This is a genomic window from Chelativorans composti, assembly GCF_039541695.1.
Lineage (GTDB): Bacteria > Pseudomonadota > Alphaproteobacteria > Rhizobiales > Rhizobiaceae > Chelativorans > Chelativorans composti.
Genome location: NZ_BAABGS010000019.1, coordinates 57,672 through 110,941, shown reverse-complemented (window position 1 = coordinate 110,941; position 53,270 = coordinate 57,672). Strand labels below are relative to the sequence as shown.

Annotated in this window: 48 protein-coding genes and 1 pseudogene (1 of these 49 only partly in view); 30 read left to right on the top strand and 19 right to left on the bottom strand. The window is 63.0% G+C overall.

Annotated elements, in window-relative coordinates:
• Nucleotides 1–97 precede the first annotated feature (97 nt).
• The 10 genes and pseudogenes from ABD906_RS16100 to ABD906_RS07360 all read left to right on the top strand — a co-directional run bounded on the left by ABD906_RS16100 (nt 98) and on the right by ABD906_RS07360 (nt 7,167).
• A complete protein-coding gene (locus ABD906_RS16100; protein ID WP_425549982.1) occupies nt 98–220 on the top strand; it encodes a hypothetical protein in 123 nt (40 codons plus the stop codon).
• Nucleotides 217–702 carry a type III secretion system stalk subunit SctO gene (gene sctO / locus ABD906_RS07400; RefSeq protein ID WP_345098859.1) on the top strand — a complete coding sequence of 162 codons (486 nt, stop codon included), beginning with the start codon at nt 217–219 and terminating at the stop codon, nt 700–702. The genes ABD906_RS16100 and sctO overlap by 4 nt, the downstream gene beginning before the upstream one ends.
• A gap of 101 nt (nt 703–803) precedes the next feature.
• A complete protein-coding gene (locus ABD906_RS07395) occupies nt 804–1,430 on the top strand; it encodes a hypothetical protein (protein WP_345098858.1) in 627 nt (208 codons plus the stop codon).
• Nucleotides 1,427–2,491 (top strand): FliM/FliN family flagellar motor switch protein, encoded by a 1,065-nt coding sequence (locus tag ABD906_RS07390; RefSeq protein ID WP_345098857.1) that lies wholly within the window; start codon nt 1,427–1,429, stop codon nt 2,489–2,491. The genes ABD906_RS07395 and ABD906_RS07390 overlap by 4 nt, the downstream gene beginning before the upstream one ends.
• A 26-nt stretch (nt 2,492–2,517) precedes the next feature.
• Nucleotides 2,518–3,158 (top strand): annotated as a pseudogene (sctR, locus tag ABD906_RS07385) (type III secretion system export apparatus subunit SctR).
• Nucleotides 3,155–3,436, top strand: a complete 282-nt coding sequence (sctS, locus tag ABD906_RS07380) for a type III secretion system export apparatus subunit SctS (RefSeq protein WP_345098856.1) — start codon at nt 3,155–3,157, stop codon at nt 3,434–3,436. The pseudogene sctR and the gene sctS overlap by 4 nt, the downstream one beginning before the upstream one ends.
• Nucleotides 3,433–4,281: a type III secretion system export apparatus subunit SctT gene (sctT, locus tag ABD906_RS07375; RefSeq protein ID WP_345098855.1), complete on the top strand. Its 849-nt coding sequence runs from the start codon at nt 3,433–3,435 to the stop codon at nt 4,279–4,281. Before sctS ends, sctT begins: the two co-directional genes overlap by 4 nt.
• Nucleotides 4,278–5,396 (top strand): type III secretion system export apparatus subunit SctU, encoded by a 1,119-nt coding sequence (gene sctU / locus ABD906_RS07370; protein WP_345098854.1) that lies wholly within the window; start codon nt 4,278–4,280, stop codon nt 5,394–5,396. Before sctT ends, sctU begins: the two co-directional genes overlap by 4 nt.
• Nucleotides 5,397–5,582: 186 nt before the next feature.
• Nucleotides 5,583–6,224, top strand: a complete 642-nt coding sequence (locus ABD906_RS07365) for a LysE family translocator (protein ID WP_345098853.1) — start codon at nt 5,583–5,585, stop codon at nt 6,222–6,224.
• 7 nt (nt 6,225–6,231) lie between these two features.
• Complete coding sequence (locus ABD906_RS07360; RefSeq protein WP_345098852.1) at nt 6,232–7,167, top strand: alpha/beta fold hydrolase; 936 nt, start codon at nt 6,232–6,234, stop codon at nt 7,165–7,167.
• 23 nt (nt 7,168–7,190) lie between these two features.
• Here ABD906_RS07360 and rlmN read toward each other — a convergent pair whose 3' ends face one another.
• Nucleotides 7,191–8,414 carry a dual-specificity RNA methyltransferase RlmN gene (rlmN, locus tag ABD906_RS07355; protein ID WP_345098851.1) on the bottom strand — a complete coding sequence of 408 codons (1,224 nt, stop codon included), beginning with the start codon at nt 8,412–8,414 and terminating at the stop codon, nt 7,191–7,193.
• A gap of 521 nt (nt 8,415–8,935) precedes the next feature.
• Here rlmN and ABD906_RS07350 point away from each other — a divergent pair.
• From ABD906_RS07350 to ABD906_RS07325, 6 genes are all read left to right on the top strand, one after another.
• Nucleotides 8,936–9,343: a hypothetical protein gene (locus ABD906_RS07350; RefSeq protein WP_345098850.1), complete on the top strand. Its 408-nt coding sequence runs from the start codon at nt 8,936–8,938 to the stop codon at nt 9,341–9,343.
• Nucleotides 9,344–9,837: 494 nt separating this feature from the next.
• The gene (locus ABD906_RS07345; RefSeq protein ID WP_345098849.1) at nt 9,838–10,806 is read left to right on the top strand and encodes a metal ABC transporter solute-binding protein, Zn/Mn family; all 969 of its coding nucleotides are present in this window, start codon (nt 9,838–9,840) and stop codon (nt 10,804–10,806) included.
• A gap of 177 nt (nt 10,807–10,983) precedes the next feature.
• The gene (locus ABD906_RS07340; RefSeq protein WP_345098848.1) at nt 10,984–11,679 is read left to right on the top strand and encodes a metal ABC transporter ATP-binding protein; all 696 of its coding nucleotides are present in this window, start codon (nt 10,984–10,986) and stop codon (nt 11,677–11,679) included.
• Between the two features lie 2 nt (nt 11,680–11,681).
• On the top strand, nt 11,682–12,680 hold the full coding sequence (locus ABD906_RS07335; protein ID WP_345098847.1) for a metal ABC transporter permease: 999 nt from the start codon (nt 11,682–11,684) through the stop codon (nt 12,678–12,680).
• A 10-nt stretch (nt 12,681–12,690) separates the two neighbouring features.
• Entirely contained in the window at nt 12,691–13,617 is a 927-nt protein-coding gene (locus ABD906_RS07330) for a metal ABC transporter permease (protein ID WP_345098846.1), read from the top strand.
• A gap of 471 nt (nt 13,618–14,088) precedes the next feature.
• Entirely contained in the window at nt 14,089–14,994 is a 906-nt protein-coding gene (locus ABD906_RS07325) for a LysR family transcriptional regulator (RefSeq protein ID WP_345098845.1), read from the top strand.
• Nucleotides 14,995–15,116: 122 nt separating this feature from the next.
• On the opposite strand, the gene ABD906_RS07320 is transcribed toward ABD906_RS07325, so the two are convergent.
• The gene (locus ABD906_RS07320; protein WP_345098868.1) at nt 15,117–16,136 is read right to left on the bottom strand and encodes a LacI family DNA-binding transcriptional regulator; all 1,020 of its coding nucleotides are present in this window, start codon (nt 16,134–16,136) and stop codon (nt 15,117–15,119) included.
• Nucleotides 16,137–16,272: 136 nt separating this feature from the next.
• The gene (locus ABD906_RS07315) at nt 16,273–16,770 is read right to left on the bottom strand and encodes a MarR family winged helix-turn-helix transcriptional regulator (protein WP_345098844.1); all 498 of its coding nucleotides are present in this window, start codon (nt 16,768–16,770) and stop codon (nt 16,273–16,275) included.
• Nucleotides 16,771–16,914: 144 nt separating this feature from the next.
• Between ABD906_RS07315 and ABD906_RS07310 the strand changes: the two genes are divergently transcribed.
• The 3 genes from ABD906_RS07310 to ABD906_RS07300 all read left to right on the top strand — a co-directional run bounded on the left by ABD906_RS07310 (nt 16,915) and on the right by ABD906_RS07300 (nt 19,922).
• Nucleotides 16,915–17,682: a creatininase family protein gene (locus ABD906_RS07310; RefSeq protein WP_345098843.1), complete on the top strand. Its 768-nt coding sequence runs from the start codon at nt 16,915–16,917 to the stop codon at nt 17,680–17,682.
• Nucleotides 17,683–17,857: 175 nt separating this feature from the next.
• Nucleotides 17,858–18,952 carry a CobW family GTP-binding protein gene (locus tag ABD906_RS07305; protein WP_378187974.1) on the top strand — a complete coding sequence of 365 codons (1,095 nt, stop codon included), beginning with the start codon at nt 17,858–17,860 and terminating at the stop codon, nt 18,950–18,952.
• A gap of 1 nt (nt 18,953) precedes the next feature.
• The gene (locus tag ABD906_RS07300; RefSeq protein WP_345098842.1) at nt 18,954–19,922 is read left to right on the top strand and encodes a WD40 repeat domain-containing protein; all 969 of its coding nucleotides are present in this window, start codon (nt 18,954–18,956) and stop codon (nt 19,920–19,922) included.
• Between the two features lie 218 nt (nt 19,923–20,140).
• Here ABD906_RS07300 and ABD906_RS07295 read toward each other — a convergent pair whose 3' ends face one another.
• The 3 genes from ABD906_RS07295 to ABD906_RS07285 all read right to left on the bottom strand — a co-directional run bounded on the left by ABD906_RS07295 (nt 20,141) and on the right by ABD906_RS07285 (nt 24,119).
• Nucleotides 20,141–21,409, bottom strand: coding sequence for a glycerate kinase type-2 family protein (locus ABD906_RS07295; RefSeq protein WP_345098841.1), 1,269 nt, complete (start codon nt 21,407–21,409; stop codon nt 20,141–20,143).
• Nucleotides 21,402–22,715 (bottom strand): guanine deaminase, encoded by a 1,314-nt coding sequence (gene guaD / locus ABD906_RS07290; RefSeq protein WP_345098840.1) that lies wholly within the window; start codon nt 22,713–22,715, stop codon nt 21,402–21,404. Before guaD ends, ABD906_RS07295 begins: the two co-directional genes overlap by 8 nt.
• A 189-nt stretch (nt 22,716–22,904) precedes the next feature.
• A complete protein-coding gene (locus ABD906_RS07285) occupies nt 22,905–24,119 on the bottom strand; it encodes a urate hydroxylase PuuD (RefSeq protein WP_345098839.1) in 1,215 nt (404 codons plus the stop codon).
• Nucleotides 24,120–24,251: 132 nt separating this feature from the next.
• On the opposite strand from ABD906_RS07285, the gene ABD906_RS07280 reads away from it, so the two are divergent.
• On the top strand, nt 24,252–25,175 hold the full coding sequence (locus ABD906_RS07280) for a LysR family transcriptional regulator (RefSeq protein ID WP_345098838.1): 924 nt from the start codon (nt 24,252–24,254) through the stop codon (nt 25,173–25,175).
• Nucleotides 25,176–25,237: 62 nt separating this feature from the next.
• On the opposite strand, the gene xdhC is transcribed toward ABD906_RS07280, so the two are convergent.
• From xdhC to uraH, 4 genes are read right to left on the bottom strand one after another with little or no spacing between them, the layout of a single operon-like run.
• On the bottom strand, nt 25,238–26,050 hold the full coding sequence (xdhC, locus tag ABD906_RS07275) for a xanthine dehydrogenase accessory protein XdhC (protein ID WP_345098837.1): 813 nt from the start codon (nt 26,048–26,050) through the stop codon (nt 25,238–25,240).
• Nucleotides 26,051–26,075: 25 nt separating this feature from the next.
• A complete protein-coding gene (gene xdhB, locus ABD906_RS07270; RefSeq protein WP_345098836.1) occupies nt 26,076–28,418 on the bottom strand; it encodes a xanthine dehydrogenase molybdopterin binding subunit in 2,343 nt (780 codons plus the stop codon).
• Nucleotides 28,419–28,452: 34 nt separating this feature from the next.
• Nucleotides 28,453–29,949: a xanthine dehydrogenase small subunit gene (xdhA, locus tag ABD906_RS07265; RefSeq protein ID WP_345098835.1), complete on the bottom strand. Its 1,497-nt coding sequence runs from the start codon at nt 29,947–29,949 to the stop codon at nt 28,453–28,455.
• Nucleotides 29,950–29,951: 2 nt separating this feature from the next.
• Nucleotides 29,952–30,317 carry a hydroxyisourate hydrolase gene (gene uraH / locus ABD906_RS07260; protein WP_345098834.1) on the bottom strand — a complete coding sequence of 122 codons (366 nt, stop codon included), beginning with the start codon at nt 30,315–30,317 and terminating at the stop codon, nt 29,952–29,954.
• Nucleotides 30,318–30,480: 163 nt separating this feature from the next.
• Between uraH and puuE the strand changes: the two genes are divergently transcribed.
• The 3 genes from puuE to ABD906_RS07245 are packed head-to-tail and all read left to right on the top strand — an operon-like array spanning nt 30,481 to nt 33,256.
• Complete coding sequence (puuE, locus tag ABD906_RS07255; protein WP_378187980.1) at nt 30,481–31,926, top strand: allantoinase PuuE; 1,446 nt, start codon at nt 30,481–30,483, stop codon at nt 31,924–31,926.
• Nucleotides 31,923–32,762, top strand: coding sequence for a bifunctional allantoicase/(S)-ureidoglycine aminohydrolase (locus ABD906_RS07250; RefSeq protein WP_345098833.1), 840 nt, complete (start codon nt 31,923–31,925; stop codon nt 32,760–32,762). Before puuE ends, ABD906_RS07250 begins: the two co-directional genes overlap by 4 nt.
• Nucleotides 32,759–33,256, top strand: coding sequence for an ureidoglycolate lyase (locus tag ABD906_RS07245; RefSeq protein ID WP_345098832.1), 498 nt, complete (start codon nt 32,759–32,761; stop codon nt 33,254–33,256). Before ABD906_RS07250 ends, ABD906_RS07245 begins: the two co-directional genes overlap by 4 nt.
• Before the next feature lie 213 nt (nt 33,257–33,469).
• Here ABD906_RS07245 and pcaF read toward each other — a convergent pair whose 3' ends face one another.
• Entirely contained in the window at nt 33,470–34,675 is a 1,206-nt protein-coding gene (pcaF, locus tag ABD906_RS07240) for a 3-oxoadipyl-CoA thiolase (protein WP_345098831.1), read from the bottom strand.
• A gap of 195 nt (nt 34,676–34,870) precedes the next feature.
• Here pcaF and ABD906_RS07235 point away from each other — a divergent pair, with 195 nt between their 5' ends.
• On the top strand, nt 34,871–35,650 hold the full coding sequence (locus ABD906_RS07235) for an IclR family transcriptional regulator domain-containing protein (RefSeq protein ID WP_345098830.1): 780 nt from the start codon (nt 34,871–34,873) through the stop codon (nt 35,648–35,650).
• Nucleotides 35,651–35,736: 86 nt separating this feature from the next.
• Here ABD906_RS07235 and ABD906_RS07230 read toward each other — a convergent pair whose 3' ends face one another.
• The 3 genes from ABD906_RS07230 to xylB form a co-directional block, all read right to left on the bottom strand.
• Entirely contained in the window at nt 35,737–35,958 is a 222-nt protein-coding gene (locus ABD906_RS07230; protein ID WP_345098829.1) for a hypothetical protein, read from the bottom strand.
• Nucleotides 35,959–36,122: 164 nt separating this feature from the next.
• Entirely contained in the window at nt 36,123–37,433 is a 1,311-nt protein-coding gene (gene xylA / locus ABD906_RS07225; RefSeq protein ID WP_345098828.1) for a xylose isomerase, read from the bottom strand.
• Nucleotides 37,430–38,884, bottom strand: a complete 1,455-nt coding sequence (gene xylB / locus ABD906_RS07220; RefSeq protein ID WP_345098827.1) for a xylulokinase — start codon at nt 38,882–38,884, stop codon at nt 37,430–37,432. The genes xylA and xylB overlap by 4 nt, the downstream gene beginning before the upstream one ends.
• 236 nt (nt 38,885–39,120) lie before the next feature.
• Between xylB and ABD906_RS07215 the strand changes: the two genes are divergently transcribed.
• Nucleotides 39,121–39,537 carry a hypothetical protein gene (locus tag ABD906_RS07215; RefSeq protein WP_345098826.1) on the top strand — a complete coding sequence of 139 codons (417 nt, stop codon included), beginning with the start codon at nt 39,121–39,123 and terminating at the stop codon, nt 39,535–39,537.
• 55 nt (nt 39,538–39,592) lie between these two features.
• On the opposite strand, the gene ABD906_RS07210 is transcribed toward ABD906_RS07215, so the two are convergent.
• Complete coding sequence (locus ABD906_RS07210) at nt 39,593–40,339, bottom strand: gamma-glutamyl-gamma-aminobutyrate hydrolase family protein (protein ID WP_345098825.1); 747 nt, start codon at nt 40,337–40,339, stop codon at nt 39,593–39,595.
• Nucleotides 40,340–40,565: 226 nt separating this feature from the next.
• On the opposite strand from ABD906_RS07210, the gene ABD906_RS07205 reads away from it, so the two are divergent.
• On the top strand, nt 40,566–41,660 hold the full coding sequence (locus ABD906_RS07205; protein WP_345098824.1) for a TRAP transporter substrate-binding protein: 1,095 nt from the start codon (nt 40,566–40,568) through the stop codon (nt 41,658–41,660).
• A gap of 188 nt (nt 41,661–41,848) precedes the next feature.
• Here the strand turns inward: ABD906_RS07205 and ABD906_RS07200 are convergent, their stop codons facing one another.
• Both ABD906_RS07200 and ABD906_RS07195 read right to left on the bottom strand, forming a co-directional pair.
• Nucleotides 41,849–43,237: a TRAP transporter large permease gene (locus ABD906_RS07200; RefSeq protein ID WP_345098823.1), complete on the bottom strand. Its 1,389-nt coding sequence runs from the start codon at nt 43,235–43,237 to the stop codon at nt 41,849–41,851.
• Nucleotides 43,237–43,809, bottom strand: a complete 573-nt coding sequence (locus ABD906_RS07195) for a TRAP transporter small permease subunit (protein WP_345098822.1) — start codon at nt 43,807–43,809, stop codon at nt 43,237–43,239. The genes ABD906_RS07200 and ABD906_RS07195 overlap by 1 nt, the downstream gene beginning before the upstream one ends.
• Nucleotides 43,810–44,228: 419 nt before the next feature.
• Between ABD906_RS07195 and ABD906_RS07190 the strand changes: the two genes are divergently transcribed.
• The 4 genes from ABD906_RS07190 (at nt 44,229) to ABD906_RS07175 (ending at nt 51,764) form a co-directional block, all read left to right on the top strand.
• Complete coding sequence (locus ABD906_RS07190) at nt 44,229–47,708, top strand: indolepyruvate ferredoxin oxidoreductase family protein (RefSeq protein WP_345098821.1); 3,480 nt, start codon at nt 44,229–44,231, stop codon at nt 47,706–47,708.
• 161 nt (nt 47,709–47,869) lie between these two features.
• Nucleotides 47,870–50,200, top strand: coding sequence for a putative bifunctional diguanylate cyclase/phosphodiesterase (locus ABD906_RS07185; RefSeq protein ID WP_345098820.1), 2,331 nt, complete (start codon nt 47,870–47,872; stop codon nt 50,198–50,200).
• Nucleotides 50,201–50,426: 226 nt separating this feature from the next.
• Nucleotides 50,427–51,182 carry an N-acyl amino acid synthase FeeM domain-containing protein gene (locus ABD906_RS07180; protein ID WP_345098819.1) on the top strand — a complete coding sequence of 252 codons (756 nt, stop codon included), beginning with the start codon at nt 50,427–50,429 and terminating at the stop codon, nt 51,180–51,182.
• Between the two features lie 354 nt (nt 51,183–51,536).
• Nucleotides 51,537–51,764, top strand: coding sequence for an aa3-type cytochrome c oxidase subunit IV (locus ABD906_RS07175; protein ID WP_345098818.1), 228 nt, complete (start codon nt 51,537–51,539; stop codon nt 51,762–51,764).
• A gap of 317 nt (nt 51,765–52,081) precedes the next feature.
• On the opposite strand, the gene ABD906_RS07170 is transcribed toward ABD906_RS07175, so the two are convergent.
• Both ABD906_RS07170 and rpsU read right to left on the bottom strand, forming a co-directional pair.
• Nucleotides 52,082–52,936, bottom strand: a complete 855-nt coding sequence (locus ABD906_RS07170) for a tetratricopeptide repeat protein (protein ID WP_425549981.1) — start codon at nt 52,934–52,936, stop codon at nt 52,082–52,084.
• A gap of 112 nt (nt 52,937–53,048) precedes the next feature.
• Nucleotides 53,049–53,270: the 3' portion of a 30S ribosomal protein S21 gene (gene rpsU / locus ABD906_RS07165; RefSeq protein ID WP_345098817.1), read on the bottom strand. 6 nt of this gene lie beyond the right edge of the window; only the last 222 of its 228 coding nucleotides appear in the window; the start codon falls outside the window, past its right edge — the gene reads right to left on this strand; it ends in the stop codon at nt 53,049–53,051.

Sequence of the window (53,270 nt, the reverse complement as noted above, 5' to 3'; positions counted from 1 at the left end):
GCGGGCGGCCCTGCAACCCCAACCAGCGATGCCGCCCGCGCTGGCGCCACGACCATCATTGCACTAACAATCAAATTGGACCCGTCCGTGGGGGCCGATCACGGACCTGGACCTGGCGCTTGAGAAGCGGCCGGAGATCAACCGCTTCCTGCAGCAGGACATGGACGAGAACGAAACCTTCGAGTCGACGCTCGAAAAGCTGAGGAGGCTGGCCGGATGAGTTCGGTTCTCCGCTCCCTTCTTTTCCTCAGGGAAGTGAAGCGGCAGGCCGCCTGGCTTGTCTTGCAGCGCAAGCGCCAGGAGCTTGAGCGCGCGGGACAGCGTCACCGTCAGGCGGAAGAAGCGTTGCTGCTTCTCCGGTCCCGCTACGGCGAGGAGGTCGACGCCTGCTACGCGCCTGTGATGGGGAAGATCACCGACCTCAATCGGCTGCAGGACATTGCGGCGATGGTTGCGGATCTCGATGGCCGCATCGAGCGACAGGTCGAAGACCTCCATGACGCCGCCGACCACCTGGCGGACCTGACGGAAGAGCATCGAGAGATGCTTCAATCCTTTATGGAACGTTCGAGGAAGGATGAGCAGTTCGCCGATGTTGTTCTGGAAATCGAGCGAGCGGCTCGCGCGAAGGCCGAGCGTCAGGCGGAGGCGTCCGTCGAGGAAATTGTTACTGGCATCAGGGAGCGGGAGCGAGTCGCATGATGCGCATAACGGGTATCGGGGGGAAACCGCCGGCAGAGGTTCGAAGGCCGGACGCATCCGCGCCGGCGACAGGACAGAAGATCCGCAAGAAGGCCGGGGGAATGCAGGAACGTGTTCCGGACAAGCCCGTTGCCGGACCGCCGCAGTCGGAGGGCGCAGCCAGCCTGTTTACGCTCAGGTTGCACCAGGCGCAGCACGGTAGGAAGCATGGGCCTGACCCGGCTGTCAAGCAACATGGGCGCGGGCAGGAACTGGCCGCTGGAGAAAGCCAGCCGGCTCTTCTCGTCTCCATCCACCCCTGGGGAGTGCAGGTTGCGCCTGCCGCGCACGCGGCGCATGCCCCGGTCGATGCGGGGCTTTCCGGAGCCCAAAGGGTGGAATGGGTGGATGGTCTTGTAACCCGGATCGACCAGGCGCTGATGGCCGCGCCGAGGACCGCGGATGGCTTCACCACCGTTGCAATTCAGCTTGCCTCGGATGGGGTGGAAGGACTTCGCGGCGTGGAATTGTTCATGTCGCCGATGGCGCTCGACATCGTTCTGTCCCGTTCCGAGGGGCAGGCGACGGCGGAATATCTTGCCGCGACGCAGGTTCTCGCGCAGCGCCTCCATGAGCGCTTTCCCACCCGGATCGTCCGCATCCATGAGGTGCTGGGTGAGAGGCCGAGATCGTCCGCCCCCATGGACGGAGTACGGAGTGAGCGGAGTAAGCGGGAAGGGGAGGCATGACGACCCTCTGGACACCGCCGCTGCTGTCCCTCGAACCCGATACTGCTTCCGGCTGGAACAGTGTCATCTCCTTCACCGGTGAGCCCATTCCTCTTGGCCCGGCTGGCGAGGAACTGACTTTCCGGCCCACCTCTGCCCCCGCGGCGGATGCGTTGGTCGCTCCCGTCAGGGCATCGGGTTTGGCGCGGCCGGTCCTTGTGCATTTCCGCGCCTTCCCGTTCGCGGACCTGTGCAGCGCTGATCTCACGCCGTCGGACCTGGAGCTGCTCCCGTCTGGCCTGCGCGATGCCCTTTACGAGGGCATGGTTGCCCATGTTTGGAGCCTGCTCGCACCGGATGCCGTCTGGAGTCCTTCGGTCGGCGATACTGCACCGCTTGAGGCATGCGCGGGCCGACCGGCGCCCGACGACCAGTGGCTCGAGCTCGCCGTTGGCCGGGAGGGCAACCGGCCATTCCGGCTTGTCGTCGGGATCTCCATGGGAGACCTGCTTCGTGTCTTGAAGCTGAAGCCATTTACTGGGCCGGGGGCTGCCGGCGTTCCGTTCTCGGCAGCCATTTCTGCCGCCGCTGATTTCACTATTGGCACGCTCATCGTCACCTATGGGCAGTTGGCGTCCGTTGGTCCCGGCAGCATCGTCGTCATGGCGCGCCAGGATGCTGGGACATGTCTCGTGCGCGTCGGCGAAACGCTCTGCACCCTTGTCGCCACCGACGAAGGATGGTGCTGCGCGAGTCTCGAGCCGCTGCCGCAAGTCACCTCGGGGGGCGGCAGGTTCTGGAGCCACCACGGTCAAACCATGCCCGACGACAGGGACAAGACAGGACGGCGCGCATCGCTGCAGGAGCTGCGATGCACGCTCACCTTCGAGATCGGCCGCAGAAGCATCACGCTCGCTGAACTGGCGCACTGGCGGGAGGGCGCGCTGGTCGAGCTTGACCCGCCGGAACTGGCGGACGGCATGGAAGTCACCATCCGGGCGAACGGTGACGTCATCGGCTCAGGCGACCTCGTTCGCAACGATGACCGCATCGCCGTCCGGGTGACCTGGCTGGCACTGTGATGATTCCGGGCGTTTGAGGCCAGTCCATGATTGATCCGCTTGATCTCATCGTCATCATGTCGGCGGCGGCGCTGTTCCCCTTCCTTGCGGTGGTGGCCACCAGCTTCGTCAAGCTGTCGGTGGTCTTCTTCCTTGTCCGTCACGCCATCGGTGTCCAGAACATTCCGCCCAACATGGCGCTGAACGCCCTGGCCATCATCCTGTCGGCTACATCATGGCTCCGGTGGTGGCGCAGACCTATGACATCCTCGCGGCCGGCCATTATCAGTTGGACACGGTCGAGGGGCTGCGCGCTGCCTACGAGGCTGCCCGCAAGCCCATGGTCGACTTCCTGACCCGACACGCGGCGGAACGCGAGAAGCACTTCTTCCTTGAGGCCGCGCGGGAGCTGTGGCCGAAGGACATGTCGGCATCGCTCGACACGGAAAGCCTTGCCGTGGTGCTTCCGTCCTTCACGGTGACACAGCTGAGGGAAGCGTTCGAGATAGGCTTCCTTCTCTACCTGCCGTTCATCGTCATTGATCTCGTGGTCTCCAACATTCTGCTGGCCATGGGCATGATGATGGTAAGCCCCCTGACCATCTCGCTGCCGTTCAAGCTGTTTCTCTTCGTCATGGTCGATGGCTGGTCGCGTCTCATCCTGGGCCTGGTGAAGAGTTATGCGTGAGGCCAGTTCCCGTGTCGCCTGACATCGCCCTCCAGCAGCTCACCGAAGCCATGCTTCTGGTCATGGTCCTGTCGTTGCCGCCGATAATTGCCGCCTCGGTGGTCGGCATCCTGGTGAGCCTGCTTCAGGCGCTCACCCAGTTGCAGGAACAGACGGTGGCCTTCGCGGTGAAGCTCATTGCCGTCGGCCTGACGCTCGCTCTGATGGCGGGCATGCTGGGCACCGAGATCGTCAACTTCGCCCTGAAGCTCTTCAACGATTTCCCGGCGATGATATGAAGGAACTCCTCGCCATCGCCCGTGTCTATCTCGACCTTTTCGAGCGCGAATTCACGGCGCTGATACTCACGCTGCCGCGCATCTACATCTTCTTCGTCGTGTCGCAGGTAATGGGCATGCAGGCGGTTTCCCGTCTGGTTCGCAATACGGTGGTGATTGTGCTGGCGGCCTTCGCGGCGCCTATAAACCTGGGGGCGCTCGGGAGTTTCGACGGCACCGTCGTCTCCTATGCGTTCCACTTTCTCAAGGAAGCGCTGATCGGCATCCTGCTCGGATATCTGGTGGGCTGGATCTACTGGGCCGTGCAGTCCGCCGGCACCTTCATAGACAACCAGCGAGGTTCGGCCCTTGCCGGTTCGGTCGACCCGCTGCACGGCCACGAGACGACGCCCTTCGGCATACTCTTCTCCCAGGCGTTCCTGACCTACACGTTCATCACCGGGGCGGTGCTCCACATCGTCATGCTGTTGTTCCTGTCCTTCGTGCTTTGGCCGGCCGGCAGCCCGATCCCCGAACCCGCGGCGGCCTTTGCCCCGCTGATGCTGGCTATCGCCGACAATGGCATGCGCCTCATCGTGATCATCGGCATGCCTGTCGTGGCTCCGATGTTTCTGGCTGAGTTTGCAATCGCCCTGGTAAGCCGCTTCGCGCCTCAGGTGCAGGTGTTCATCCTCGCCATGCCGATCAAGAGCGCGCTGGCCGTCCTGGTTCTGCTGTTCTACTTCTCCCGGCTGCTGCCCTATGCCACCGGCGCGCTGATGGAGATGGATGGCACCTTCGCCGGACTTTTTGAGCTCCTGGGCATCAGCGGTTCCGCAGGCGTCCCGGGGGGTGTGCCGCGATGAGCCGCCAGTCGGAGAAGACCGAACAGCCGACACCGAAACGCCTGCGTGACGCGCGCCAGAAGGGGCAGGTTGCGCGCAGCCAGGAGCTGGTAACGTCCATTTCGCTGTTCGCCATCATAGGCACGCTGTGGTTCGGGTGGTCCGCCTTCTACTCCCGCCTTGTACTTCTGTTCGACGGGGTGGCTGCCCACGCGGCGGATTTTTCCGACCACCGTCTGATGGCGGCGCTGTACGAGGTGGCCTGGCTGGCGATCGTCATGGTGTTTCCTGTTCTGGCGGCAACCGTCCTTGCCGGGCTGCTCGCGAACTTCCTGCAGGTGGGGGCTCTGTTCACCGCCGAAGCCGTCAAGCCCAAGGGGGAGCGCATCAACCCGGCCACCGGCCTCCGCCGCATCTTCTCGCGCCGTCAGCTCACGGAACTGTTGAAGTCCGTGCTCAAGATCTGCTTCTTGTCGCTGCTGCTGTTCCTGGTCATCCGCGAGGCGATCAACCCGTTCATGAGCTCGCTTTTCTGCGGCCTGCTCTGCCAGACGGGCATAGCCCTTTCGGCCCTCGCGCATGTTCTCGTCTGGTCCGCCCTGGCATTTGGAGCGGTTGCCGTCGCCGATCTCGTCTACCAGAGACGGGCCCATATCCGCAGCTTGATGATGACGCGCGAGGAGGTGAAGCGCGAGTTCAAGGAGATGGAGGGTGATCCCCATATCAAGAGCAAGCGCCGGCAACTTGCGCAGGAGCTGGCGATGGAGGACCGCGGGCAGGCGGCGCGCAAGGCCACCGCCATCGTCATCAACCCGACCCATCTCGCCGTAGCCATCTACTATTCGCCGGAAAAGGTGCCCGTCCCGGTGGTCACCGCAAAGGGGCGCAACAAGGAGGCCTATCACATGATCGGCCAGGCGGAGGAAACCGGCGTCCCCATCTTCCGCAGTGTGGAGCTTGCCCGATCCCTCTATGCCGACGTGGATCTCTATCAGCCCGTTCCGGAGGAACTGTTCGACGCGGTGGCCGAAATCCTGGCCTGGGTGGCCGATCACCGAGATGCGCTTTATGCAGGCCGGCTCGAACACGGCGTCATCGACGTGGAGGATCTGCGCTCCCGGCGCCAGGCTGGATGAGCGACTGGGGTGGCTCGAGCCCGGCCCGCCGCCCGCACCCGGTGAAGGTTTCCGCGCGCGGCATGGAAACGCGTGGGAAGCCAGTGCAGGCAGGAAAACGGGTGGCGCGAATTTCGCATTCCGCGCAAACCGGAAATGATCTAAAGACAGACCGCTGCGCCTGAGCCGCATGTTCCGGGGGATTTGATGTCTTTCGTTCCTGACTTCAGCACGATTGTCCAGTTTGCCATCGCGACCTTCATCATCACGATCACGCCCGGACCCGACATGACCCTGTTCCTCGGGCGCGCCCTGTCGCAGGGCAAATGGGCAGGAATTGCCTGCATGAGCGGCGCCATGACCGGCATCGTGATCCACACGACGCTGGTCGCGGTGGGCCTGTCGGCTCTGCTCGTCGCATCTCCCACGGCCTTCTGGACTCTGAAGATCGGCGGCGCCGGCTACCTCGTGTGGCTTGCCATACAGGCCGTCCGCCACGGCTCGGCTTTCAACCCCGATTCCAGCCAGACAGCGCCCGCATCCTTTGCGAAGAACTGGGCCACGGGCCTTGGCATCAACCTGCTGAACCCGAAGATCATCCTCTTCTTCATGACCTTCCTGCCGCAGTTCGTGACCCCCGGCGATCCGAATGCCCCGGGGCAGCTCTTCTTTCTCGGCATGATGTTCATCGTGGAGGCGTTGCCGTTCACCGTCGCCATGATCCTTGTGGCTGACAGTCTGGCGAGCCTCCTGCGTCGCAGCCAGGTGGTGACGAGGGTTGTGGACTATCTCTTCGCGGGCGTATTCTCTGCATTTGCGGTCAAGATCCTGACGACGCAGGCAAGATGAGGCACGCATGACGGAGTCGCCGAGGAAGAGCCACCTGGTTCTGCCGGACGGCCGGCAGCTGGCGCGGTCCGAATGGGGCCCTGAGCATGGCGCGCCCGTCCTCTTCTGTACCGGCGCCGGAATGAGCGGCTCCCTGGGCTTCGGCGTGGAGCACCTCGATAGTCTCGGCGTCCGGCTGATTGCCATCGACCGCCCCGGGCTCGGCCGTTCTTCACATGATCCGGAAAAGTCTCTCTCTAGCTGGGCTTCGGATGTCGAAACCCTGATCGCCAAACTTGGGCTTGCCGATCCTGGCGCGGTAGGCTTTTCGCAGGGAGGACCCTTCGCCCTTGCGCTTGCCGCAAGGGGCCTTGTGAAAGCCGTCGCGCTTGTCTCAGCCCAGAACGACCTGGGCCATCCGGCTATCAGATCCCTCTTGCCTGAACAGGTCGCCGGAATGGTGGACGCTGCCCGCACTGATCCGGGCGGGTTCGAGGCACAGATGGCGCGCATGGCCACGGACGAGTTTCTCTGGACCCTGATCCGCGACATGAGCGCGCCGTGCGACAGGGAGATCTATGAATCTCCGGATTTTGCCCCGCAGTATCGGACCTCGCTCCAGGAAGGCTTCGCGCAGGGAGCCGCCGGCTACGCGCGCGACCTCGTCATTGCGCTCAACGAATGGCCGTTCGCACTGGAGGAAATCGCCACGCCCGTGGACCTCTGGTACGGAGCGCTGGATACGAGCCCTGTCCATTCGCCCGATTTTGGCCGGACGCTCGCGTCCCGCCTGCCGGCCGCGTCCCTGACCGTAGACCCGGATCGTGGCAGCTCCCTGCTCTGGACCCGGTCGCGGAAATCCTGGAGAAACTCCTGGCGCACAGATAGGGGCCTGAAAAGGGGTAAGCTCTCCGTCCTGAACCCCGATAGCAATAAGGCCGGGTGTTCCTGCCCGGCCCTATAGGTTGTTGCGGCTCTTGCCCGTCCTTACTCGCCGTGTCCCGCGATCATCATCGCTTCGAGCTGCAGGCGGTCGGACTTGCGCATGCGCTCCGACTGCGACTTTAGCTGGCCGCAGGCGGCGAGAATGTCGCGTCCGCGCGGCGTGCGGATCGGCGAGGCATAGCCCGCGCGGTTAATGAAGTCCGCGAACTTCTCGATCTGCTCCCAGTCCGAACACTCATACTTGCTGCCCGGCCACGGGTTGAACGGAATGAGGTTGATCTTGGCCGGAATGCCCTTGAGCAGCCGTACCAGCTCGCGCGCATCATCCAGCGAGTCGTTCACGCCCTTGAGCATCACGTACTCGAAGGTGATGCGCTTGGCGTTGGAAAGCCCCGGGTAGTTGCGGCAAGCCTCCATCAGCTCGGCCAGCGGATACTTCTTGTTGATGGGCACCAGTTCGTTGCGCAGCTCGTCGCGCACCGCGTGCAGCGAGATCGCGAGCATTACGCCGATCTCTTTGCCGGTCCGGTAGATTTCGGGGACCACGCCGGAGGTGGACAGGGTGATGCGCCGCTTGGACAGCGACAGGCCGTCGCCGTCGGAGGCGATGAGCAGGGCCTTCTTCACGTTCTCGAAATTGTAGAGTGGCTCGCCCATGCCCATCATCACGATGTTCGTGACCTTGCGGCCCTCGGCCGGGACGATCGCGCCGTCGGGTGTGTCCGCATCGGGGAAATCGCCCAGCCGGTCGCGCGCCATGAGCAGCTGTTCGAGGATTTCGCCCGCCGTCAGGTTGCGCACCATGCGCTGCGTGCCGGTATGGCAGAACGAGCAGGTGAGCGTGCAGCCGACCTGGCTCGAAATGCAAAGCGTGCCGCGTCCTTCCTCGGGAATGTAGACCGTCTCCACCTCGACCGGCCGGCCGGCGCCGCGCGCCGGAAAGCGCAGCAGCCACTTGCGGGTGCCGTCCGTGGAAATCAGCTCCTCGACGATCTCCGGCCGCGTGATCGAGTAATGTTCCTCTAGCTTGGCCCGCAGGTCCTTGGAGACATTCGACATCTGGGCGAAACTCGAGATGCCGCGCACATAAAGCCAGTGCCACAGCTGGCGCACGCGCATGCCGATCTGCCGTTCGGGCACGCCGATGGCGGCCAGCTCCGCGGCTAGCTCTTCACGGGTGAGGCCGATCAGCGACTTCTTCTCGACGGCGGTCTGGCTCGGCCGCGGACGGCTTTCTGGGTTCAGCGTATCAATCGTCAGGGTCATCTGATGCACAAACAGCGTTTGGGGCGTCTCTCACGCCCACATAGTACATTCTGCAGACAAGTGCTAATCCACTCGGTCTCGCACAATGCGGCCAAACACGAACTCGAACGCGCGCCATTCTGGCTCTGAGGGCGCACAAAGAGTTTCTTCGTGGCGCGCTCATAACACAGAACCTTTCTGCCGTCACCTCCCGCCCTCAGCCAAAATGGTTGGGCCGGCTACGCCCTATGGACGATCCGTTCGGGCCGTTGTCTCCGTGCGGGAACATTGTCATGTTCATGGAACGGGCGTATCTTCCGCCGCGATCAGAAGGACGGAGACTGCGGCGTAGGAGGTGACGCCGCCCGTATCGCCGGGAATTCCGGCTTTCCCCGACGAAAACCATGGTTGGCAAAGGCTTGTTCCGGACGGTGCGCGTCCGGCCTGAGCCTGTTGGCGCATGGACGGATCTGCGGCAGGCCGGGCGCTTTCCGGCGCTCCTCTTTCTGGGCAAGTCACCGGTGCAACACGAGGAGGACCCGATGCCGAATATCGCGCACCTGTATTTCCGGACTGCAATCGTATTTCTGCTGCTCGGCGTGGCGATGGGACTGCACATGGCCATGTCCGGCCAGCACAATGTCATTGGCCCGCACGCGCACACCAACCTTCTCGGCTGGGTCACGATGGCGCTGTTCGGCGGATATTACGCGCTGAACCCCGCCAAGGCCGAAAGCCGCTTCGCCGGCATTCAGTACATGACCTATGCAACCGGCGTGGCGCTCATGACCGTGTCCCTTTACCTGCTCTATCGTGGCTACGCGTCGCTGGAGCCTGTGGTCGCGGTGAGTTCCCTGATCGTCTTGGCGGGCATCGTGATGTTTGCGGTGATCGTGTTCGGCCGCGAGCCGGTTGCGAATCCTGTTCGTGGCGAGGCTCTCCGGCACTGACCTGCCCGGTTCCGTTGAAAAAGAGGGTGGAGCCGGAAACCGGTTCCACCCGCTCAAGTGACAGGTGCTGAAAATCGAGGTCAAGAATGCAACTGGCGAGGGAGTTGCCAGTGATTGAAAAATCTTGGCTTGTGACAAGAAGCTTCACGCGCCAAGGAATAAATTGCTTGGTGATGTAAATCAAAGCAACTATGGGTTTACATTATTCGTTAGTTATTGGTGATTTTGTGACAAAAGGCGATGAAATTTATTTGATTTAACGTTACAATACATCTCTGTTGCGGTTTTGTTTACTGTTATCTTTATAATGAATTATAATTAATTTTGTGATTCAACTGATCGTGGCGCTTCTCTGGCTGAGGTGGCCGGGCTGCTCGGCACATCGCACAGGAGCAGCTGAAGCGCAGCTAGTTGCAAATGAGTTGCAATTGCATTATAGGAATGAAAGGTTTGTCATTGTGGGGAATTGTGTGAACACCTTTGGAAGGGAACGCATGAAGGATTGGACCAGGCGGTCTGTTCTCCTGGGCCTCGGTGGCTCGGTGATCGCGGCCGCGGTGCCTGCGCGGGCTTCGGATGGACCTCTCAAGGTTGTTGCGACAACGGGAATGATTGCGGACGCCGCCCGAACAGTGGGCGGGGAGTTCGTGAACGTGACGGCCCTGATGGGCCCCGGTGTGGATCCTCACAGTTACCGGCAGACGCGGTCCGACATTCTGGCCATGACACGGGCGGACCTGACGCTTTACCACGGCCTCTATCTTGAAGCGCAGATGGAGGAGTTTCTGGATACCCTGGCGGAAGAGCGCCGCGTCGTTGCCGTCGCAGAGTCCATCCCGTCCGACCGGCTGATCGCCCATGACGAGTACAAGAATCAGTTTGATCCGCATGTCTGGATGGACCCCGAGCTCTGGATCATTGTGGTGGAAGCGGTGCGCGATGCCTTGATCAGCATCGTGCCGCAACTCGAGATCGACTTCAGGGCAAACGCCAGTGCCCACATCGCAGAGATCCGCGAGCTCCACGATTACTCGAAGGCGGTGCTGTCGTCGGTTCCCGAGTCCTCCAGGACCCTGGTCACGTCCCACGATGCCTTCAGCTATTTCGGCCGCGCCTACGGTTACGAAGTTATGGGTGTGCAGGGCATATCGACCCAGAGCGAGGCCGGCCTCACGCGCGTTGCGGATCTTGTTTCGCTCCTGGTCGAGCGGGATATTTCCGCTATCTTCGTGGAATCCTCGGTGTCGGATCGCAACATCAAGGCCCTGATCGAGGGAGCTGCGGCCCGAAACCACAAGGTTCACATTGGCGGGCATCTGTTCTCCGATGCGATGGGGCCCGAGGGAACCTACGAAGGCACCTATATCGGCATGATTGACCACAACGTGACGACCATCGCGAATGCTCTCGGCGGCGAGGCGCCGGAGCGGGGCATGCGAGGGCTCTTGTCACTGAACTTGTAACGGTTCCGACCCCGGCCGCAGTGGTTGCCGTTCTTCTGCTGGCGGGCCGCAACAGAATGAGACACGTGAATGGATCAGCTTGCTTTTGGACAAAATTATTGCGTCGACCAGAATCTGCGATCCAGTGACTGTGCGCTCGAAATTTCCGGTCTGTCGGTAACCTATGGGGAGAGGCCGGTGCTGATTGATATCGGTGCCCAGGTGCCCGTCGGCTCGATGACGGCAATCATCGGGCCGAACGGTGCCGGCAAGTCGACGCTGATGAAGTCGAGCCTGGGAATCGTTCCCCGCAGCGCAGGCGAGGTGAGGGCCTTCGGTGAGCCGCTTTCCCGGCAGATGCACAGGCTTGCCTACGTTCCCCAGCGCGCGTCCGTGGACTGGGATTTCCCGACCCGCGTGATCGATGTCGTCCTGATGGGCATGTACCGGGAGCTTGGCATGTTCGGGCGCGTCCGCCCGCAGCACCGGGAAAAGGCGATGGCCTGTCTCGACCGTGTCGGAATGGCTGATTACGCCGCCCGGCAGATCGGCCAGCTATCTGGCGGCCAGCAGCAGCGCGTGTTTCTGGCCCGCGCGCTGGCGCAATCGGCTGACCTCTATCTCCTCGATGAGCCGCTCGCCGGTGTGGATGCGGCGACGGAAAAGGCCATCATCGGCGTGCTGAAGTCGCTTCAGGCGGAGGGTCGCACGGTCATCTGCGTGCACCACGATCTGTCCACCGTACCGGACTATTTCGACCGCGTCCTTTTCATCAATGTCCGCAAGATTGCCGAAGGCCCACTGGAGACCGCGTTCACGCCGGAAAATCTCCAGCTCACCTATGGCGGACGCCTGGCGACGGCACACATCAACCGGCTGCGGACGGCGGTGTGACCATGTGGGACGCGTTTCTGAAGGCTTTGCTGTTTCAGTCCGGGTATAACGCCTCGCTGGTTGCGATCGGCGCGGCGCTGCTGGGGGCTGCGGCCGGCAGTTGCGGCACGTTCCTCTTTCTGCGCAAGCGGGCGCTGGTGAGCGATGCTTTGGCGCATTCGACCCTGCCCGGTATCTGCGTTGCCTTCATTGTCATGGTGCTGCTGGGCGGCACCGGCCGTAATCTGGCGGGCCTGCTGCTCGGCTCTGCTGCGTCGGCAGGGCTGGGGGTCTTCGTCGTCCACTGGCTTTCCACCCGCACTCGGCTTCCCGAGGACGCCGCCATAGGCGCAATCCTCTCGACCTTCTTCGGGTTTGGTGTCGTGCTGCTCACGGTCATCCAGTCCATGCGCAGCGGATATCAGGCCGGACTTGAGAGCTTCCTGCTCGGCTCCACGGCCGGCATGTTGTTCGAGGACGCGTTGCTGATCGCCGTTGGCGGTGCGCTCGCGGTTCTGTTTGTCCTGCTGTTCCGGCGTCCTCTCGCCCTGACCTCCTTCGATCCCGAATTCGCGTCAACGGTCGGCGTGAGGGTAGGGGCAATGGATCTTGCCATGATGCTTCTGGCCATGGGGGTGGTGGTCATTGGCCTCAAGATCGTGGGTCTCGTGCTGATCGTGGCGCTGCTGGTCATTCCGCCGGTCGCCGCGCGCTTCTGGACGGACCGTGTAGAGTTCGTGATGCTGCTGGCGGGAATCTTCGGCGGCCTCTCCGGATATCTTGGCGCCGCCATCTCCGCCTCTGCTCCGCGCATGCCCACGGGCCCGATCATCATCCTGGTTGGGGCTGCAATTTTTGTGCTGTCCCTGGTTCTGTCGCCCCGCCGTGGACTGGTGGTGGAGCTGCGACGCCGCCGGCGGGCCCAGGCGCGGTTGCTTGCCGGATGGCCGGTTGATCCGCAGCCGGATGCGGCTTCTGCGCCCCAGGCTTGTGTGCGCGGTCATCTGGACCCGTCGCGATAGGAGGAGTGGAATGGGAGCCGAATTCGTCCAGCTCAGCCTTACACCGCTTCTCATTGCCGTTCTTGCTGCTGTGGCATGCGCCCTGCCGGGCAATTTCCTCTTGCTGCGCCGGCAGGCGCTGGTCGGCGATGCGATCAGCCATGTGGTTCTTCCCGGCATCGTGCTCGCCTTCTTGATATCGGGCACGCTGGCGACCGGGCCCGTCCTGCTTGGAGCGATGGCCGCGGCCGTTTTCGCCGCTGTCCTCATTGAGCTGGTCAAGCGGGTTGGCAAGGTGGAGCCTGGCGCTGCCATGGGAGTGGTGTTCTCGAGCCTCTTCGCGGCCGGTGTCCTGCTTCTCGAGCAAACCGACACCAGCGGCGTTCATCTGGATGTCGAGCATGCCCTTTACGGCAATCTCGAAAGCCTGATCTGGCTGGCGGCGGATGGATGGCATTCGCTGCTCGATCCCGCCGCCCTGAAGCGCATGCCGACCGAGCTTTTCCGTATGGGAGCCGTTGCGATCCTGATTGCCGTGCTGACGGTTCTCTTCTGGCGTCCGCTCAAGCTCTCGACCTTTGACGAGGGTTTCGCCCGCACCGTCGGCGTGCCAACGCTGCTTGTGAGTTTCGCGCTGGTCGTCGTCACGGCAATCGCCGTGGTCGCGGCATTCGATGCCGTCGGCTCGATCATCGTGATTGCGATGCTGATTTGTCCGCCCGCCGCCGCGCGCCTCATGACCAACCGTCTCGAGGTTCAGGTGGTGTGGAGCGTCGTGTTTGCGATCTTGTCAGCCGTGGGCGGCTATGTCCTTGGCGGCTACGGCCCGCTCTGGCTGGGCTCCGAATATGCGGTAAGTGCCGCCGGGATGATCGCTACCGTTTCCGGCGTCATTCTCCTGTGCGCCGCTCTGTGGGGACCGTGCCGGAAGCGCATCGGCGAACCGGTCGCCTCCTGATAATTTTCCACCTCTGATTGTACACACTTGTCAGTTCGCCTGCCCGTTTAGCGTGTATATGCTGGATATCCACAGGCATTATGCGTAATGATTTCATGCGGTTAGCCTGTTCTCTATCCCTCATGATGAAAATTTTCGATAAACGGTAACTCGTTTAAGTTGTAATCGTACAACTTTGGCATTAAACCTAATGTTGTCCTGATGGACGGGTGGGGGAGTTACTCAGCGTTATTTGTCCAGTTAGTTGCTGTAGCTCGTAACCGGTGTTCGGTTGGGATTTCGGGCGCTTGGCCTTTTTCCAAGTCGTGCCGGGACGGTTTCCCACATTGGCGTAAGGCATTTGGCGGTCAGGTCCGGGGAAGGTGCTTCTCCGGCGACGGAAATCCTATGCCTGAAGAGATGCGGGTCAGTTCATAGCAGGGGGCGTATCCAAAGGCGATGCCATAAACGGTAAACAGAAGGTGCAGGACGATGAGCTCACAGAAGCAGGAAGGTCTTTCATTTGCCACTTTGCGCGCTGCCGAGGCGGTCATCGAGACGAAGAGTCTGACCGGAGCGGCGTTGAAGCTTGGTATCAGCCAGCCGGCGATCAGTATGCATCTTGGCAGGCTCGAGCGTACGATTGGCACGTCGCTGATCAAGAAGGTTGGCAACAAGATCATCATCAAGGAGGAGATCTCCCGGCTGATCCGGCAGATGCTTGACCTCGAGCGCCGCCTGAAAACCGTTGGTTACGAGAAGAACATCTCCAAGCTGAAGGTTGGAATTTGCACCTATTGCGCTCCGCTTCTGCTGGAAAGGGTAGGCGCCCTGGGCAAGCTGAAGGAGACGCTGGCCTGGCGGATCGCCGATTCCCGCCGCCTTGAGGAAATGTATGAGCAGGGGGAGCTGGATGCCGTTTTCCGCGCCCTGTATCCCTCGGAGATCGCGCCCGACCTTTCGACGGAGTTTCCCCTTCGCTGGATCGGCGAGAAGCAGCTTCTGGATTTCACGAAGCATGATGGCCACGGGATCGAGGTTGTTCTGCCATCCTCCCATACGCCGCTTGGCGCCGTGGCGAGGGATTGGCTGCGCCGGCACGAGATTGCTTACGATGTGGTGGGCGAGGTGGACGACATCATGACCGCCATACGGTTGGTCACCAGCGGCATAGCTCTCTCACCGTTGCCGGCCTATGTACACGACAATTCGGTCACCGAATTGAACGGTTGCACGCAGGTGATGCCGGGCCAGATCGAGGCGCGTTACGGGATGTTCTTCGATGAGCGCCGCTTCAACCTGCGCGCAGCGCTCGACATTTTCGAGCTGCTCCAGGGAGAGATGCGGCGGCTTCCCGCCCCCATAGAAGTGGGGGCACGGGCAAGCCTGGCCCAATAGGCGCACCGAGCGGACGAGCGGCGACGGACGCGAGCTCATAGCCGCTCCTCATCCGGCGCTGTCGGTTGGGTGGTTGAGGAGTTCGGATGAACCGTTTCCGGCCCGAGAACGTCCAGCCGTGATCACCGCTCAACCGGCCGTCCGGTCGACTGTCGCACGTGCAGTTCCGGTTTGATCAGCTCCTGCGTCGGCGCCACCTCGGCGCCGTTCAGGCGGTCGAGAAGCACCCGGGCGGCGCGACGTCCCACCTCTCGCTGCCCGTTCCAGACGGTCGTGAGCGCCGGTGTGGCGATCGCCGCTTCCTCGAGGTCGTCGTAGCCTGTGACCGAGATGTCGCGCCCGGGGACGAGTCCCGCGCGGGCGATGCCGTTCATGAGCCCGATGGCCACCAGATCGCTCCAGCACACGGCCGCTGTCGGCTTGTCCTTCAGGGCCAGGAAGGCGCCGGCGATCTCGAAACCGGCTTGCTTGGTGCGCGGTCCCGGAAAGCGCCATTCAGGCTTGACCTCGAGGCCGGCGGCCTGCATGGCGGCGACGTAGCCGCGGTAGCGTTCGCGGCCGGTGGATGTGTGATCGGTACCACCGATCATGGCGATGCGGGTGTGGCCGAGCGAGATGAGGTGATTGGTCGCCAGGCTGATGCCGTAGGCGTCATCGCCGCGGAAGACGGGCACGTTCGCACCTTCCACGGAACGGGCGATGAGAACGGTCGGCAAGCCGTTCTCCTCTGCCATGCGGATGTCTTCCGCCGGCGTGCCGATCGCCGGGCTCATGATCACGCCATCGGCGCCGAGCTGCAGCAGCGTGTCGATGAAGGTGCGCTGCTTTTCCAGCTGGTCGTAGTGGTTGGAGAGCAGGAAAGTCTGCCGCGAGCGGTCGAGTTCGCTTTCGATGGACCGGAGGATTTCGGCATAGAACGGGTTCATGATGTCGTGAACCACGACACCGATGATTCCGGACCGGGAGGTCCTCAGGCTCGCCGCCCGCCGGTTATAGATGTATCCGATCGTGCGTGCGTATTCCTTGATGCGCTGCCTGGTGGTGTCGGCGACAAGAGGACTGTCGCGCAAAGCCAGGGAAACCGTTGCGGTCGAAACTCCCAGCGCATCAGCAATGGTCGAAAGCTTGATCTTCTGCGCCAGAACGCCCCTCCTGCCGGTAGCCGGTCACGTTTAAAGAGTTTAAGAGGCGAATTACCGCAGGGAGGCGTTTGAGGTCAAAACCTTTTTTGTATAGGTGGCTCGCGGCTGCGTCGCTAGCGGTCGCGGGCGGCGGCGGTCAGGCCGAACTCGATCGTGCGAGGCTGGAGCCGGGCTCCGGTGCGTTCGTCTGCTTCTTCTTTGGCGTCCTGCCAGGCGTCAGGTTCTGGGAAATCTGCTCGAGCAGCCGGCGCAGGGTCTTCAGATCTTCCTTGTCGATGCCGTCCAGCGCCTGCGCTTCGACTTTTCGCAGGGAGTTCTCGATCTCGTGGATGGTCTGCTCGCCGAGCGGCGTGAGAAAAATGTGGGTACGCCGCGCGTCCTCTTCCGAGGAGCGCTTTTCCAGGAAGCCCTGCGCCATGAGCCGGTTGATCGTCTTGGTCACCGTCGGCGGTTTGACACGCAGCTTCTGGGCCAGCGCTCCGGGCGTCTGTCCGTCTTCCTGTGCGAGCGCCAGGATGATCTTGTCCTGGCCGGCGTAAAGGCCAACCTCAAGCAGGCGCTTGGCCGATACCGTCCGGACCAGTCGAGCCACCGATTGCAGCATCGTCAGGACGACGCTTCTGTTGCTGGTCATCAATTATCCTTTTGCGATCCGATGAAGTTCGCTGTTAAAGGGAAACTATGGCAGCAAGGCGTCTAGGCAACCAGTCTGCACAATCATAATGCTGGCGGCGTGGTGAACGTGCCGCCTCCCGGACATTGATGACTGTGCGCCTTGATGATGGAGCGGAAACTGGACACGCGCGCAACGATTGCAATACTTCCGCTCGGAGCGACCGAGCAGCACGGGCCGCATCTGCCTCTCGAGACGGATTGGCTGATCGCGGAGGACGTTGCGCACCGCGCGCGCGAACAGGCGCGGGACTTGTCCCTTCTGGTCCTTCCGGTGGAAAAGGTGGGCTATTCCATCGAGCACTCGGATCATCCGGGCACACGGACGCTTTCCTACGGCGAGGCGATAGAACGCTGGATCGGAATCGGCGAGCGCCTTGCCGCCGAGGGCATCCGCAAGCTGGTGCTGCTCAATGCGCATGGTGGAAATTCGCCGCTGATGACCATCGTTGCGACGGAGCTGCGTGTCCGCGCCCGCATGCTGGCGGTTGCGACCAGCTGGACCCGTTTCGGCTACCCGGCCGACCTCGTTTCCGACGAGGAGCGCGCCATCGGCATCCATGGCGGTTTCATCGAGACCTCCGTGATGCTCGCGATCCGTCCCGATCTGGTGGACATGGCGAAGGCCCGTGACTTCGCGTCCGAGCAGTCGCGGTTCCAGCGTGAGTTCCGCCACCTCCGCGCCTATGGGCCGCATGCCTTCGGCTGGATGATGCGCGATCTGTCCCCCGCGGGCGTCACCGGCAATGCCGCCGCTGCCACGCCCGCGGCCGGCGAGCGCATTCTCCAGCATGCGGTGAATGGTCTTGTCGAGCTGCTTAGGGACGTCGACCGCTTCGACCTGGCGGCCTTGCGTCATGGTCATGATGGTTAGCGGGTTTGCTTTTCCGGTGAAACTCACCGATTGAGGTGGTGCATCGGTCTCCTTAAGTTCCTATATGGAAGGCTGAGGGCAGTTCCACTGCATTCCTGCGGACGCCATCCGGAACTGCCGCAGAAACAACAGTCTCGCCTCCTTGCAAGGCGACGAAGTCAAGGGATTGGAATACATGTCCGATCAGATGCAGCCAGCCAGGGTTCAGATCCCGGTAACCGTGCTTACCGGTTTTCTCGGCGCCGGAAAGACCACGCTTTTGAACCGCATCCTCTCCGAAGATCACGGCAAGCGCTATGCGGTGATCGTCAATGAGTTCGGCGAGATCGGCATCGACAACGACCTGATCGTCGAGTCGGACGAAGAAATCTACGAGATGAACAACGGCTGCGTCTGCTGCACGGTGCGCGGCGACCTGATCCGCACGCTCGAAGGTCTCATGCGCCGCCCTGGCCGCTTTGACGCGATCATTGTGGAGACCACCGGCCTCGCCGATCCCGCGCCCGTGGCGCAAACCTTCTTCATGGACGATGATGTGCGCAACAAGACTGCGCTCGATGCCGTTGTGGCGCTGGTGGATGCCAAGCACCTGCCCCTCCGCCTGAAGGATTCGCCGGAGGCCCAGAACCAGATCGCCTTTGCCGACGTGATCGTTCTGAACAAGATCGACCTGGTGACACCGGAAGACATCGCCCAGATCGAGCGCACGGTACGCTCCATCAATCCTGTGGCCACCATTATCCGCGCCGAGCGCGCGAACGTTCCGCTCGACCAGATCCTGGATCGCGGCGCCTTTGACTTGAACCGGGTTCTCGCCAACGATCCGCACTTTCTGGATGGCGACGATCACGACCATCACCATCATGATCACGATCACGATCACGATCACGACCACGACCACGATCATGATCATCACCATTGCGACGACCCGAACTGCACCCACGAGCACCATCACCACCACTCGCATATCGACGAGCTGGGCGTGAAGGCGATATCGCTGCGTGGGGGCGAGATGGATCCGGCCCGCTTCCTGCAATGGATCCAGCGTGTGGCCCAGACCGATGGCCCAAATATCCTGCGGATGAAGGGTATCATCGCCTTCAAGGATGACCCGCAGCGCTATGTGGTGCAGGGCGTTCACATGATCCTTGAGGGCAACCATCAGCGCGACTGGCGTGAGGGCGAAAAGCGCGAGAGCCGTCTGGTCTTCATCGGCCGCGAGCTGAACGAAGACCTTCTGCGCAAAGAGTTTGAAGTCTGCCAGGCCTGACATGCCGACGGTTGCACCTCTCGATTTGCCGGCGCACTGCATCGGCACCTTCTGGCTGCGGAACATTCCCCATTTCGCCCTGGCCGATGGCACCGTCCATCGGCTGGACGATGGCCACAAGTCGGTCGAACTGCATGACGGCCTCTTGTCTGCCGCTCAGGCGGGCGACCGCCTGCTGACCGGCGGAGAGGACGGCAAGGTCCGCGCGCTGAACGCCGACGGTTCGTTCGAGACGATGGCCGACATCGGACACAAGTGGGTGACCAGTGTCGCTGCCGGGCCGCAGAACATTGTCGGCTTCGCCAGCGGCCGGACGGCCTATGTCCGGTTCGCGGACGGCCGCATCAAGGAACTCCAGCATCCCCGCACGGTCGAGGCGATTGCTTTCGCGCCGAAGGGTGTGCGCCTCGGCGTCGCCCGCTACAATGGCGTGACGCTGCATTTCCCTGGAACCGAAGGCCAACCCACCGAGCTGGAATGGGCCGGCCCTCACATCAACATCACCTTCTCGCCCGACGGCAAGTACGTGGTCACCAGCATGCAGGAAAACGCGCTGCACGGCTGGCGGCTCACCGACGGCAAGCACATGCGCATGGCGGGTTATCCCGCCAAGGTGAAGAGCTGGTCGTGGAGCGCGAAGGGCCGGTGGCTTGCCACCTCCGGCGCGCCGGCGGCCATCGTCTGGCCGTTCCACTACAAGGACGGGCCGATGGGCAAGGCGCCGCTGGAACTCGGCACCCGCGGTACTACGCTGGTCACCAGCGTCTGCTGCCATCCGGCCGAGGAGGTCGTGGCCATCGGCTTCATCGACGGCATGATCCTGGCCGCCCGCTTCGAGGACGGCAAGGAGGCGGTTCTCCGCCGCGGCGGCACCTCGGCCATCACCGCAATGGCCTGGGACAATGAGGGACGCAGGCTCGCCTTCGGTAGCGAGGACGGCTCCTGCGGCATCGTCGATATTGCCGGATAGAGCGGTTCGGGACGTCCCGGCGGGCTGATGCTCTTCGCCTTCATCCCGCTGGGAGCAGGTCCAGGAAAAGTGGAAACCGGTTTTCCGTCCGGAACCGCGACAAGACCATTATTGGGAGCAATTCAGAGTTTCCGAGAAAATCTGAATTGCTCTGGTCGAGAGATGAAGGCGAAGGGCAACCGGTGCCTTTTTTGAACCTTCGCCCTTCGTTTCGGCTCTTACTTCACGAGGATGGCGCGGAAGTCGTTCACGTTGGTGCCGGTTGGCCCCGGCGTGAACAGGTCGCCAAGGGCATTGAACGCCGTCCAGCTGTCATGACTCGCGAGCAGCGCCTTCGCATCGAGGCCGTGTTCCGCGAGCCGCCGGACGGTTGTGAAGTCGGCGAAAGCTCCTGCATTCGTTTCGGAACCGTCGATCCCGTCTGTATCCGCCGCGAAACCCTCGATGCCTTTCATCTCTGCCACGGCAATCGCGAAGGAGAGCAGGAATTCGCCGTTGCGGCCACCCTTGCCGGTCTCGCCGTGACCAAGGGTGACGGTCGTCTCTCCGCCCGAAAGCAGCAGCACCGGTCTTGCGAACGGCTGGTCTCGGAGCGCGATCTCGCGCGCGATCGCCCCGTGGACCAGTCCCACGTCCCGCGCCTCGCCCTCGATCGCGTCGGAGAGGATCGCGGTCCGGATACCTTGCGCTTCCGCCCATCCTGCGGCGGCCTCGAGCGACAGCCGTGCTGAGGCGATGACCTTCACCTCGTTGCCTGCAAGCCGCGGATCGTCTGGCCGGGGGGCATCCGCTGCCGGCGAATGCAGATGATCGAGGGCCGCCTGCGGCAGCTTGAGGCGATAGCGATCGATGATGGCGAGCGCATCCTGCCGCGTGGACGCGGTCGGTACCGTCGGTCCCGACGAGACAAGCCCCGGATCGTCTCCCGGAATGTCCGACACCACCAGCGTGACGACGCGGGCAGGATGAGCCGCCAGTGCAAGCCGTCCGCCCTTGATCGCGGAGACATGCTTACGCACCGTGTTCATCGCGGATATGGGCGCGCCGGAGGTGAGCAGGACCTCGTTGATCCGAATCTCATCTTCGAGCGTGAGCCCGCCGGCTGGCGCCGGCAGCAGGGCGGAGCCGCCGCCGGTGATCAGCGCAATGACGAGGTCGTCCCTGGTGAGCCCCTGTACGAGTTCGAGCAGGCGCCTGGCGCCGCGGTTGCCCGCTTCGTCCGGTACGGGATGGGATGCCTCGATGACCTCGATCCGTTTCGTAGCCGCGCCGAAGCCCCGTCGGGTTACGATCGCGCCTTCCAGCGGACCGTCCCAGACGTTTTCAAGGACCTGCGCGAGCTGCGCCGCCCCCTTGCCGGCGCCGACGACGACCGTGCGTCCCTTCGGCCTTGGGGGAAGATGCGGCGGCAGGCAGACCGCCGGATCCGCGGCGCGGATCGCCACGTGGAACAGGCGCTGGAAAAAAGCCTTGGGATTGTCAGCCATGCCCCAGAGAGGATTTCACGGGCTTTCCCGCCACATAAGTTTCGACAACGCTGCGATCATCGCCCATGGTTTGCAGGATGAAAAGCTCCTCCGCGAGGGTTTCGGCCTTCTCCATGCGCAGCCGCATTGCCGGCGTGGCGTGCGCATCTAGCACCACAAGGTCGGCGTCCGTGCCCGGCTCGAGCGTTCCGATGCGCGTTTCGAGCCCCAGCGCCTGCGCGTTGCCGCGCGTGATCTGCCAGAAGGAGAGAAGCGGCGGGATCTTCTCGCCCTGCAGCGCGATCATCTTGTAGCCCTCGTCCATGGTGCGCAGCATGGAATAATTGGTGCCGGCGCCTACGTCCGTGGCAGAGGCAATGCGAAGGCTCTTCGGCCGCCGCTTGTAGCGGAAATAGTTGAACAGGCCGGAGCCCAGGAAGAAGTTCGATGTCGGGCAGAACACCGCCACCGCCCCGGCGTCCGAGAGCGCGTCGGCTTCGCGGTCGGTCAGGTGGATGCAGTGGCCGAACAGGCTCTTGGGCCCCACGAGGCCGTAGCGCTCGTAGATGTCGGTGTAGTCCTTCGCCTCGGGGAACAGCGAGCAGGCGAATTCGATCTCCGCCCTGTTCTCCGAAAGATGCGTCTGGATGTGCAGGTCCGGACATTCGCCCGCGAGCGCCTTGGAGGCCTCCATCTGCTCGTATGTGGAGGTGATGGCGAAGCGCGGCGTGATGGCGTAATGCAGGCGCCCCTTGCCGTGCCAGCGGGCGATCAGCGCCTTGGTCTCGTCATAGCCCTGCTGGGCCGTGTCGCGCAGCCCGTCGGGGGCGTTGCGGTCCATCATCACCTTGCCGGCGATGACGCACATGTTCCGGCGCTCCGCTTCTGAGAACAGTGCTTCCGCCGATTGGGGGTGAACGCTGCAGTAGAGCGCGGCGGTCGTGGTTCCGTGCCGGAACAGCTCGTCAAGGAAGAGCTTCGCGACCCGCCGGGCATGGGCCTCGTCTGAAAACTCCAGCTCGGCCGGGAACGTGTAGGTGTTCAGCCAGTCCAGCAGTTCCTCTCCGAAACTGCCGATGATCTGCGCCTGCGGGAAATGGGCGTGCGAATCGATGAACCCCGGCAGGACGAGGTGGGGCCGGTGGTCGACGACTGCCACGCCGTCTTCCGCCTGCCGCTGGACATCCGCGAACGCGCCAAACGCCTTGATGGCGCCGTCTTCGATCAGCAGGCCGCCGTCTTCCTCGTAACGGTAGGAGTCATGATCGTCGGCCGCTTGCGGCTCGGAGACAAACGAAAGAAGTCGCGCGCGGATAAGTGTCGGCATGTCTAGCCACCTCCCATTCCTTGAACCGGGCTCCGAGTTGCGCGAAAAGTTCCATCAACGCCCGTCGCAGCCGGATGATGCCGGCCCGCCTCGAGCAGCTCCAGGAGGAGTGAAACCAGTGTCCTGTCCGGAACCCAGATAAATCAAAATCTTAAAACAACTCAGGCTCTTGAGAAAATCCGTACCTCGCTAGCGCGCCTCCTCGAACCAGGTGACGATGAGGCGCCGTTCCTCGTCAGTGATGCCGGACACGTTGCCCGGGGGCATCGCGTGGCTGCGTCCGGCCTGAAGATAGATTTCGCGGGCGTGGGCCGCGATTTCGTTGTCGTTGTCGAGAAGCACGTTCTTCGGGGCGTGATGGACGCCCTCGTAGAATGGCTCCTGCGTGTGACACATGCTGCAGCGGCCGAGTATCGTATCACGCACCGCGGGGAAATGCGCCGAGGCCAGGAAGCGTTCCTCCGCGCTGGAAAGCTTGCGTTCGCCGGTCAGCACCTGCGGCACGGTGGACAGCCACATGATGATGATGAACAGGATCGCCGTGAGCAGCCACGTCCAGTGCGGATTACCCTTCCGCGCGTGCCGCGTGTTGAAATAGTGCCGGATGAGCACGCCCATCAGGAACACGAGTGAGGCGATCACCCAGTTGAATTCCGTGGCGAAGGCCAGCGGATAGTGGTTCGACAGCATCAGGAAGATGACCGGCAGCGTCAGGTAGTTGTTGTGCGTCGAACGCTGCTTGGCCTGGGCGCCGAGGTAAGCCGGCGGTGTCTTTCCCGCCTTGAGGTCGGCGACGACCTTCTTCTGGTTCGGGATGATGATGAAGAACACGTTGGCCGTCATGATGGTGGCCGTGAAGGCGCCCAGGTGGATGAAGGCCGCGCGGCCGGTGAAGAGCTGCGTGTAGCCCCAGGCCATCGCCACCAGGATCACGTAGAGGACCAGCATGAGCGCCGTCGCGTTCTTGCCGAGCGGCGACTTGCAGAGCTGGTCATACAGGATCCAGCCAAGGCCGAGCGAGGCCAGCGAGATCAGGATCGCGACGTAGCTGGGGACGTCTAGCACGTTGCGGTCGACCAGATAGAGGTCTGCGCCAGCGTAGTACAGCACCGCCAGCATGGCGAAGCCTGACATCCAGGTCGTGTAGGATTCCCACTTGAACCAGGTCAGGTGTTCGGGAAGGTGCTCGGGCGCAACGAGATATTTCTGGATGTGGTAGAACCCGCCTCCGTGGACCTGCCATTCCTCACCGTAAACCCCCTTGGGCAGACCGGGCCGCTGCACCAGTCCGAGGTCGAGCGCAATGAAATAGAAGGAGGAGCCGATCCAGGCGATGGCGGTCACGACATGCAGCCATCGAATCGCAAAGGAGGCCCACTCCCAGAATATGGCGAAATCGTCCATGCGCGTCCCCTTATCGTTTTTTAGGAAAGATTACTGTGTTCTTTCCCGAGGAAAAGCCGTTCGGATAACCATGTCTTTCAAAAAAATATGTAAAATCGCGCTCACATGTTGTTTGAGTGGAGGGACAGCGGATTGGCGTACCTCGACAATGTCCTCGTTTTCGTCCGCGTCGTGGAACTGGGAAACCTCTCTTCCGCTGGGCGGGCGTTGCGCATATCCCCGGCGGTTGCGTCCAACCGGGTGAAGGAACTGGAGAAGCATCTTGGCGCTCGCCTCCTGAACAGGACGACGCGGCACCTGACGCCCACCGAGCAGGGGCGTGTCTTCTATGAGGGCGCCAAGAAGATCCTGGAGGCGGTGCGCGATGCCGAGGCGGCCGTTGCCGCCGTGTCCGGCAAGCCGCGCGGCACCATCCACGTTACGGCCCCGCTTGGCCTCGGCCGGCGCATCATCGCCAGCGGCATTCCGGAGTTCCGCGAGCGTTATCCCGAAATCGAGGTGCGCCTGCGCCTCTCCGACCGCGAGGTCGACATCATGCGGGAGGGCATCGACGTCGCCTTCAAGCTGGGCGTTCTGGAGGATTCCAGCCTGCGCCTGCGCGGCATCATGGACTGTGAGCGCGTGCTGGCGGCGTCGCCCGCCTATCTCTCCCGTCGCGGCGAGCCGCAACGCCCGGAAGATCTGATCACGCAGGGTCACGACTGCCTGCTGCTGCGATTCCCGGGTGCGCGTGAGTATTTCTGGACGCTGCAGACGGAGGAGGGACCAAGGAAGTTCGAGGTCCGCGGCCCCTTCGATACGGACGACGGCGACGTGCTGACGGGCTGGGCGCTGGCCGGTCACGGCATTATCAACAAGCCGCGTTTTGAGATCGAGCCCTATTTGCGCGATGGCAGCCTGAAGGTCATCCTGCCGGATTATCCGCCTACGCCGGTGAAGCTTGCGGCGGTCTACCCGCACCGCAACCTCCAGGATCCGAAGTTGAAGCTGCTGGTTGATTTCATGGCGGAGCGCTGCCAGCGCATGATCGGCGATATTCTGAACACCCGGCGCTGATCCTCGCGCCGCGCCTGTGAAGCCCATGCTTCGACAGGCTGGGCATGAGGTGCGGGGAGACATCACTCCCGCCCCGACAGCAGCGCGCGGGTGATCTCGGCGGCAGTGAGCGCGGCGATCACCTCCGGCCGCTTGTCGCGGATATCCTCCCCGCCGATGGGTGAGACGAGCTGAGCGAATTCGGCTTCGCTTCCGCCCTGCCTGGTAAACCAGCCGCGGAAGGTCGCCTTCTTTGTCTCCGACCCGATCATCCCGACATAGGCCGCATCCTTCCGCCTCAGCGCCTCCGCGGCGATGAGGAAATCGAGCGCATGGTCATGCGTGAGGATCGCGAAGGCGGAAGCCGGTGGCGCGTCGCGCACGATGGCCTCCGGCATGGCCGTGAGGATGGTTTCCACGCCCGGCGCGATGCCGGCGAGCATGTCCTCCCGGGTGTCGACCAGAATGACGCGAAAGGGCAGGGCGGAGAGTGCTGCGGCCAGCGCCTTGCCCACGTGACCGGCCCCGAAAAGGTAGACGCGCGGCCGCTTCTCCACCTCCGTCTTGATCCTGTCCGCAAGGGCCTCCCGTTCCCGATCTCCCACGATGCGGATGTCGAGCGCCACGCGCCCGCCGCAGCATTGGCCAATCTCGGGCCCGAGCGGGATCGTCATGGTCCCGTGGGCGACATTGCGGGCGATCAGCTCGCGCGCCTTGTCGATGGCAAGGAATTCGAGCTGTCCGCCCCCGATGGTGCCGAGCGTCGCTACGGGCGAAACAAGCATCCACGCGCCGCTCTCGCGGGGCGTGGAGCCCTTCACCTCGGTGATTTCCACGAGGGCTGCGCGCGGGAAACGCTCGAAGAACTCGGCCAGCCTGCGCGTCATGGCGTCCATCGGTCGTCTCCCGCCGATTTCCCGGTCAGCGTGCTGCCACCCTGAGCCGCTCCACCGCCATCAGCACGCGTTCCGGTGTGGCCGGCGCATCGAGGCGCGGGCAGATCCTGTGTCCCGCCACGCTTGCCACCGCGTCCGAGATGGCATGCAGCACCGAAATGCCGAGCACAAACGGCGGTTCGCCCACGGCCTTGGAGCGGTAGACCGTCGGTTCCGCGTTTTGCGACCACTCCGCGAGCTTCACGTTGAAGACCTTCGGCCGGTCGGACGCGAGCGGTATCTTGTAGGTGGAAGGAGCGTGGGTCATGAGCCGGCCCTTCTCGTCCCAGACCAGCTCCTCGGTGGTGAGCCATCCCATGCCCTGCACGAACCCGCCTTCCACCTGGCCCTTGTCGAGCGCCGGATTGAGCGAGCGGCCCACGTCGTGGAGGATGTCCACACGTTCGACCAGATATTCGCCGGTCAGCGTGTCGACGGACACCTCGCTGCACGCAGCGCCATAAGCGAAATAGTAGAACGGGTGGCCTTCGCCCTTCTCGCGGTCCCAGTGGATCTTCGGCGTTTTGTAGAACCCGGCAGCCGACAGCTGTACGCGTGCCATGTAGGCCTCGCGGATGAGGTCGTTGAAGCCGACCTCCTGGTTGCCGATCCTCACTCGGTTGGGCAGGAACACGATCTGATCCTTCGGCACGCCGTGCTTTTCGGAGGCGAAGTCGATGAGCCTGTTCTTGATCTGCCGCGCGGCGTTGAGCGCCGCCATGCCGTTGAGGTCCGAGCCGGACGAGGCGGCGGTGGCCGACGTGTTGGGCACCTTGCCGGTGGTGGTGGCGGTGATCTTCACCCGGTCGATGTCGATCTGGAACTCCTCCGCCACGACCTGCGCTACCTTCTGGTTCAGACCCTGACCCATCTCCGTGCCGCCGTGGTTGAGGTGGACGGATCCGTCCGTGTAGACATGCACCAGCGCGCCGGCCTGGTTGTACTGTGTGGCCGTGAAGGAAATGCCGAACTTCACCGGTGTCAGCGCAATGCCGCGCTTGACGATCGGGCTTTTCGCGTTGAAGGCCGCAATCTCTTCGCGCCGCTCGCGGTACCTGCAGTCCGCCTCCAGCTCCTCGACGATCCGGTGAATGATGTTGTCCTCCACCGTCTGGTGGTGGGGCGTCACGTTACGGTCCGTGGTGCCGTAGAAATTGAGCTTGCGGATCTCGAGCGGATCCTTGCCGAGCGCATAGGCGATCTCTTCGATCACCCGCTCGGCACCCACGATGCCCTGAGGCCCGCCGAAGCCGCGGAAGGCCGTGTTCGACACCGTGTTGGTGTAGAGCGGTTTCGCCGCCGCGTGCACGGCCGGATAGAAGTAGGTATTGTCGCAGTGGAACAGCGCGCGGTCGGTTACCGCGCCCGACAGGTCGGCCGCATATCCGCAGCGCGCGGCATAGGTGAAATCGGCGCCAAGAATGCGTCCCTCGTCGTCAAAGCCGACATCGTAGTCGATGATGAAGTCGTGACGCTTGCCGGTGGCGGTCATGTCATCGTCCCGGTCGGGACGGATCTTGACTGGCCGGTTGAGCTTCTTCGCCGCGATGGCCGCCACGGTGGCGAACATGTTCGCCTGCGTTTCCTTGCCGCCGAAACCGCCGCCCATGCGCCGTACCTCGATCGTGACCGCGTGGGACGGCACGCCCAGCGCATGCGCCACCATGTGCTGCACTTCGCTCGGGTGCTGGGTGGACGAGTAGACAAGCACGTCCATGTCCTCGCCCGGCACGGCGAGCGCGATGTGCCCTTCGAGGTAGAAGTGGTCCTGCCCGCCCACGTTCATACGACCCGTAAGGCGCCGGGGCGCCTTCTCGATCGCTGCCCGTGCGTCGCCCCGGCGAAGCACCATCGGCTTCGTGACAAGGCGGGGATTGACCGGGTCGGCCTGCTCCGGTTCGATGATCGCCGGCAATTCCTCGTATTCGACTTTCGCCTTCTGGCAGGCGCGGCGAGCCTGCTCGCGCGTCTCGGCCACCACTGCGAAGATTGGCTGACCCAGAAACTGCACGAGGGAATCCGCGAGGATCGGCTCGTCATTGGCTCCGGTGGCACTGATGTCGTTCATGCCGGGGATGTCGCGGGCCGTCAGCACCGCGACCACGCCGGGTGCGGCCTCCACTTCCGAAAGGTCCATGGCGACGATCTTTCCATGCGCGACGGTGGAAAGGCCCAGATAGGCATGCAGGGTCCCCGCCGGCTCCGGCATGTCGTCGATATAGATGGCCTCTCCGGTCACATGCTTGTGCGCAGAGTCATGGGTGCGGCCTTCCCCGACGCCGCCCCGGATCTTGTTTGCGGTAATCTCCGCAACCGTGTGCCTGTTCATGTCCACGCTCCGGCAAGGCTGGTTCTTGTTGTCATTATGCAGCTTCGTAACGCGTCACCGTCAGGGGTGTCGTGCCCTGTGTCGTGTGCAGGTGGAACCGCCGCAGCAGGTTCTTCGCGGCCAGCATCCGATATTCCGCCGACGCGCGCATATCACTTATCGGTGTGAAGTCGGCGTCATAGGCGGAAAGCGCGGCTTCAACCGTCTCCTCCGTCCACGGTTTGCCCTGCAGGGCAGCCTCCACGGCCTTCGCCCGCTTCGGCGTTGCCGCCATGCCGCCATAGGCGATGCGGATGGACTGCACCGCGCCGTCATCGCCAAGCTTCATGGCAAAGGCGCCCAGCAGCGCGCTGATGTCCTCGTCGCGTCGCTTTGAAACCTTCCATGCCGCGAAGTGCGTGTCCGCGTCCGGCAGCGGCACGTGGATCGCCTCGACGAATTCGCCCGGCTGCCGGTCCTGCTTGCCGTAGGCGATGAAGAAGTCTTCGAGCGGAATGGTCCGCCGTGTAGCCCCTTTGCGCAGCGTGAGGCGCGCGTTGAGCGCGATCAGCGCCGGCGGGGTATCGCCGATTGGCGAGCCGTTGGCGATGTTGCCGCCGATCGTGCCCATGTTGCGCACCTGCTCGCCGCCGATCCGGTCGATCAGCTGCGCGAAGGCCGGAATGTGCTCGGCAAGCACGGCCTTCGCGTCCGTGTAGCTCGTGAGTGCGCCGATGGTGAGTTCTCGCTTCTCTGCATCGAGCGAAATGCCGCGCAGCTCGTCGATTCCGCCGATGAACACCACCGGCGCGATGTTGCGCATGAACTTGGTGACCCACAGTCCCACGTCCGTGGATCCCGCGACGATTCTGGCGCCAGGCAACTCCTCGAGCACGGCTGCCAGATCGTCGGCGCTCGCCGGCACGATGAACCGGTCCTGGCCCTCGCCGACCTCGACGCGGCGTCCGTCGCGTATGGCCCTGAGGGCCGCAACGACCTGGGAACGCTCCTGGAACAGCGGATCCTCTTCCGGTGAGCCATAGCTGGAAATGGCGAGCGCCGCCTTCACGATCGGCTCGTAGCCCGTGCAGCGGCAGAGGTTGCCCTGCAGGGCCTTTTCGATGGCCTCGACAGTCGGGTGGGGATCGTTCATCCAAAGACCGTAGAGGGCCATGACGAAGCCAGGCGTGCAGAATCCGCACTGGGAGCCGTGATGGTCCACCAGCGCCTGCTGCACCGGGTGAAGGCTGCCGTCCGGCCGCTTGAGATGCTCGACCGTCACCACATGGCAGCCGTCGAGGGAGCCCACGAAGCGGATGCAGCTGTTGACCGTCTCATAGGAAATCGTGTCGCCGTCGAGCCGGCCGACCAGCACCGTACAGGCGCCGCAGTCGCCTTCGGCGCAGCCTTCCTTCGTGCCTCGGAGGCGCTGGTCGAGTCGGAGAAAGTCGAGAAGGGTCTGGTCGGGGCGGACCGAAGAGAGGGCGATTTGCCGGTCATTGAGCAGGAAGCGGAGTTCCCTGCGTACGGGCGATTCCGACGGTGTGGTCATGCTCAGCTTCCCCTGTAGGTGGAGTATCCGTACGGCGAGACCAGCAGCGGCACGTGATAGTGCGCCCGCTCGGCGATCCCGAACCGGATGGGAACGATGTCGAGGAAGGCAGGTTCCGGCAGCACGACATTCTGTTGCCTGAGATAGGCGCCGACCTCGAACACGAGTTCGTAGGTTCCCGGCTCGAACGCGTCACCTTCAAGCAGGGGGGCGTCGCAGCGTCCGTCCGCATTGGTCGTGACGGACTTGAGCAGGGTACGGGCCTCTCCCGAGATCCGGTAGAGGGACACTGTCATTCCTGCTGCGGGGCGCCCCGCCGCCGTATCGAGGACATGCGTTGTCAGACGGCCATGCTTCTCGTCGCTCACCGATCACTCCTCCTGCAATCGAATTTTTTGATTGTGAGACAATTCGGCGGAGAGGATAAGCTATGTTTCTGGAAGTCTTATCAAAAAGTGTTTCAAAATTTTCTGGGGAATTGGGTTTCGCGCTATCAAGTAGGTTTGATGCGCTTTGGTGGTGGACAGCAACATGGATCAGGTCAAACGATATTGCCGGAATATGCGTGGCTACGGTGCCAACCCGCCGAACGCCAATTGGCCCGGGGGCGCATACGTGGCTGTTCAGTTTGTCATCAACTACGAGGAGGGCGGTGAGAACTGCATCCTGCACGGGGATGCGGCTTCCGAAGCGTTCCTGTCCGAGGTGGTCGGCGCCGTCCCGTGGGAAGGCATGCGCCACTGGAACATGGAGTCCATTTACGAATACGGGGCGCGCGCCGGTTTCTGGCGCCTTCACCGCATGTTTACCGCGGCTGGCGTTCCGGTGACCGTCTATGGCGTGGCAAGCGCCTTGGCGCGCTCGCCCGATCAGGTGGCCGCCATGAAGGAGGCGGGCTGGGAGATCGCCAGCCACGGCCTGAAGTGGATCGATTACAGAGCCCACAGGGAGGAGGACGAGCGCCGTGACCTTCAGGAGGCGATCCGCCTCCATACCGAGGTCGTCGGTGAGCCACCGAGGGGGCTTTATGTCGGCCGCACGTCGGTGAATACGGTGAAGCTTGCCATCGAGGCGGGTTGCTTCGACTGGATCTCCGACACCTATGACGACGATCTGCCCTACTGGATCGACCACGACGGCCAGGGCCACCTGACCCGCCCGCAACTCGTCATACCCTATACGCTTGAAGCCAACGACATGCGCTTCGCGACGGCGCAGGGCTTCAACTCCGGCGACCAGTTCTTCACCTACCTCAAGGATGCCTTCGACACGCTCTACGAGGAAGGCAGGCGGGGCCGTCCGGCCATGATGAGCATCGGCCTGCACTGCCGCCTGATCGGCCGTCCGGGCCGTGCGGCTTCCCTGAAGCGCTTCATCGACTACGTGCAGAGCCATGACAAGGTCTGGCTGCCGCGCCGCATCGACATTGCCCGGCACTGGATGGAGCATCATCCGTATCAGCCGCCGGCGCTCCGCCCGAGCTGCATGAGCCGCGAGGAGTTCGTCCAGCGGTTCGGTGGCATCTTTGAGCATTCGCCGTGGATTGCCGAACGCGCATATGAGCTGGAGCTGGGCTTCGCCCACGACACCGCTGGCGGCCTGCACAACGCGCTGGCGCGCGTCTTCCGCTCGGCCTCCGAGGAGGAGCGGCTGGGCGTCCTCAAGGCCCATCCGGATCTGGCCGGCAAACTCGCGGCGGCCCGCCGCCTGACGCCGGAATCGACGCGCGAGCAGGCGTCCGCCGGCCTCGATGCGTTGACGGACGAGGAGAGGGCAACCTTCACTGACCTGAATACGCGCTACATGCAGAAGTTCGGCTTCCCCTTCATCATCGCCGTCAAGGACAACACGAAGGAAAGCATTCTCGCCGCCTTCCGAAAGCGCATCGAGAACAGCCGGGAGGAGGAGTTCACCACCGCCTGCCAGCAGGTGGAGCGCATCGCCTACCTTCGCCTGAAGGAGATACTGCCGTCATGAACCGAACCTACTACGCCGTCCATGGGGGGCACCCGCCGCAGACGGATCTTCTGACCGACCGGGCCGTCTTCACCGAGGCCTATGCGGTGATCCCCAAGGGGGTGATGCGTGACATCGTCACCAGCAACCTGCCGCACTGGGAGAAGACGCGGGCCTGGATCATCGCGCGCCCGCTCTCCGGCTTCGCCGAGACCTTCGCCCAGTACATCATGGAAGTGCAGCCGGGCGGTGGCAGCGACCGCCCCGAGCCCGACCCGGAGGCCGAAGGCGTGCTGTTCGTGGTCGAGGGCGCGCTGACGGTGTCGCTCGACGGCGAGGACCACGTGCTGGAGCCGGGCGGCTATGCCTTCCTTCCGCCGGCCGCGCGCTGGACGGCGCGCAACCGCGGGTCCGAGGCTGCCCGCTTCCACTGGATCCGCAAGGCCTACGAGCGCGTCGACGGCATCGACGTGCCGGAAGCCTTCTTCACCAACGAGAAGGACATTGCGCCCAACCCGATGCCGGGCACCGAAGGCCGCTGGGCGACGACCCGTTTTGTCGATCCCGATGATGTGCGCTACGACATGCATGTCAACATCGTGACCTTCGAGCCGGGGGCAGTGATCCCCTTCGCCGAGACGCACATCATGGAACACGGGCTCTATGTGCTGGAGGGCAAGGCGGTCTACCGGCTGAACCAGGACTGGGTGGAGGTAGAGGCAGGCGACTTCATGTGGCTGCGCGCCTTCTGTCCGCAGGCCTGCTACGCAGGTGGTCCGGGCCGCTTCCGCTATCTGCTCTACAAGGATGTCAACCGGCATCCGTCCCTGCGCCCCATGTGGCGGTCCGGACGATGAGCAGGATCGTTGCCCGTCCTCTCACACGCGAGGCCTTCGCCCCGTTCGGCGACGTGATCGAGGCCGACGGCACGGTGGAGAGCTTCCTCATCAACCGGGGCAAGTGCCGCCGTTTCCATGACCTGGCGAAGGTGGAGGTCACGGGCGAGAACGCCCGCGTTCTCATAAACATCTTCCGTGGCGAGCCCTATCCGATGCCACACCGGCTCGACATGGTGGAGCGGCATCCGCTCGGCAGCCAGGCCTTCATGCCGCTGTCGCCGCGGCCCTTCCTGGTGACCGTCGCCCCGGACGAGGGCGGCCGTCCCGGCACGCCGCAAGCCTTCATTGCCGCGCCGGGGCAGGGGGTGAACTACGCCCGCGGTACCTGGCACGGCGTGCTGACCGTGATCGGCGACGAGCCGCAGGACTTCATCGTCGTTGACCGTGGCGGCGATGGCAACAATCTCGAAGAATTCTACTTCGACACGCCCTACGTGATCGTGCTGCCCTAATTGCAGCTCCGTGCCTCCCTCCACCCCTTACGGTGAGGCTGTCGAACCGTGAGGTGGGGGATGGTTCGACAGGCTCACCATGAAGTCGGCTTCGGTCCGCCGAGCTTTCCGTTCCATATCAGGCATGACGTGCTTCCAACCCGCCCCGGACATGAAAAAAGGGGAGCGGGCTGGGCCTGCTCCCCTTCATTCCGTTCAGCGTGTCTGCACTGGTTAGGCGCGTTCCAGCGCGATCGAGATGCCCTGGCCGACGCCGATGCACATGGTGGCGAGTGCCAGCCTGGCCTTGCGCTCGACGAGCTCCAGCGCAGCCGTGCCGGTGATGCGGGCGCCGGACATGCCGAGCGGGTGGCCGAGCGCGATCGCGCCGCCGTTCGGATTGACGTGCTCCGCGTCGTCCGGAATGCCGAGGTCGCGCAGCACTGCGAGGCCCTGTGCGGCAAAGGCCTCGTTGAGTTCGATGACGTCGAAGTCGGTCACCTTGATGCCGAGGCGGGCGCACAGCTTCTTGGTCGAGGGGGCCGGGCCGAAGCCCATGATGCGCGGAGGCACGCCGGCCGTCGCGCCGCCGACGATGCGGGCGATCGGCGTCAGTCCATACTTCGCGGCGGCTTCCGCGGTGGCGATGATGAGCGCGGCGGCGCCGTCATTGACGCCGGAGGCGTTGCCTGCCGTCACCGAGCCGCCCTCGCGGAACGGCGCGGGGAGCTTGGCCAGGCCCTCGAGCGTGGTGTCCGGGCGCGGGTGCTCGTCCTTGTCGACCACGATCGGGTCGCCCTTGCGCTGCGGGATGTGGACCGGGGTGATTTCCTTGGCGAGGCGTCCGTTGGTCATGGCGGCGGCAGCCTTCTGCTGGCTGCGGAATGCCATCTTGTCCTGGTCCTCACGGCTGATGTTGAAGTCCTCGGCCACATTCTCGGCAGTCTCGGGCATGGAGTCGACGCCATACTGCTTTTTCATCAGCGGATTGATGAAGCGCCAGCCAATGGTCGTGTCATGGATCTCCATGGTGCGTTGGAACGCGGTGGTAGCCTTCGGCATCACGAAGGGCGCGCGGCTCATCGACTCCACTCCTCCGGCGATGATGAGTTCGGCCTCGCCCGCCTTGATCGCGCGGGCGGCGGTGATGATGGCATCCATGCCGGAACCGCACAGACGGTTGACCGTCGCGCCCGGCACCTCCACCGGCAGGCCGGCCAGCAGCAGGGACATGCGCGCGACGTTGCGGTTGTCCTCGCCCGCCTGGTTGGCGCAGCCGAAGATCACTTCATCGACGGCGCCCCAGTCGACGTTCGGATTGCGCGCCATCAGGGCCTTGAGGGGAATGGCGCCCAGGTCGTCCGCGCGGACGGATGACAGCGCTCCGCCAAAGCGGCCGATCGGGGTACGGATATAGTCGCAGATAAATGCTTCAGCCATGATCGTCTTTCACTGTTCGAGCGGCCAATGCCCGCCGCGGCGGGCTTCTCACCCTGGCATCCCGCACCAGCGTCGCGCATTTCCGCTGTCGTGGCAAACGGCGATTGCGGATGCATGGCTGCCAATGTTCGTATTGCGAACAATTGTTTTGTATGTGATATTTTTTAGAACCATGACATTGGGGAGTCAAATCGTTTGGCGGCGAGTGCGGACAAGGATGCGCCCGACATCGTCGGGTCACTGTCGAAGGGGTTGAAGGTTCTGGAGATCCTGGCCTCTGCGCCGGACGGCATGCGTCTGACGGAAGTCGCCAACGCGGCCAACCTTACCCGCGCGGGGGCGCGCCGCCTGCTGCTGACCTTTGTGGCGGAAGGCTGGGTTCTGCAGGAAGGCAGGCAGTTCCTGTTGTCCGCGAAGCTCTTGACGGTGGTGCGCAACTGGCTCGGCAAGACGCCGCTCTGGCGCCATGCCGTGCCGATACTGAGGGCCGTTTCGCAATCGGTGGGGGAATCCTGCTCCGTTTCCGTGCTGCAGGGGGAGGACATCGTCTACGTGGCGCGCGTGGTTGGCAGCTCCATTCTGGCGGAGTCGCTAGACATTGGCGCGCGGTTGCCTGCCCATTGCACGTCCATGGGCAGGGTTCTGCTGTCAGAACTGGATGATGCCGAACTCGCCCGTTTTCTGCGCCAGATAACGATTCGCGCGCGCACGCCACGCACGGTAACCGATCCCGACCGTCTGGCGGCATGCGTGGCGGAAGTCCGCCGCAACGGTTACGCCATTGTGGACGAGGAGCTGGAGCTGGGGCTGCGCTCGATTGCGGTGCCGGTCCGCGCGCGCTCCGGCCGGATCGTCGCTGCCGTAAACGTTTCCACGCAGACTGGCCGGCACAGCTGCGAGGAGATGCGGCGGCTTTTCCTGCCGCATCTTCGCTGGGCCGCCGAAAGGATAGAGGAGTATCTGCCCCTTTACTGACTGTTGAAGCGGGCGAGGGCGGCGCGTCCGCGTTCCCCCGTTCCGCTCGGTTGGAGTTCTGGGCCGGAGAAAGACGATTTCGGCTGTCATGCCTGGACGCCCGGCCTGTTCTGGTGATCGCCTTCCAGGGTCTTGCGCATCATGCGCGAGACCCTGAACTGCATCCGCTCATGGATCAGCTTTTGCCACGCATCGCCGCTCATGTCGGCGCGGGGTGGGATCGCGAGCAACGCATCTACAACAGACGAGTACTCGCCCTTCGCAAGCAGGGCATCGATTTCAGCCTCAACGCTTTCGTCGACTTCCATTGCGTACCTCCAATTCCACGCGGCGAGTTGTGCCTGTCGAACCTGACTGGAAGAAGGCGGTACGATGAAACTTTGACGGCACTCCTATAACGTTACATTTCAAGGCCTTAAGGCTTATGGCCAGATCGTGGCCACAAGCCTCCGCCACCGCCTGTTTCAGACAATTAGATATAGCGGTTGACGATATTTTCCAGGATCTCCTGCTTTCCGGACCGCGGCTTGGGATCAATGCCTTCCCGCAGCACGCGCTCGGAAATCTCCTCGAGCGACCGTTTGCCCGAGAGCATCGCCTGCGCCTCCGGCGTCTGCCAGCCGGCATAGCGTTCCTTCAGCGGGTCGGTGAGAGCCTTGTCCTCCAGCATCTTCGCCGCCGCCTTGAGGCCGCGGGCGCAGGTATCCATTCCGCCGACATGAGCCGCGATCAGGTCTTCGGGGTCGAGCGACTGGCGCCGCAGCTTGGCGTCGAAATTGGTGCCGCCCGTGGTGAACCCGCCTGCCAGCAGGATCTCGTAATAGGCGAGCGCCACTTCCAGGGGATTGTTCGGGAACTGGTCGGTGTCCCAGCCCGACTGGTAGTCGTTGCGGTTCATGTCGATCGAGCCGAACAGGCCGAAGGTGCGCGCCATGGCGAGCTCGTGCTCGAACGAGTGGCCGGCGAGAATGGCATGACCCTGTTCGATGTTGAGCTTCACCTCATTTTCCAGGCCGTAGCGCTGCAGGAAGCCATAGACGGTCGCTACGTCGAAGTCATACTGGTGCTTGGTCGGCTCCTGCGGCTTCGGCTCGATCAGGATCGTGCCCTTGAAGCCGATCTTGTGCTTGTAGTCGACGACCAGCGACAGGAAGCGGCCGAGCTGGTCCAGCTCCTGGCCAAGGTCGGTGTTGAGCAGTGTCTCGTAGCCTTCGCGCCCGCCCCACAACACGTAGTTCTCGCCGTTGAGCCGGTGCGTAACGTCGATGCACGATTTCACCGTGGCGGCCGCATAGGCGAACACATCGGGATCGGGGTTGGTCGCGGCGCCTGCCATGTAGCGCCGGTGGCCGAACAGGTTGGCGGTGCCCCACAAGAGCTTCACGCCCGTTTCGGCCATCTTCTTCCCGAAATAGTCGGCGATCTCGTTGAGCCCGGCGATGCTCTCGGCGAGTGTGGCGCCCTCGGGTCGCACGTCGGCGTCATGGAAGGTGAAGTAGGGCACGCCGAGCAGCTCGAACATCTCAAAGGCAGCATCTGCCTTGAGCTTTGCCTGCTCCATGCTGTCGCCGAACCAGGGCCGTTGGAAGGTCTGGCCGCCGAACGGGTCATTACCCGGCCACACGAAGCTGTGCCAGTAGCAGACGGCGAAGCGCAGATGCTCCTTGAGCGACTTGCCGAGAACCACCTCGTCGGGATTGTAATGGCGGAAGGCAAGCGGATTGGTGCTCTCGGGCCCCTCGTAGGCCACCGGCTTCATATCGCCGAAAAATCCAGTGCTCATGACGAAACTCCTCGAATGGCAGGGTAAAGCTTGCGGAAGCGCGCATAGGCTTCCTCGAACGCGTCCCTGAGGGAGCGTTCCGGTTCGATGGTTCTTGCGATGGGCGGCGGTGTGCAGACGCTTGCCGGATCTGCCCCCGTGGCGGCGATCAGCCCGAGCCGCGCCGCGCCGAAGGCGGTACCCCGGTCGCTGTCCTCGGGAACGTCGACCGGCAGGTTGAGTGCGGTGGCGATAGCCTTGAGCCAGTAGGGCGAGCGCGAGCCGCCGCCGACCGCCATGACGCGCTCGAGCACCGTGCCCGCCTGGCGCAGCGCCTCCAGATTGTCGCGGAAGGCGAAGGCGACGCCTTCCATCACCGCCTGCGTGAGCCGCGACCGGTCGGTCGCGTGCTCGATGCCGGTGAAGCTGCCGCGGATCAGCGCGTCGTTGTGCGGAGTTCGCTCGCCGGAGAGATAGGGCAGGAAGGTGACGGACGAGGGCGCGCGCAGGCTCTCACCAAGCTCCGCCGAAAGATCGGCGGCGGACGCTCCCGTGATCCCCGAAAGCCAGTTGAGCGAATCGGTCGCCGACAGGATCACGCCCATCTGGTGCCAGGTGCCGGGCAGGGCGTGGCAGAACGTGTGCACCGCGCTTTCCGGGTTGGGCAGGTAGCGGTCTGTGGCGGCGAACAGCACGCCCGAGGTGCCGAGCGAGAGGAAGGCCGCTCCCGCGCTGACGGTTCCCGCGCCGCAGGCCGAGGCGGCATTATCGCCCGCGCCGCCCGCGACCGTGACGGGACCGCTGACCCCCCATCGCTCTGCCAGTTCCTTGCGCAGCATACCGGCCGGCTGAGTGCCTTCGACCAGCGCGGGCATATGGGCGCGCGTAAGTCCGGTGGCTTCCAGAAGAACGTCGGACCACGTCCGATGCTTGACGTCGAGCCAGGACGTGCCCGCCGCATCCGACATTTCCGAAATGTGCTCGCCCGTGAGCCACAGCCGCAGATAGTCCTTCGGCAGCAGCACCTTGGCGGTGGCCTCGAAGATCGCCGGCTCGTGTTTTTTCACCCATACCAGCTTGGGCGCGGTGAAGCCGGGGAACACGATGTTGCCCGTGATCTTCCGGAACCGGGGATCGGCATCCAGTGTCGCCGCCTCGACATGCGAGCGCGTGTCGTTCCAGAGAATGCATGGCCGCAGCACCCGGTCTGCCCGGTCGAGCAGCACCGCCCCGTGCATCTGGCCCGAAAGGCCGATGCCCTTCACGGCGGAAAGCGCCTTGGCGTGGTCGGCCTTGAGCTGTTCGATGGCCTGTTCCGTTGCGCTGATCCAGTCTGTCGGGTTCTGTTCGGACCAGCCCGTTTGCCTGCGCTGCACGTCCAGCGGCGATGTCGCGCTTGCGACGACCGTCTGGTCTGGCGCCATCAGCAGCACTTTGACGCCGGACGTGCCGAGATCGATACCGAGATACATGCCTCCTCCCCCGCGGCAGCTGCCGGCTGCCGTCTGTCCGATATTTATTTCGGATTGCGAATAAATAAGCACACTTTGCCGCGGATAGGCAACGGCCGCCCTTTGCCGCTTAAAAGTTCCTGGAATCTCAGCGTTCTATAACGGTTGGCGCTTCGTTACTGCACTTGTGCGGCCAGGATGTCGTCCTCCACGCTGACGCATGTCTTACCATCATTCCCGGCGGGGAGGAGGAGGCGATGAAGCTGACCTATCTCGTGGTTGTGGGGGCGTTGGGCGCACTCGGAGCGGACACGGCCATCCGTGATCGGGAGACAGGGTGCGGGCTGGCGCCCGGCAGCGACGAGCTGTTCGCCGCTCCGCTGCCCCACACTCGAACCTATGAAGCTCACGTGCAGGGGCAGGAAAGCGGCTGTGTTGTGGCCCTGCGCGGAGAGCCATCCGCTCGAGGCGGCTCGCTGGAACTGGGACCTGCCTGTAAGAAGTTTCGGGAGGTCCTGTCGTCGGAAGTCCGTTCCTGGCTTCGCACCGACGATGGGGACATCCTGTTCCTGGCGGAGGATGGCCGGCCGGTAGCCCAGTTCTATCCGGGTGATGGCGTTTCCTACGAATCGCTCAGACCGGCCCTGCCCCTCATGGCGTTGACCGAGCCGTAACGCTCCGCACGGCGCGACGCCAAAGCCGCGCGGAAGCGGACAGAGGTCTGAGGGACTAGCGGCGGCTCGCCGCGTGCTGTCGCGCGGATTCCCCGAAGGCCTCGAAGATCCGCCGAGAGGCTGCGTCCCTGCTCGCCCAATATTCGGGGTGCCACTGGACGCCAATCGCAAAGCCCGGCGCGTCGATGACCGACACGGCCTCGACCGTCCCGTCCGGCGCCACGGCTTCCACCTGAAGGCGCGGCGCGAGTTCGCTGATGCCCTGCCGGTGCACCGAGTTCACGGTGATCTCCTGCGCACCGAGAACGCCGGCAAGACAGCTGCCCGGCTTGATCTGGACCGTGTGCTTCAGGCCGAACCTTTCGTCCGGGGTAGCGCCATGCCCGCGATGATCCATGCTTCCTGCGCGTTCCTGGATCTCGGTCGCGAGCGTTCCGCCCATCGCCACATTCAGTTCCTGGATACCGCGGCAGATGGCAAGCAGCGGCACGCCCAACTCCACTGCGCGGCGGATCAGGGGCAGGGACGTCGCGTCACGCCGCTCGTCGAAGGGCTCGTGATGCTCGGTAGGAGTCATGCCATAGTGAGACGGATGGACGTTGGAGCGCGAGCCGGTGATCAGCACACCGTCCACTCGGGCGAGCAGGCTGTTGAGATCAAGCTTGTCGCCGAAGCAGGGCACCAGTAAGGGAATGACGTCAGCCACCTCGAGCGCGGCGCGCAGATACTGCTCGGGCGTCGCATGCCAGGTGTAGTCGTCGAGTTCCTTGATGTCGGTGGTGACCGCAACGATGGGCTTCATGGTTGTTTCCGCAAGAGTGGGAGGGCTTATTTACAGCCCGCAGGAGGCTTCTCCAAGAGCGATTGCGCATGATCGGCATGCAATTCATCGGGAGCAATCAACTGCATTAAGGACAACGTGCATTCCACACTTGCGCGATGGCCCTCGCTAAAGTTTGATAGGCGGCCTTGGGGGTGCGTTGTTCAAATGCTTCCCGTCTATTCGATCCTTGTCTGGGAGGTACTTCATGGATCGTCGTTCATTCATAAAGAAAGCTGGACTTGCCACCGTAGGAGCGGGCGCCGCGGCTTTGGCCACACCAGCAATCGCGCAGGGCAATATCACCTGGCGCATGGTCACCACCTGGCCGAAGAATTTCCCGGGTCTTGGCGTCGGCGCACAGCGCCTCGCGGACCGTATCACGAAGGCTTCGGGCGGACGCCTGACCATCCAGGTCTATTCGGCGGGTGAGCTTGTTCCGGCTCTTCAGGCGCTCGATGCCGTGATCGACGGATCGGCCGAGATGAGCCACGGTGCATCCTACTACTGGCAGAACAAGAGTGCCGGCCTGTCCTTCTTCACGGGCGTTCCCTACGGCATGAATTCGCGCGAGCTGACGGCCTGGATCCGCTACCTCGGCGGTCAGGAGATCTGGGACGAGATCTACGATCAGTTCGGCGTCATCGGTTTCCTGTCCGGCGATACCGGCACGCAGGCCGGCGGCTGGTTCCGCAAGGACATCAACGGCCTCGATGACCTCAAGGGCCTTCGCTTCCGCACGCCGGGCCTGGGCGGTCAGGTTTGGGAGAAGCTTGGCTGCTCGGTGACCAACCTCGCCGCGGGTGAGATCTTCCAGGCGCTGCAGTCCGGTACGCTCGACGCGGCCGAGTTCGTCGGTCCCTACAACGACCTCGCCCTCGGCTTCTACCAGGTCTGCAAGAACTACTACTTCCCGAGCTTCGTTGAGCCGGGCCTTGCGACCGAGCTTGTCGTCGACAAGAAGAAGTTCCTCGACCTGCCGGAAGACCTGCAGGCCATCATCCGCGACTGCTGCCAGGCCGAGTACGACGCCGTGGCCGCCGACTTCGCCGCGAATGACCCGCGTGCGCTGCAGACGCTCGTCAACGAGCATGGCGTGCAGGTGAAGTACTTCCCCGACGAAATCCTCGAGGCTGGCGCCAAGGCTGCGAGGGAAGTGCTGGAAGAGTTCCTCAACTCCAGCGATCCGCTCACCAAGAAGACGGCCGAGAGCTTCGTCGCGGCGCTCAAGATCGTGCGCCAGAAGACGGAAGGCACCGACGTGCCCTTCCTGCAGGCTCGTCAGAAGTACTTCAACCTCTGATCGGGACATATCCCGCTGGAGAAGCCCGGGGCGACCCGGGCTTTTCTTTTGCGAGGTTGGTAAACGATGGCCTGTCAGGCAACGGGGACGCGACGCCTGCCTGTGCGGCTTGCCGGGAAGGCCCATGAAACGAAAGGGCCGGATGGTTGCCCATCCGGCCCTGTTCTTGTCCGCTGTTTGGCGTGCGGTCAGTAAATCGCCCGCGGCAGCCAGGTGGCGATGCCGGGGAAGGCGAACATGATCGCGAGTGCCAGGATCTGCAGCACCACGAAGGGCACCACGCCGCGGTAGATCATCCCCGTAGTTACGCTGGGCGGTGCCACGCCGCGCAGGTAGAACAGCGAGAAGCCGAAAGGCGGCGTCAGGAAGCTGGTCTGCAGGTTCACACCCACCAGCACGCCCAGCCACACCGGATCGACGTCCAGGTTGAGCAGGATCGGCGCGGTGATCGGGATCACGATGAAGATGATTTCGAACGTGTCGAGGATGAACCCGAGCAGGAACATCACGAACATGACGACAGCGACCGCGCCCATGACGCCGCCCGGCACATTACTCAGGAACTCGTGCACCAGGTTGTCGCCGCCCATCAGGCGGAACACGATCGAGAACACCGACGCGCCGAATAGGATGATGAAAACCATTGACGTCATCGTGGCGGTGGCGATTGCTGTTTCCCGCAGCACGGTGAAGTTCAGGCGTCCGCGCAGGAATGCGAGGATCATCGCGCCGACAGCACCCACCGAGGCCGCTTCCGTCGGCGTGGCGATGCCGCCGAGGATTGAGCCGAGCACGGCGATGATGAGCACCAGCGGCGGGACCAGGGCCGTCACGATCTCGCGGCCGAGGTTGCCCTTCTCTTCCGGCGGCACGGGCGTTGCCGGGCAGGATTCCGGCTGGAAAACGGCCTTGATGATCATCCACAGCAGGTAAAGACCCACCAGCAGCAGGCCGGGCAGGATCGCGCCTGCGAACAGGTCGCCGACCGACACGGGCGCCGGTGCGAAATTGCCCTTCGCCATCTGCACCTGTGCGTTGATGCCCGACAGCATGTCGCCCATGAAGATCAGCACGGTGGAGGGCGGGATGATCTGCCCGAGCGTGCCGGAGGCGCAGATCACGCCGCAGGCAAGCTTCGGGTCATAATTGGCCCGCAGCATCGCCGGCAGCGAGATGAGGCCCATGGTGATCACCGTGGCACCCACCACGCCCGTCGAGGCGGCAAGAAGTGCGCCCACCACTACCACCGACATGCCGAGGCCACCGCGCAGGTTGCCGAACAGCTTGCCCATGGTCAACAGCAACTGCTCCGCGATCTTCGACCGCTCCAGGATCATGCCCATGAAGATGAACAGGGGCACCGCCACCAGCACTTCGTTGGTCATGTTGCCGATGTAGCGGTTGATGACGCTGCCATAGTTGGACGGGTCGAAGACCCCGAACCACATGCCGACAACGCCGAAGATCAGCGATACGCCGGCAAGGGTAAATGCGACCGGGAACCCCAGCATCAGGAAGCCGATGATCCCGAAGAACATGAGACCCGACAGGATCTCTCCAATGACTGCTGGCTCCATCAGACGGCTCCCGTGCTCGCTTCCTCTTCACCCCTGTCGTAGCGCAGGGACTTGGGCAGCAGGTCTTCCTGCCCGGCCAGCACCAGAATGGACCGCAGCGCCATGGCAATGCCCTGCAGGGCTAGCAGAACCGCAAATCCGAGGATGAATGTCTTCAGGAGGTAGTAGAAGGGCATGCCGCCGACATTGGGCGACGCCTCATAGATGCGCCACGAGCGCACCACGAACGGCCAGCCGTAGACCCAAGTCATATAGCAGAACGGAAGCAGGAAGATGATCACGCCTACGAGGTCGATGATCGCCTTCGTGCGCAGGCTGGCGGGGCGGTAGAAGATATCCACCCGGACATGATCGCCGCGCAGCAGCGCAAAGCCTGCCACTGCCGTGAACAGGGCGCCGTTCAGCCAGACATAGAGATCTCGCATCCATAGGATGCTGGTGGAGAACAAGTAGCGCTGCACCACGATCGTGAAGCACAGCAGGACGATGGCCAGTGACAGCCACGAGAAAATGTTGCCGATAAGCGTATTGAGGGCGCTTATCGACCTTACGATCATTGCTAGGACACGCACAGATTATGCTCCCCCTGCCGTTTTGAGGGCGCTGTGAAAAAGGTTCAGTTGCATCCGGCTTTTCCTCTTCCCCTACGGATGCCTTTTCGGCACCTCCCACTTATTGCAGGCGCTTCTGCAACGCCGAGCGTTGAGCTTGGCAGCTTGCGGTATTTTTATCAGGTCTCGCCCGCTTGAAAAGCGCAAAGCGACTGCTGGGGCGTTGGTTTGCACACAGAGCGGCGTGTCGGTCAAGACAGAATTGTGCGCGGGGATAAAACCTTTCGTAAGAAAAATGATCGGCGCCCCGCACCGTTGGACATGTTATTTCGATTATTGTTTGTGAACAGAAATGAAATTGACGCTTTGAAGTCAGGCGACGAAACTACCAGCCAATTTCCCGACTTGTACGGAAATTACCACCGGGAGGAGGTGGCTGAATGCTTAGGCAGGTGTCGCTCGACGACAAATACGATCTGTCCAGGAAGGAAATACTTGTCTCTGGCTCGCAGGCCGTTGTTCGTCTGCTGCTCATGCAGCGGGAGCTGGACCGGCGGGCGGGACTGAATACCGCAGGTTTTGTGTCCGGTTATCGCGGATCGCCCCTGGGGGGCATCGACCAGCAGCTTTGGAAGGCTGGCGACAAGCTCGCCGCGTCCAACATTGTTTTCCAGCCGGGTTTGAACGAGGATCTGGCGGCGACCGCCTGCTGGGGTTCGCAACAGACCAATCTGCTGGGTGACGGCAAGTATGACGGGGTCTTCGCCCTCTGGTACGGCAAGGGCCCCGGCGTCGACCGCACCGGTGACGTGTTCCGCCACGCCAACTCCTTCGGCACCTCGCCGCACGGCGGCGTGCTCGCCCTGATGGGCGACGACCACACTGCCGAGTCCTCCACCATTGCCCACCAGAGTGAATTTGCCTTCATCGATGCGATGATCCCGATCCTGAACCCGGCTGGCGTTCAGGAAATCATCGACTACGGACTTTACGGTTATGCGCTCTCTCGTTTCGCCGGCACCTGGGCCGCGCTCAAGTGCGTCAAGGACAATATCGAGTCCACGGCGTCGGTAAGCGTTTCGCTCGACCGCATCAGGATCGTCTATCCTGAGATTGACCTGCCGCCCGGCGGGCTGCACATCCGTCACGAGCTGAACCAGCTCGGGCAGGAGGAGCGGCTGCACGACTACAAGCGCAAGGCCGCCGCCGCCTTCGTGCAGGCCAACGGCCTCAACCGCATCATCTTCTCGGGCGGCTGCGATCCGAAGCTCGGCATCGTCACCATCGGCACGAGCTACCTCGACGTGCGTCAGGCCCTGGACGACCTCGGCATTGACGAGGAGCGTGCGAACTTGCTCGGCATCCGCCTGTTCAAGGTCGCCTGTTCGTGGCCCTTCGACTACCAGCACATGGCCGATTTTGTGCGCGGTCTCCACACCGTGATCGTCGTGGAGGAAAAGCGCTCGCTGCTGGAGCTTCAGCTCAGGGAAAACCTGTACGGAACGCCCAATCGCCCCGTCATCGTTGGCAAGAAGGACGAGCGCGGCGAGATCCTCTTCCCCGTGAAGGGATCGCTCGATCCCAATGAGATCGCCATCGCCATCGGCGAGCGCATCTTACGGGTGATCGGCTATTCGGAGGAGATTGCCGCGCATGTCACCCGCCTCCGCCAGTTCCAGGCGATGCTCGTGCAGGCGCCGGAGATTGCCAAGCGCACGCCATATTTCTGCTCGGGCTGCCCGCACAACACGTCGACCCGCGTGCCGGAGGGCTCAATCGCCGGCGCGGGCATTGGCTGCCATCTCATGTCCATCTGGATGGATCGTAACACGGCCGGTTTCACCGCCATGGGCGGGGAGGGGGCGCAGTGGATTGGCCAGGCGCCATTCTCGAAGCGCCAGCACTTCTTCCAGAACCTGGGCGATGGCACCTACACCCATTCAGGCTCGCTCGCCATCCGCTTCGCCGTCGCCGCCGGCGTCAACATGACCTATAAGATTCTATACAACGATGCGGTGGCGATGACCGGCGGTCAGCCTGCCGAGGGCGGGCTTACCGTCGAACAGATTGCAGCCCAGCTCAAGGCTGAGGGCGTGAAGCACATCGCCATCGTCTCCGACGAACCCGAGAAGTACCAGGGCCGGTTCCGGTTCCCGGAAGGATCTACGGTCCACCATCGGGAGGACCTGGATCAGGTCCAGCGCCACCTGCGCGACACGCCGGGCGTGACCGTGCTCATCTATGATCAGACCTGCGCGGCGGAAAAGCGACGTCGCCGCAAGCGTGGCGCGTTTCCCGATCCGGACCGCCGCGTCTTCATCAATGAACTGGTCTGCGAAGGTTGCGGTGACTGCGGCGTGAAGTCGAACTGCGTCTCCATCCAGCCGGTCGAAACCGAATTCGGCCGCAAGCGCCGGATCGACCAGTCGAGCTGCAACAAGGATTTCTCCTGCCTGGATGGCTTCTGCCCGTCCTTCGTGACGGTTCACGGCGCGCGCCTGCGGAAGCTGGAAGGCATCGCGGGCGCCATTGATCCGCTGGACAATGTTCCTGATCCGGATCTTTACCCCGTCGACAAGGGATGGGGCGCCGTGATCGACGGCATTGGCGGCACGGGCGTGGTGACCCTTGGCGCGATTCTCGCCATGGCGGCCCATCTTGAGCGCAAGGGCGTCGGCGTCATCGACATGGCTGGGCTCGCCCAGAAGGGCGGGGCGGTTTACTCGAATATCCGCATCGCGCGCTCTCCCGAAGCCGTCCGTTCCATCCGTGTATCCGCGGGAGAGGCGGATCTGGTGCTGGGTGCGGACCTCGTTGTCTCGGGCTCGCGCAAGGTGCTTTCCACCATCCGGCACGGCCACACGCTGGTTCTCGTGAATACAGCCGAGGTAATGCCCGGCGACTTCACGCGTTCGCCCGATTTCAGTCTCCCGACCGAACGGCTGAAGCGGGAAATCGTCCGCACCGCGGGCGAGGAGAAGACCTTTTTCTTCGACGCGACCAATGCTGCCAGGGTGCTGTTCGGAAATACCCTCAGCGCCAACATGTTCATGCTCGGTATCGCCTATCAGAAGGGGGGCCTGCCGGTCTCCGCGGAGGCGATCGAGCGGGCGATCGAGCTGAACGGCCAGGCGGTCACCGCCAACATCCACGCGTTTCGCTGGGGGCGCCGCGCCGCCCATCTGCCTGATGAGGTTCGCGCACTCATCGCCTCGGCCGAACAGCAGAAGCCTCTGGAAACGCCGAGCCTGGACGATCTCATCGCCCGCCGCGCGGACTTCCTGACGCAGTACCAGGATGCCGCCTATGCCGGGCGCTACCTTGCCTGGGTCGAGCGCATCCGCCGGGCCGAAAATGCGGTCGCTCCCGGCGCCACCGCCATCACCGAGGCCGTGGCCAGGAGCCTGTTCAAGCTGATGGCCATCAAGGATGAATACGAGGTCGCCCGGCTCTACACCGACGGTTCGTTCCTTCGTCAGTTGCAGCGCGAGTTTGAAAGCTACGACCGTCTGGAATTCCACATGGCGCCGCCCATCCTTGCCCGCCGTGACGCCGATGGGCACCTGAAAAAGCGGTCCTTCGGACCGGCGATGTTTGCCATGATGAAGGTGCTTGCCCGCCTGCGGCACATCCGCGGCATGGTGATCGATCCCTTCAGTTACCTTGAGGAGCGTCGGAAGGAACGCGAGCTGCTTGCGACCTTCGAGCAGGATCTGGAACTGATCGAAACGACGCTCGCCAAGCCGGACCTCACCAGCGAGAAGACCGAAATCCTGCTGGCGTTGTCGGAAATCCCGATGGGTATCAAAGGCTTCGGACACGTGAAGATGGCCAACATGGAGGCTGCCTTCGCCCGCCGCGCGCAACTGCTGCAGGATCTGTCAGGAGGTGGAGCACACACGCTGCGCGCCGCAGAATGATCTTTGCCTGAGCCGCCGATGTCATTGAGAAGGGGTGCGACATTTTTGCGCCCCGTGCCCGAACGCGCCGATTGCGCCATCGGTTAAGAATTATTAACGCTTGACGATAAGTTCTTTTTTAAGCCCAAGTTGTAATAAGTTCTCCGTAGTCGGGAGAAACTATGGCGAAACGGGCGGAAAGCGACATACCGAGAGAGGTGTATGTCCAGTTTGTGAAGTCGCTCTACGGCAGCAGGGGCACGATCCTGTTCGGCGCGACGGCACATCTGGTCATAGCTCTTCTTGTCTATGCCAACTCGGGCCAACCCATCTTCCTGGCCTTCGGGCTCATTCTGTTTGCCATCGCTGTCGTTCGCTACCTCGGCATTCGCAAGGGGCCTGAAGCCGTTACTGATCCACATCAGGCGCGGATACTTGAAACCGATTATGTCATTAAAGGGGCAACGCAGGGCGTTCTGCTGGGAGCCTTCGGCTTCTGCGCGACCTACGTTTACCCGAACGAACTCGGCGAGCTGAGCGCCCTGGCGCTGGTCCTGACCGCGCTCGCCACCGTGGTGGGCCGCAACTACGGTTCGGCGCGCGTGGTGGGGGCGTTTACCTTCTCGATGTTGGTGCCTCTCGCCTGCGCGTTCCTTCTCCGGGGTGATCTCGGCCATGTCGTCCTTGCCGTCCTGATGGCGCCCTTCGGACTGATCGTCATCAACAGCGCGGCGGATCTCCGGCAGCTCATGCTGAGCGCCGTGATGGAGCGCAAGAAGGCAAGCCGTCTGGCGCAGCGTTTCGACCGCGCCCTCAACACCATGTCGCACGGCTTGATCATGTTCGATCCCAACGGCACGGTCGTTGTCGCCAACGATCGCGCCGCCGAGCATCTGGGTTTCCGGTTCTCCGAACAGATGATCGGCCGCACGCTGGATGCGCTGCTGCTGCGCGGGGTCGCCGGTTCGCTGCTGAGCCGCGACGACTTTGCCACGGCGCGCGAGCAATTGCGCGAGGCCATGGACGCCGGCAACGGGGACAAGGTGCTGCTGCGACTGCTCGACGGGCGCTATCTGGAATTTACCGCTCGCGAGGACAAGGAGGAACTCGCGGTTCTGACTTTCGAGGAAGTGACGCATCGTGTCGAGGCGGAGGAAAAGATCCGCCACATGGCGCGTTACGACAGCCTGACCGGCTTGCCGAACCGCGCATATTTCCAGGAGATGGTGCGGGAATACGTTGCCAGCGGCGATCGCGACAGGCTGTGCGGGCTGGCCATCATCGATCTGGACGATTTCAAGTCGATCAACGATAGCCTTGGCCACCCCGTCGGTGACAGCGTGATCTACCTTGTCGCCGAGCGCCTTGTCGACCACGTGAGCGACACCGTGAAGGTCGGCCGTTTCGGCGGCGACGAGTTCATGCTCTACATCGACCAGGTCGATGACGTAGAAGATCTCAAGGCGCGCTTCCTCAGGATCTACGAGAGCACGTGCGGTCCGGTCGAAGTGGCGGGTCATATCCTGTCGATTGAGGCGAGCGCAGGTCTCGTCGTCTTCCCTGCGTCCGAGGGCGATCTGAACGAGATCACCGTCCGCGCGGACCTGGCGCTCTATGCCGCCAAGGATGCGGGCAAGGCCACCTGGCGCCTCTACGAGGAGCACATGGACGCCGCCTTCCGGACGCGGCAGATGATGAAGTCCGATCTGCGTGCCGCGATCGCGGACCGTCAGCTGCATGTCATGTACCAGCCGATCGTGGACATGGAAACGCTTCGCGTGTCGTCTTACGAGGCGCTGTGCCGCTGGACGCATCCGCAGCTGGGGCCGATCTCGCCCAGCGTCTTCATCCCGCTCGCGGAGGAAATGGGCCTGATCACGGAAATCAGCCGCATGGTTCTGGAAACGGCGTGCCGGGAATGCACCCGCTGGCCGGAGCACATCAGCGTATCGGTGAACCTTTCCGCTCGGGACTTCCAGGGCCGGGCCGTGGTCGACATTGTGGCCGAGGCTCTCGAGAAGTCGCAGCTGGCGCCGCACCGGCTTGAACTTGAGGTGACGGAGACGGCGCTGCTTGAGGATCAGCAGCTTAGCCACGCCTACATCAAGCAGCTGAAGGAGCTCGGCGTCTGCATCGCCCTGGACGATTTCGGCACTGGTTACTCCAGCCTGAGCTATCTGCACACACTTCCGCTTGACCGCGTGAAGATTGACGGCAGCTTCCTGCAGGACGTGGCGGAAAACGCCCGTTCGCGCAAACTTCTCAAGAGCGTGGTGCAGCTGTCTCGCAGCCTCGGCCTTGCCGTTACGGTCGAGGGCGTCGAGACGCACGAGCAGCTGCGGCTGCTGCGCGAATCCGCCCGTCCCGACCAGGTGCAGGGCTTCCTGTTCGGCGCCGCGCTTTCCCCGTCTGGCGCCCGCGCGATGGCCGATGGCGACTGGACCTTCCCGCCGCTGCGCGTGCCGGAGGAGGTTGGCACTGCCGCCGAGGAGAAGCGCACGGCGCACAGCTGACGCTTCCGGAGGTTTCCGGCAACGGCAGGTGGCTGACCGCGTCCGGAATCGGAAAAATCAGCTTCGTCAGGGATGATTGAACGTCTTGACGGTCCCTTGCGACGTCGGCTGGCGAACCCGTTCTGTTCAGACTTTTTGGCCGTTAAGGTTAACGCCATGTCGCCCCTTCACTAGAATTTTAATTAAATGCTAACTGTTCCTATCTTGGTGGAATTCAGGGTGGGACATGGTAGCGACGAATTCAGCTCAGAGGGGTCAGAGAGCGGAGGATTCCCCATTCAACCGCAGCGTCTTCAGCGTGCTCGACGAGATCGAGTACCGCGTATGCGACCGGGGAGAGGACCTGGAAGCCATATACCGGCTGCGCTATCAGGCCTATCTCGCGGCCGGCATGATCAAATCCGACGCTGCCAGGCAGGTTCATGACAAGTATGACGACCTGCCGAACTCGTATCGGTTCGGCGTCTTCTACCGCGGTGCTCTGGTCAGCACGGTGCGCATTCATCACTTGAGCAAGGAGAACCCGCAGGCGCCGACCTGCGGCGTGTTCGGTGACATCGTGGCCTCGCGGCTGGAGAGGGGCGAAACCTTTGTGGATCCGAGCCGGTTTGCGGCCGACGCGGAGTGGAGCCGCAAGCTGCGCGTATTACCTTTCATCACCCTGCGCCTTGCGGTCCTGGGTGCCAAGTATTTCGACACCGATTACTGCCTGATCGCCATCAAGGAAGAGCATTCCGCCTTCTACTACCGCGTGTTCCGGGCCGAACCCGCCACGGGACCGAGGGCTTATCCGGGACTGGAGGTGCCGGTTCATCTTCTTCAGATGAACACCCGTGCGCTGCTTGATGACGTGATCGAGAAATACCCGTTCTTCCGCTCGACCAAGGAAGAGCAGCGTATGCTCTATGAGCGGCAGAAGACGGGTCAGCGCGATTCCATTCGCGTTCTCCCGACAGCACGGCTCACCTTGGAAGCCGCCTGATTGCTTCTTCGGCGCCCCAATTGACCGGATGCCGGCCAGCTGCCGGCAGGAGCGCCCGGGCCGGATGCGTCCGGCCCGGAAGGAGAGCACGCGGAGCCGTCCGCACCCATTTGGGGATCGCTCGGCCAGAACGCTTTCAGACAACGATCGAACGGTTCCCGACCCGTCATCGTGATGAGATTGCCGGGACGGGTGGAAACTGGTCTTCGCGAGCTGGATAAATGCCGAACCGGCAGTGCGGGAAGAGGGGAGTAGTACCGATTTTCCCGATCGCGCCGTTGCGTCGAAGGAGTCCATTGCTCATTTCCATCAATTTGGCTATTTCCTCTGAAGTCAATGCTGAGGGGTAATGCAATGGCAGATTCACATGCGCAGGGCGTCGTCGAAACCGGCGCCAAGATGGACTATGAAGAGCACGAGCGCACCTATGCGTTCTTCGTGAAGTTCGCCAAGTATTCCATCCTGGTCGTCGCGGCGATCCTGATCTCGATGGCCTTTGGTTTCTTCACGACCGCCGGTTTCTTCTCCAGCCTGCTTCTCTTCCTTCTGATCACGGCGGCTGGCGCCTGGCTTCTGCGCTAACGCGGCTCCAGGAGAAGTGGGAACCGGTTTTCCGTCCGGAGCCGCGTGGGAAAAGGGCGGCTCCAGGAAAAGTGGGACCGGTTTTCCGCCCGGCCGCGTGGACAAGATCGGGTTCCACGGAAGGTGAGGACCGTTGTTTCCCGTCCGCAGCCGTGTCAGACACGAGCGGTTCCAGGAGAAGCGGGTACGGGTTCTATCCGGAACCGTGAGAAAATCGAATTCGAAGAAGTTCGGAGTTTCAACTGAAGGTCCGAGCAGCTCAAGACAAGAAAAAAGCCCGGTTTGCCGGGCTTTTTGATTCCGGGTTCTTTCCCGCGTCAGGACGTGCGGGTTCTGGCCAGCCCTTCCTTGGCGGGGCCATAATTCGGATCGAGCTGCAGCGCGCGGGCGTAGGAACGGGCGGCCCGCTCCTTGTCGCCGCGATGTTCGTAGACCAGCGCCTGGTTCGCCCAGCTTTCCGCCAGGTTGTCGTTCAGCCGGATGGCGGTGTTGAAGTCGGTGAAAGCGTTTTCGTCGTCGCCGAGGGCGAGGTACGACAGCCCACGGGCATTGTAGCCGTAAGGCTCGCCCGGCGCGTAGGAGATCGCCTTGGCGAAGTCCTCGATGGCGTACTGGTGCTGGCCGTTCGCCTGATAGAGCAGGCCGCGGCGCAGGTAGGCGCGCGGGTCCGTGGTGTCGAGGGCGATGGCGCGCTCGAAGTCCTGGAAGGCTTCTGCCGTGCGGCCGGAAAGGCGGAAGACCTCGCCCCGGCCGATATAGGCGACGTCATAGCTCGGGTTAAGCTGAATGGCCCGCGTGTAGTCGGCGACCGCCTGCTGCATGTTGCCCATGTAGCGGTGGATGAGGGCGCGGTTTGCATAGGCCTGATAGGAATTCGGATCGAGCTGGATTGCCCGGTCGAAGTCGGCGAGCGCTTCCTTGTAGCGGCCCGCGCGGCCGTATGCCGATCCGCGTACGTTGTAGGCTTCGGGATCGTTCGGCGACCGGCTGATGACCGCGGTGAGAGAGGCAATGTTCTCCGCGGATGCCTGGGCCGGATCCACCGGCAGGAGGTCGTTGAATGCAGAGCCGCCCGTTGACGAACAGGCTGCCAGGGCGCCCATCGCAATAAGGGAAAAGGCCCTCAACGCATTTTGAGGCACTCGGAAGGTTCGCATCGACACTCTCGCCATTCGATCAGTTCCGGTTCGGTGGCCGCCATCGGGTCAAAAAAAAAGGTGGCGGCGATACCAGCTCGCGCCACCTTACGCATATATAAGGTAAAAAAAGACGAAATGTAGGCGCTTAGCGCACTACGCGTCCACCACCGAGGAGACCTTCGCGCTGAGCGCGCTTGCGAGCCAACTTGCGTGCGCGACGGATAGCTTCCGCTTTCTCGCGTGCGCGCTTCTCGGAAGGCTTCTCGAAGTGCCCACGCATTTTCATCTCGCGGAAAATACCTTCACGCTGCATCTTCTTCTTGAGTGCGCGAAGCGCCTGATCGACATTGTTATCGCGGACGAGTAC

Coding starts and splice junctions, on each gene's coding strand:
- puuE (WP_378187980.1), top strand. CDS start 30,481: ATGGATCAGGTCAAACGATATTGCCGGAATATGCGTGGCTACGGTGCC.
- ABD906_RS07300 (WP_345098842.1), top strand. CDS start 18,954: ATGCCGACGGTTGCACCTCTCGATTTGCCGGCGCACTGCATCGGCACC.
- ABD906_RS07345 (WP_345098849.1), top strand. CDS start 9,838: ATGAAGGATTGGACCAGGCGGTCTGTTCTCCTGGGCCTCGGTGGCTCG.
- ABD906_RS07360 (WP_345098852.1), top strand. CDS start 6,232: ATGACGGAGTCGCCGAGGAAGAGCCACCTGGTTCTGCCGGACGGCCGG.
- xdhC (WP_345098837.1), bottom strand. CDS start 26,050: ATGGACGCCATGACGCGCAGGCTGGCCGAGTTCTTCGAGCGTTTCCCG.
- ABD906_RS07350 (WP_345098850.1), top strand. CDS start 8,936: ATGCCGAATATCGCGCACCTGTATTTCCGGACTGCAATCGTATTTCTG.
- ABD906_RS07335 (WP_345098847.1), top strand. CDS start 11,682: ATGTGGGACGCGTTTCTGAAGGCTTTGCTGTTTCAGTCCGGGTATAAC.
- ABD906_RS07175 (WP_345098818.1), top strand. CDS start 51,537: ATGGCAGATTCACATGCGCAGGGCGTCGTCGAAACCGGCGCCAAGATG.
- ABD906_RS07295 (WP_345098841.1), bottom strand. CDS start 21,409: ATGGCTGACAATCCCAAGGCTTTTTTCCAGCGCCTGTTCCACGTGGCG.
- ABD906_RS07230 (WP_345098829.1), bottom strand. CDS start 35,958: ATGGAAGTCGACGAAAGCGTTGAGGCTGAAATCGATGCCCTGCTTGCG.
- xylA (WP_345098828.1), bottom strand. CDS start 37,433: ATGAGCACTGGATTTTTCGGCGATATGAAGCCGGTGGCCTACGAGGGG.
- ABD906_RS07185 (WP_345098820.1), top strand. CDS start 47,870: ATGGCGAAACGGGCGGAAAGCGACATACCGAGAGAGGTGTATGTCCAG.
- ABD906_RS07285 (WP_345098839.1), bottom strand. CDS start 24,119: ATGGACGATTTCGCCATATTCTGGGAGTGGGCCTCCTTTGCGATTCGA.
- rlmN (WP_345098851.1), bottom strand. CDS start 8,414: ATGACCCTGACGATTGATACGCTGAACCCAGAAAGCCGTCCGCGGCCG.
- xdhA (WP_345098835.1), bottom strand. CDS start 29,949: ATGACCACACCGTCGGAATCGCCCGTACGCAGGGAACTCCGCTTCCTG.
- ABD906_RS07390 (WP_345098857.1), top strand. CDS start 1,427: ATGACGACCCTCTGGACACCGCCGCTGCTGTCCCTCGAACCCGATACT.
- ABD906_RS07210 (WP_345098825.1), bottom strand. CDS start 40,339: ATGAAGCCCATCGTTGCGGTCACCACCGACATCAAGGAACTCGACGAC.
- ABD906_RS07170 (WP_425549981.1), bottom strand. CDS start 52,936: ATGGCGAGAGTGTCGATGCGAACCTTCCGAGTGCCTCAAAATGCGTTG.
- ABD906_RS07250 (WP_345098833.1), top strand. CDS start 31,923: ATGAACCGAACCTACTACGCCGTCCATGGGGGGCACCCGCCGCAGACG.
- xylB (WP_345098827.1), bottom strand. CDS start 38,884: ATGTATCTCGGTATCGATCTCGGCACGTCCGGCGTCAAAGTGCTGCTG.
- ABD906_RS07215 (WP_345098826.1), top strand. CDS start 39,121: ATGAAGCTGACCTATCTCGTGGTTGTGGGGGCGTTGGGCGCACTCGGA.
- ABD906_RS07305 (WP_378187974.1), top strand. CDS start 17,858: ATGTCCGATCAGATGCAGCCAGCCAGGGTTCAGATCCCGGTAACCGTG.
- ABD906_RS07180 (WP_345098819.1), top strand. CDS start 50,427: ATGGTAGCGACGAATTCAGCTCAGAGGGGTCAGAGAGCGGAGGATTCC.
- ABD906_RS07395 (WP_345098858.1), top strand. CDS start 804: ATGCAGGAACGTGTTCCGGACAAGCCCGTTGCCGGACCGCCGCAGTCG.
- xdhB (WP_345098836.1), bottom strand. CDS start 28,418: ATGAACAGGCACACGGTTGCGGAGATTACCGCAAACAAGATCCGGGGC.
- pcaF (WP_345098831.1), bottom strand. CDS start 34,675: ATGGCTGAAGCATTTATCTGCGACTATATCCGTACCCCGATCGGCCGC.
- ABD906_RS07245 (WP_345098832.1), top strand. CDS start 32,759: ATGAGCAGGATCGTTGCCCGTCCTCTCACACGCGAGGCCTTCGCCCCG.
- guaD (WP_345098840.1), bottom strand. CDS start 22,715: ATGCCGACACTTATCCGCGCGCGACTTCTTTCGTTTGTCTCCGAGCCG.
- ABD906_RS07205 (WP_345098824.1), top strand. CDS start 40,566: ATGGATCGTCGTTCATTCATAAAGAAAGCTGGACTTGCCACCGTAGGA.
- ABD906_RS07310 (WP_345098843.1), top strand. CDS start 16,915: ATGATGGAGCGGAAACTGGACACGCGCGCAACGATTGCAATACTTCCG.
- sctU (WP_345098854.1), top strand. CDS start 4,278: ATGAGCCGCCAGTCGGAGAAGACCGAACAGCCGACACCGAAACGCCTG.
- ABD906_RS07315 (WP_345098844.1), bottom strand. CDS start 16,770: ATGACCAGCAACAGAAGCGTCGTCCTGACGATGCTGCAATCGGTGGCT.
- ABD906_RS07325 (WP_345098845.1), top strand. CDS start 14,089: ATGAGCTCACAGAAGCAGGAAGGTCTTTCATTTGCCACTTTGCGCGCT.
- sctT (WP_345098855.1), top strand. CDS start 3,433: ATGAAGGAACTCCTCGCCATCGCCCGTGTCTATCTCGACCTTTTCGAG.
- ABD906_RS07365 (WP_345098853.1), top strand. CDS start 5,583: ATGTCTTTCGTTCCTGACTTCAGCACGATTGTCCAGTTTGCCATCGCG.
- ABD906_RS07190 (WP_345098821.1), top strand. CDS start 44,229: ATGCTTAGGCAGGTGTCGCTCGACGACAAATACGATCTGTCCAGGAAG.
- ABD906_RS07200 (WP_345098823.1), bottom strand. CDS start 43,237: ATGGAGCCAGCAGTCATTGGAGAGATCCTGTCGGGTCTCATGTTCTTC.
- sctO (WP_345098859.1), top strand. CDS start 217: ATGAGTTCGGTTCTCCGCTCCCTTCTTTTCCTCAGGGAAGTGAAGCGG.
- ABD906_RS07330 (WP_345098846.1), top strand. CDS start 12,691: ATGGGAGCCGAATTCGTCCAGCTCAGCCTTACACCGCTTCTCATTGCC.